Source organism: Streptomyces sp. UG1 (assembly GCF_049974585.1).
In the GTDB taxonomy this organism is placed as follows: domain Bacteria; phylum Actinomycetota; class Actinomycetes; order Streptomycetales; family Streptomycetaceae; genus Streptomyces.
The window spans coordinates 282,990-330,081 of record NZ_JBNGGG010000003.1; the positions used below are offsets into that span (position 1 = coordinate 282,990).

The following is a 47,092-nucleotide window of genomic DNA, read 5'->3' on the forward strand; positions in this document are numbered from 1 at the left end:
AGGCAGCCGAGCCCGGGGATCCGCATCGGGTTGGCGCTGCGCTGACGGGGTTGACGCGGCTCGCGCTGGGGCCGCTGCGGCTCCGGCGTGGGCGGCGGCGCGTACCGCTGCGGCTGCGGCTGAGGCCGCTGCTGGGGCTGCTGCGGTGGGGCGTACTGCTGTGGCTGTTGCTGCGCCGGGTAGCCGTACCCGGGCTGCTGACGCTGCGGCGGCCGCTGTTGGGGCTGCTGCTGCGGGCGGGCGACCTGGCGCTGGGGGCGGCGGCGCAGCGGGTCCTGGCTGGGGTCGAGGTACTGGACCTGCGTCTGCTCGTTGCGGTCCCGGGCGGCGCGGAGCTGGTTCTGCCAAGGGTGCGGGTCCTCGGGGCCCGGCTGACCGGAATGACCGGGTTGACCGGGCTGGCCCTGCGGCATCGGCGGCATGACGGACGTCGGGTCGCCGGCTCCGGGCCCGCCCGGACCGCCCGTGTTCGGCAGTACGGCCGTGGGGTCCGCGGCGCCCGCCGGGCCGGGGGCGCCGGTGTGCGGCAGGACGCTGGTGGCGGCGTTCGGGTCGAACGAGCCCGCGCCGTGCGGCAGCACCTGGGTGGGGTCGGCCGAACCCGGCACAGTGGCCGGCGCGGGGTCGGGGGCGAGCAGCGCGGCGACGCTCTCGGCCGCGGCGATCTGCGCGGAGTTCGCGTGCACGCCGATGCCCTCGGCGACGACGCGCAGCCCGCGCGCGAGGTTCTCGGCGCTGGGCCGTTCGTCGGGGTTCTTGCGCAGGCAGCGTTCTATGACCGTCCACAGCGGGTCGGGAACCGTGGACGGGCGGCGCGGCTCGGCGCTCAGGTGCTGGTGCAGGACCTCCAGGGCGGAGCCGCCGCCGAACGGGGGACGGCCGGTGACCAGCTCGTACAGCAGGATGCCGGCGCCGTAGATGTCGACGGCGGAGGTCTGCGGGCGGCCCTCGGCGGACTCGGGCGCGACGTACGCCGGCGTGCCGACGAACTCGTGGGTGCGGGTCAGGCCCGGGGAGTCAGCGAGGCGGGCGATGCCGAAGTCGGTCAGCAGGGGGTGCATCTGGCCGCCGTTCTGCTGGAGCAGGACGTTGGCGGGCTTCAGGTCGCGGTGGACGACGCCGTCGGCGTGGCTCGCGGCGAGGGCGTCGGCGATCTGCGCGGTCAGCAGGGCCGCGGCGACCGGGGTGAACGGGCCGTTCTCGCGCAGGTAGCGGTGCAGGTCGGGGCCCTCGACGAGGTCCATGACCAGAGCCAGCAGCTCGCCCTCGACGACCAGGTCACGGACCCGGACGATGTTGGGGTGGGTCAGCCGCAGCAGGACGGACCGTTCGCGCAGGAACCGCATGACGATGTCCGCGTCACTGGCCAGCTCCTCCTTGAGGACCTTGATCGCGACCGTCTCGCCGGGCTGCCCCGGCACGGCCGCCTCGGCGCCCGCGGTCTCCCGCTGGCGGGCCCGCCAGACGGTCCCCGTGGCACCACGACCGAGCGGCTCCTCGAGGATGTACTTGCTGCCTACCGGCCGCACGTCGCGCTCCCTGCTGCTTGCCTACGTTCCGACCCACTGTAGTGCCGTGCCCCCTGGCACCGACCTGTCGTCATTCTGTGCGTCTTACGTACGGCTCCCCGTACATGTTCGAAGGAAAGACGCTCGGCTCTGTCTTGTGGTTGCCGCAAGTGGACGTGAGCGATCTCAAGTGATCGTCGGCAGTCCACTTGTCAGGCACTTTTGCGGGCAGAGCCGACCAATCAAGATCACTTGCCTTCGGGCGGGGGGCGCGTTGTCAGTGGCAGGTGCGAGGATGCGTGCAGTGCGTGGAGTACGTGGAGTACTGGCCGATGTGCTCGTGTGGGGTGGGGGTGGTTCGCGCCCTCGCAGAAGGGACCGCTGACGCCGATGCAGATCCGGCTGACCGTCGTAGACCCGCTGGCCCCGCCTGCCCCGGCGCGTGGCCGCGCCGCGAGCTGCGACGTGCTGGTCACGGCGCCCGCGGGCACGGCCCTGGCCGCGGTGGCGTCAGCGCTTGCCTCGGCCGTGTCCGGCGGCGACGGGCCCGTCGTGCTGTACGCGGGCGCGGAGCGCCTCGACGACCGGCGCACCACACTCGGCGAGCCCCCGCTGACGGACGGCGCGGTGCTGTCCCTGGGCGCCCCGGCGGCACCGGAGCCGCATCCCGAGCTGGACGACGCCCCGACCCAGCTCCATGTCGTCGCCGGCCCGGACGCGGGCGGCGTCCACCTCCTGCACGGCGGCGAGATCCGCATCGGCCGCTCCGCCGACGCCGACGTACCGCTCGACGACCCGGACGTCTCCCGGCTGCACTGCGCGGTCACGGTCGCCGCCGACGGCCGCGTCTCGGTCGCCGACCTCGGCTCCACCAACGGCACGACGCTGGACGGCACCCGTCTGACCACCCGCCCGGTGCGGTTCGCGCCGGGCGCGCTGCTGCGGATCGGCGAGTCGGCGCTGCGGCTGACTCCGGCCGGCGGGCCGGGGGCGCGGGTGCGGACGGAGCCGGACGGGGAGGGGCATGTGCGGGTTCCTGCCGGGGGCGACCCGGAGGCCGATGGTCCCGCGGCCCCTACGGCCCCCACGCCCCCCGCAGTGCCTCACGCACGCGTGCCGGACGGCGGCGGCGACACGGGGACGCTCCCCGAACACGGCCCGGTGGAGCCGCCCATCGTGCCGGTCCAGGGCGGGGCACCGCGGATCGAACGGGGTGGATCGCAGCAGCCGGCCCCCGCGGGCCCGCGCGGTGGTGACACCCACGGTGCGGGCTTCGGGGTGGGGGCCCTCAGTGAGGGGCACGGCGGGGGGACGGCCTCGCGCACGTCCGCCGGGGAGACGGCCTCACGTACGTCCGCCGGGGAGACGGCCTCCGGTACGACCCCTTCCACGGCCGCTTCTGCCTCTTCCTCCTCCTCTTCCACGGCTTCCACGGCCGCTGCTCCCCCGGCCCCCGAGGGCGAGGCGGTCGGCGGCAGCCGTAAGGGCACCCCGCTGCGGGGCACCGACGTCCCGCAGGGCGTGCGCAGGCGGGGCGGGCTCACGGCGTGGGCGCGGCGGCTGACCGGAGGGCGCGGGGAGCAGGTCTCGAGCCGGGCCGAGCCGTACGACGACGACTTGCCGGCCGAGCCCGCAGAGCGGCTTCCGACGGCGAACGGCCCCCGGCTGCCGGAGATCTGGCCGAACCCGGCGACCCTGCTGCTGACGGCCCTGGGCCCCGGACCCCGGCTGTGGGAGCGCGCACCGAGCCACCCGGAGGCGCTCACGGTACGGCTGGGCACGGCCGACCGGGTGGCGCCCGACGGCTCGGGGCTGCTGCCCGCCGTGCCGGTGACCGCGGATCTGCGGGAGGTCGGGGCGCTGGGCCTGGCCGGTCCGCGTGAACGGCTCGCCGGGCTGGCCCGCGCGGTGCTGGCCCAACTCGCCGCGCTGCACTCGCCCGACGCCCTGGAAATGGTCCTGCTCAGCGTGGACCGCGCCCGTCCGCTTCAGGAGCGCACCGCCGAATGGGCCTGGCTGGGCTGGCTCCCGCATGTCCGCCCCGGGCACGGCCAGGACTGCCGCCTGCTGCTGGCCTACGACCGCGAACAGGCGACGGCGCGTACGGAGGAGTTGCTGCGGCGTCTGGAGGACGTGGCCGCGGAGACAAGCACGCGCGGCGGGGGCCTCGGCGGCCCGGACGGCAGGGAGACGACACCGGCCGGACACGACATCCGAGAGACGACAACTCCCGCATCCGACGGCCGACTTCCCGCCCAGCGTGCCCTCCGGCGGCCCTCCTGGGCGCGGGACGACGAGTCCGGCGATGGCGCGGCCGGGTTCGCGGGGCCGTACACCGTGGTCGTCGTGGACGGCGATCCCGGGGGTGCCGATCTGCGGGAGGCCGTGGCGCGGCTGGCGTCGGAGGGGCCGCGGGCCGGGATACACGTCGTGTGCCTCGCCGAGACGGCTTCGGCGTCGCCCGCTTCGCCGGTGACGGAGACGTACGAGGCGGCGTGCACGGTGTCGCCGACGTTCCGGGAGTGCGGTGCGGTCGCCCTGCTGAGCGGCGATGTGGCCACGGCGCTGCGGCTGATGCGGGTGGCGCGGGGCGGGACGGCCGAACAGAGCGCCCCCGCAGCCGGCCGTGAGCGGGTGGACGACGGCACCGTCGGGGACCAGCGACGCGACGCCTCCGCCGCGCACGGCCCCGTAGGACACGGCACCGTCGCCGCCGTGGACGCCGTCTCGCTCGCCTGGGCCGAGCGGTTCGGGCGTGCCCTGGCACCGTTGCGCACGGAGCGCGGCGTCGGGGAGCGGGCCCTGCGCCTGTCCATGCCGTTGCCCCAGGCGGCCCGGCTGCTCGACGAGTTGGGGCTGGCGCGGGCCACACCGGCGTCGCTGATGGCGCGCTGGGCTGACGCGGGCGACGACCCGCAGGCCCTCGGCGGCCGGGCGTGCGCGGTGCTCGGGGCCGGGCCGCGCGGGCCGGTCGCCGCGGACCTCGGCGCGGACGGGCCGCATCTGCTGATCGAGGGCCCGCCCGGCAGCGGGCGTACGGAGCTGCTGCGGGCCGTCGTCGCGTCGCTCGCGGCGGCCGAGCGGCCGGACCGGCTGGGCGTCGTGCTGATAGACGGCCGGGACGGCGTCGGCGCGGGCGGCGCGCAGGGCGACGGGCTGCGGGTGTGCACCGACATACCGCATGTCACCACCCACCTGACCGCCAACGACCCGGTCCGCATGCGGGAGTTCGCCCAGTCGCTCAGCGCCGAGCTGAAGCGCCGGGCCGAGCTGCTGGGGCGGTCCGACTTCGCCGAGTGGCACACGGGGCGGGCACTGTCGGGCCGGATGGTCGCACAGCGCGCGGCGGCGGCCGGGGCCGGTGACGGGTCGGGGGATCTGGACACGCCGCCCAGCTCCACGCTGCGGTTGCGGGCGGGGGCGGGACGCCGGCGGACCGAGGCCGTGCCGCCGCTGCCCCGCCTGGTCGTGGTCGTGGACGATCTGGACGCCCTGGTCTCCCCCGCGCTGGGATCGACGGGCCGGCCCGCGGCGGGCTCGGTGATACGGGCGCTGGAGGCGGTGGCCCGGGAGGGCGAGCGGCTCGGGGTGCATCTGGTGGCCGCGGCGGGCGTCGGGGGCCGTACGGCGGAGTCGGAGCCGGCGCGGCGGGCGACGTTGCGGGTGACGCTGGACGCGGTGGCGGCCGGGCCGGACGAACCGGCGCCGGGGCGGGGGAGGCTGGCCCGGGCGGACGGCGGGGTCGTGCCGTTCCAGGGCGGGCGGGTCACCGGACGCATCCCGCGGACGGCGACGCTGCGGCCGACGGTCGTGCCGTTGGAGTGGCACCGGATGGGCGATCCTCCGGCCCGGCGTCAGGTGCGGGAGTTGGGGAACGGGCCGACGGATCTGGCGTTGCTGGCCAGTGCGGTGGAGCGGGCGGCGAGGCAGGTCTCGGCGACCGAGGTGCCCTCGCTGCTGTAGCGCGGGGGACAAGATCAGCCCGTCCGGCGATTGAGGACGAGGCCGTTCAGGCCGATAGCGGGGGTCTGGGGGCGGCAGCCCCCAGCGACGTTCACACCAACGCAGGGCACCTGGTCACGAGGCGGTCACGATGTCCCGCTTGACAGCGGACGCGCTCTTGCCGACCCCCAGGCCGAGGCGTAGACCAGATCGCACGGGACAGCGCTCGAACGTTCGACGAGGCACGAAGAACGGGGCAGTGATGCGCAGCACGAGCAGCAAGAACCGGACAAGCAGGGCCGCCAGGACCGCGGCAGTCGTCTTCGCGGGTGCCCTCGCCCTCTCGCTCACCGCCTGCGGTGGCGACGACGGCGGCGACGGCAACGAACAGGGCGGATCCGGCAAGGAGACCGCCGGCACCGTCACCCTTCCCAAGCTCGACGGCGAGACCCTCGAGGTCGCCGCCGTATGGACCGGTGCCGAGCAGGAGAACTTCAAGAAGGTCCTCGCGGAGTTCGAGAAGCGCACCGGAGCCACGGTCACCTTCGTGCCGGCCCAGGACCCGATCATCAACTTCCTCGGCTCGAAGGTCGCGGGCGGCCAGCCGCCGGACATCGCGATGCTTCCGCAGCCCGGCGCCATCAAGCAGGCCGTCGACAAGAAGTGGGCCAAGCCGATCGGCGCCGACGCGGTGAAGGAGCTTCAGGAGAACTACTCGCAGGGCTGGCAGGACATCGGCAAGGTCGGGGGCAAGCAGTACGGCGTCTACTACAAGGCCGCCAACAAGTCCCTGATCTGGTACAACAACGCGGTCTTCGAGAACGCGGGGGCCAGCGAGCCCAAGACGTGGGACGAGTTGCTCACCACCGCCCAGACGGTCTACGACTCCGGCGTCACGCCGTTCTCGGTGGGCGGCGCCGAGGGCTGGACCCTCACGGACTGGTTCGAGAACATCTATCTCTCCCAGGCCGGCCCTGAGAAGTACGACCAGTTGGCGCGGCACGAGATCAAGTGGACCGACCCGTCCGTGAAGGACGCGCTCACCACGCTCGCCCAGGTGTGGGGCAAGAAGGACTATGTGGCGGGCGGTCCGACAGGCGCGCTGCAGGTGGACTTCCCGACCTCCGTCACCCAGACCTTCACCGGCGGCGACCAGCCGAAGGCCGCCATGGTCTACGAGGGCGACTTCGCGCAGGTCAACATCACACAGGCGAAGGCGGAGGTGGGTACGGACGCGAAGGTGTTCCCGTTCCCGGCCGTGGGTGACACCGCGCCCGTGGTCTCCGGTGGCGACGCGGCCGTGATCCTTCAGGACTCCAAGGCGGCGCAGGCCCTGGCCACCTGGCTGGCCTCCCCGGACGCGGCGACGATCCAGGCGAAGCTCGGCGGCTACCTCTCGCCGAACAAGAACGTGGACAACTCGGCGTATCCGAACGCGGTGCAGCAGAAGATCGCCAAGGCGCTCATCGACTCCGGCGACGACTTCCGCTTCGACATGTCCGACCAGGCCCCGCAGGCCTTCGGCGGCACGCCCGGCAAGGGCGAGTGGAAGGCGCTGCAGGACTTCCTGAAGAACCCGTCGGACGTCGCGGGCACCCAGCGGACGCTGGAGGCCGACGCGGCCGCGGCATACGGAAACTGACGCCATGGCGTCCGCGGAAGCGGCAGGGGGCACCGCGCCCCCTGCCGCACCCAAGTCGCGCAAGAGCGTGACCGGCACCCGCAGGACCGTGGCGGTGCTCTTCCTGCTGCCCGCCCTGGTGCTGCTCGGCGCGCTCGTGGTGTACCCGATCGGGTACTCGGTGATCCGCAGCTTCTACGACCAGTCCGGCGGCTCCTTCGCCGGTTTCGACAACTACGAGGCCCTGTTCACGGACGACGGCATCCGCACCGCCCTGAAGAACAACGTCGTCTGGGTGGTGTTCGCGCCGACGGTCGCCACCGCGCTCGGTCTGATCTTCGCGGTGCTGACCGAACGGGTGCGCTGGGGCACGGCGTTCAAGCTGGTCGTCTTCATGCCGATGGCGATCTCGATGCTGGCGGCGGGCATCATCTTTAGGCTCGTCTACGACCAGGACCCGGACAAGGGCGTCGCGAACGCGGTGTGGGTGGGCGTCCACGACACCTTCGCGCAGGCGTCCGCGTTCCCCAAGGCCCACCCGGGCCGGGAGTCGCCCCTCCAGGCGGCACCGGGCGGCGGTTTCATCACCAGGGCCACGGTCAGCGCCGGCACCCCGGTCACCCTGCCCCTGGTCGGCGTCGCCCCCGACCAGATGCCGGACGGCGCCGAGAAGGCCGCAGAGCCGAAGGCCGAGCCGGGCAAGGTCACCGGCACCACCTGGCAGGACTTCACCCGGGGCAAGGGCGTCGGCACGCTCGGCGGGGTCGACGCCTCCGAGCTGGGCTATGCCGGGATGAAGATCGAGGCCGTCAAGGACGGCGAGGTCGTGGCCTCGACGAAGGCCGCCGACGACGGCACCTTCACCCTGCCGGCCGCCGCCGACGGGGCCCAGCTCCGGCTCCCGGCGGACAACTTCAAGGAGCCGTACAACGGCCTGGACTGGCTCGGCCCGTCCCTGGTCACGCCGGCCATCATCGGGTCGTACATCTGGATGTGGGCCGGGTTCGCGATGGTGCTGATAGCGGCCGGGCTCGCCGGCATCCCGCGCGATCTGCTGGAGGCGGCCCGGGTCGACGGCGCCAATGAGTGGCAGGTGTTCAGAAGGGTCACGGTGCCCCTCCTGGCGCCCGTCCTCGCGGTCGTCACCGTCACCCTGATGATCAATGTGCTGAAGATCTTCGACCTGGTCTTCATCATCGCCCCGGGCTCATCGCAGGACGACGCGAACGTCCTGGCGCTCGAGCTGTACCGCAAGGGCTTCTCCGAGGACCAGCCGGGCATCGCCAGCGCGATCTCGGTGTTCCTGCTGCTGCTCGTGATCCCGGTGATGTGGTTCAACGTTCGTCGGCTCAGGCGGGAGGTGCGGCGATGAGTGCGGACGCCGGCAGGGTCACCGAGGCGGCGCCCGCGCCGGTCACCGTCGTCAAGGGCGAGCAGACCCTCGGCGGCCGGCTCGCCTCCTTCGTCAGCGGCGGTCTTGTGCGGGTGTTCCTCATCGTCGTCGGCCTGTTCTGGCTGGTGCCGACGATCGGTCTGCTGCTGTCCTCGCTGCGGCCGCCGGAGGAGATGACCGCGAGCGGCTGGTGGGAGGTCTTCAGCAAACCGTCCCAACTCACCTTCGAGAGCTACGACAAGCTCCTCGGCAACAGCGACATCACGAACTCGATCCTCAACACCGTACTGATCACGGTCCCGGCGACGGTCCTCGTCGTCGTCATCGGCTCGCTCGCGGGATACGCGTTCGCGTGGATGGAGTTCCCGGGCCGCGACTGGTGGTTCCTGGGCGTGGTCGGCCTGTTGGTGGTTCCGGTGCAGGTGGCGCTGATCCCGATCGCCGAACTGTTCGGCAACATCGGCATCTTCGGCTCCCTGACCGGCGTGATCCTCTTCCACGTCGGCTTCGGGCTGCCGTTCGCGGTGTTCCTGCTGCGGAACTTCTTCGCCGAGATCCCGAGGGAACTGCTGGAGGCGGCCCGGCTGGACGGCGCCGGTGAACTGCGGCTGTTCTTCCGTGTCGTGATGCCGCTGGGCGGTCCGGCGATCGCCGCGCTCGGCATCTTCCAGTTCCTGTGGGTGTGGAACGACATGCTGGTCGCGCTGATCTTCACGGACGCCGACAGCCAGCCGATCACGGTCGCGCTGCAGACCCAGGTACGCCAGTTCGGCAACAACATCGACATCCTGGCGCCCGGCGCGTTCATCTCCATGGTGATCCCGCTGGTCGTGTTCTTCGCGTTCCAGCGGCAGTTCGTGTCCGGCGTGATGGCGGGCGCGGTCAAGTAGGCGGGGGCGCACCACGCTTGAGGGGGTGGGCCGTCATCGGTTCGCCCCCTTGGCGTCCACTTACGGTCCCTCGTATGCCGTAGGTCCCGTAACCAAGTCACTCCATTGGCCGTTCCCGGGCCGAACGCCCGTACCGATCGATGGATGCCCCTTGCCCAGGTTCAGTGTCATTGTCCCCGTGTACCAGGTGCAGGCGTATCTGCACGAGTGCCTGGAATCGGTGCTCAGCCAGTCGTACCCCGATCTCGAACTGATCGCCGTCGACGACGGTTCACCGGACGCGTGCGGGGCGATCGTCGACGAGTTCGCGGCCCGCGACCCGCGCGTGCACGCGGTGCACCTCGCCGAGAACCAGGGCCTGGGAGCCGCCCGCAACACGGGCATCGCGCGGGCCACCGGCGACTATCTGATCTTCCTGGACAGCGACGACAGCCTGACCCCGGGCGCCCTGCACGCCATCGCCGACCGGCTGAAGGAGACCGGCGACCCGGACGTCCTGGTCTACGACTACGCGCGCACCCACTGGACCGGCGAGACGGTCCGCAACCAGGCCGCCGCCCGGCTCACCGAAAAGGGCCCGGCGCCCTTCCGCCTCACGGACCGCCCGGGGCTGCTGCGGATGCTGATGGTCGCCTGGAACAAGGCCTGCCGGCGCGGCTTCGTCGAGGAGAGGGGCTTCGCCTTCCCGTCCGGCTACTACGAGGACACGCCCTGGACGTACCCGGTTCTGATGACGGCGGAGTCGATCGCGACCCTGGACCGGGTGTGCGTGCACTACCGGCAGCGGCGCCGGGGCGGCATCCTCGGCACGGTCAGCCCGCGCCACTTCGACGTCTTCGAGCAGTACGACCGTGTCTTCGCCTACGTCGACCGCCACCCCGAACTCGCCCGCTGGCGCCCGCTGCTGTTCCGCCGGATGGTCGACCATCTGCTCGTGGTGTTCGCCCGCCGCGACCGCCTCCCGCGCCGCAGCCGCACCGCGTTCCTGCGCACGGCCCGCACGTACTACCGCCGCTACCGCACCCCCGGCGTCCCCGTCCCGGTGCGCGCCCGTCTGCACTGCACGCTGATCCGCCTGGGCCTGCACCGCACCTACCGCGCCCTGCGGCGCACGGCGGCCCTGCTGCGCCGTACCGCCAAGGCCGCCGACCGCCTGCTGAAGTCCCTGCGCTCGGCCGCGCTGCGGCTGCACTACCGCGTCCAGCGCAGGCTGCCCGTGCGGGCCGACCGCGCCGTCTTCGGCGCGCACGGCGTCCGCGGCCAGGGCTGCGCCCCGGGCGCCCTGGAGCAGGCGTTCCGCACCCACGCCCCGCACATCCGCACGGCCTGGATCGCCGACGCCGGTCAGCAGGACACCGTCCGGCCCGGCACCCGTCGGCTGCGCCCCGGCACGGCCGCCTACTGGACGGCCCTGGCCCGCTCCAAGTACCTCGTGCACAACGCCGGCCTCGACCGCCGCCTGGTCAAGCGCCGGGGCCAGGTCGTCGTGCAGACCCAACGGGGCACCCCGCTCAAGCACATGGGCCTGGACCTGTGCGAACGCCCGGCGGCCGGCGGCGACATGGACGTCGACGACGTCCTCGACGACATCGACAAGTGGGACTACGTCGTGTCCGCCAACCGCCACTCCACCCTGGCCTGGGAGCGGGTGTACCCGGGCGAGTACACGACCCTCGAGTACGGCAGCCCGCGCAACGACGTCTTCCAGCGGGCCACTTCGGCGGACGTGACCCGGATCCGCGAGCAGCTCGGCGTCCCCGAGGGCTCGGTCGTGATCCTCTACGCCCCCACCCACCGCGACTACCGTCGCACCCAGCGCTGCGCTCTCGACCTGCATCGCGTCCTGCGCCGCCTGGGCCCGTGCTACGTCATCCTGGCCCGCGCCCACCACCGCCACGGCGGCCCGCTCGTCGACGCCCCGTCCGGCCGGGTCATCGACGTCAGCGACCACCCGAGCGTCGAGTCGCTGTGCCTCGCCTCGGACGCCCTGGTCACCGACTACTCGTCGATCATGTTCGACTACGCCAATCTGGACCGGCCGATCGTCATCCACGCCGACGACTGGGAGGCGTACGAGGCGGCCCGTGGCACCTACTTCGACCTGCGGTCCTTTCCGCCGGGCGCGGTCGCGCGCGGGGAGGACGAGCTGATCGACATCTTCGCCACCGGTCACTGGCGAGGCTCGCGCTCCGCCCAGCTCAGGGCGGCGTTCCGCGAGCGGTTCTGCCCGCACGACGACGGGCGGGCCGCCGAGCGGGTGGTACGCCGGGTGGTGCTGGGCGAGACGGGCACCCCGCCGGTCGTACCGCTCGACCGACGCCACCCCGTGCCGTCACCGACCGCGTGACGCTCCTGACACTCCATGGGCCGACTCACTCGATGTGATGACGTGAGGCAATGCCGTTGACCCGTTCGGGAACATACGGCAAATGCCCCAGGCCAACGCGAATCCCTCCGCACGAGCGGCGGTCGCCGGCACCGTCGCCCGGAGGGACGTACGCGGTGCGAGCGCCCTGCACGGTGGTCGCGGCCCGCGTCCGACGCCGTACATGGTCTTCGGCTTCCTGTTCTTCCTGGTGATGCTGCTGGCGTACTGGGCCGTGCCGCCGTGCTGCGACGCGGGCCAGCACGCGGCGGTGGTGGAGCGGCTGAAGGCGGATCTGCTCCACCCGGGCCATCCGACGGCGGACCTGCCGGGCGCGGGCAGCCCGTACTACTCGCCGTACGCGGTCGCGCAGGGCGTGTTCGCGCGGCTGACCGGGCTGGGCGGCTGGGAGGTGGTGCGGCCGGCCGGGGCGTTGCATCTGCTGGTGCTGCTGACCGGCGTCGGCCGCTTCGTGCGGGTGCTGACGCCGAGGCCGTGGGCGCCGGTGCTGGCGCTGGGGGCGATGACGCTGCTGTGGGGCACCGAGCGGGCCGGGTGGAGCGGGTATCCGAGCCTGATGTCGATGACGGGGAACCTCGGCTACCCGTCGGCGTTCGCGGTCGGGCTCACCTTCTGGGCCTGGGCGTGGACGGGGGCACGGGCCCGGGGGCAGGGGCAGGTCCGGTACGTCGGGCCGAGCGGGCTGCCGGGGTGCGCCGGGTACGCGGGTCTCGGCGCGCTGTACGGGCTGATCCTGCTGATCCATCCGATCACGGCGGCGGCCGCGGCGCTGGGGGCGGTGGCGTTCATCGCCGGGTGGCAGCGGGGGTGGGGCGCCGCCGTGGTGGTGCGCTGGGGGGTGACGGCGGGGGCCGCGGTGCTGGTCGCCTGGGCCTGGCCGTACTTCGACGTGTTCACGCTGGCCGGGGACCGCGGCGCGGACCGGCTGCACCAGCGGCTGTACGAGGGTCTGCCCGGGCAGTTCTGGCTGGCGCTGCTCGGGCTGCCAGCGCTGTGGCTGCGTTGGCGGCGCGACTCCCGGCGGGATCCACTGGTGCTGCTGTTCACGCTCGACTGCCTGCTCGTGGCGTACGGCTGGGTCAGCGGCCACTACACCTACGGCAGGATCCTCGGGCTCACCCTGGTGGCGCCGCAGTTCGCGCTGGCCGTGGAGCTGGCGGCGCCCCGGCCGTGGGGCAGGGCGCGGCGGGCGCTGGGCGGGGCCGCGGCGGCCGGGGCCTGTGTCGGGTTCCTCACCGTGCAGGGCGGGGCGGTGCTGCCGCGCGCGCTGGATCCGGTCGGGCTGCAACAGCCGTCGCGCTGGCCGTCGTACGCCTGGGTGGCGCGGCAGGTCGGGAAGGGCGAGGTGGTGATCTCCGACGGGCACCACGGCCCGCGCTCCCTCCCCGGGTACGGGCTCAACCTCGCCGCGCCGGTCTGGCCCGACCCCGCCCTCGAGGAGCGGGAGCGGGAGCGCCGGCTCGCCGCTGTCCGCGCCTACCTCGCCCCGTCGTCGACCCGCGCCGAGCGCACGGCCGTCGCCCGGCGCTACCACGCGCGCTGGCTGCTGCTGACGCGGTGGAAGCGGGTGCCGGAGGAGGCGGTGGTGGTGGCGTGGAGCCGGGAGACGGGGGAGGTGCTGGCGCGGATCGGGTGACAGTCCCTACGCGGTTACTCGATGACGAGCTCGACCGGGATGTTGCCGCGGGTGGCGTTGGAGTAGGGGCAGACCTGGTGGGCCTGCTCGACCAGCTTGCGGCCGGTCGCCTCGTCCAGCGTGTCGGGCAGCTCGACGCGCAGGGTGACGGCCAGGGCGAAGCCCTCGCCCTGCTTGCCTATGCCGACCTCGGCGGTGACGGCGGCGTCGGAGACGTCGACCTTGGCCTGGCGGCCGACGAGGCCGAGGGCGCTGCCGAAGCAGGCGGCGTATCCGGCGGCGAAGAGCTGCTCGGGGTTGGTGCCCTGCCCGTTGCCGCCCATCTCCACCGGGATGCTCAGCGGGAGGTCGATCTTGCCGTCGTTGGAGACGGCACGGCCCTCACGGCCGTGGGTGGCGGTGGCGACGGCGGTGTAGAGCGCGTCCATGGATAACCATCCCTCTCGTCACGTTCCGGCGGCTCTGTTGGCGGCCGCCGCACGACCACAAGTAGAGCACACAATTCAATTGCACACAACTAAGTGGCGAACAGGGGTTACCCTGGAACCATGACGACCACGCCCACGGCGGACTGGCTCCGCCTCGACCAGCAGATCTGCTTCTCCCTGAACGCCGCCTCCCGCGCCTTCGGCGGCGTCTACCGCGTGGTCCTGAAGGACCTGGGGCTCACCTACCCGCAGTACCTGGTGATGCTGGTGCTGTGGGAGCACGGCGACCTGCCCGTGAAGAAGCTCGGCGAGCATCTGCGCCTGGACTCCGGCACCCTGTCGCCCCTGCTCAAGCGGCTGGAGGCAGCCGGTCTGGTACGCCGCGAGCGCAGCGCCCGCGACGAGCGCTCCGTGGAGGTGCGGCTGACGGACGAGGGCACCGCGCTGCGCGAGCGGGCCCTGCAGGTGCCGCGCCGGATCGCCGCGGCGACGGGCTTCGACGTGGACGAGATCCGCGAGCTGCGGGCACGGCTGGACCAGCTCACCGCGGCACTGGACGCGGCGGCGCTGGAGGAGTCGTAGGGGCGGCAGTCAGGCTCCATCGCCTGCTTCACTGTCACTGGCACCGGCGCTTGCACTGGTGCAGACCACGGAAACCACGGGCTCATCGAAGAGGGGGCGGCCCACATGACCTGGCTGATCACCGGCGGCGCCGGTTACATCGGAGCGCACGTCGTACGGGCGATGACGGAGGCGGGCGAGGACGCGGTGGTCTACGACGACCTGTCCACCGGCATCGCCGAGCGCGTGCCGGACGGCGTCCCGCTGGTCGTGGGCTCGACGCTGGACGGCGACCGGGTGGCCCGCGCCCTCGCGGACCACGGCATCACCGGCGTGGTCCACCTGGCGGCGAAGAAGCAGGTCGGCGAGTCGGTCGACCTCCCCCTGCACTACTACCGGGAGAACGTCGAGGGCCTGCGCGTCCTCCTGGCGGCCGTGACGGCGGCGGAGGTGGGGTCCTTCGTCTTCTCCTCCTCGGCGGCGGTGTACGGCATGCCCCACGTCGACCTGGTGACCGAGGAGACGCCGTGCGCGCCGATGTCGCCGTACGGCGAGACCAAGCTGGCCGGCGAATGGATGGTCCGGGCGACGGGCCGCGCGACGGGCCTGTCCACGGCATGCCTGCGCTACTTCAACGTGGCCGGCGCGGCCACCCCCGAACTCGCCGACGTAGAGGTCTTCAACCTCATCCCGATGGTCTTCGAGAAGCTGACGCAGAACGCGCCCCCGCGCATCTTCGGCGACGACTACCCGACCCCCGACGGCACCTGCGTCCGCGACTACATCCACGTCGTCGACCTGGCGGAGGCCCATGTGACGGCGGCCCGCGCCCTCCAGAGCTCGCCCGGCCTCGACCTCACGCTCAACATCGGCCGCGGGGAAGGCGTCTCGGTGCGCGAGATGATCGACCAGATCAACGCCGTCACCGGCTACGACCGCCCCCCGACCGTCACCCCCCGCCGCCCCGGCGACCCGGCCCGCGTCGTCGCCTCGGCCGACCGCATCGCCACCGAACTGGGCTGGAAGGCGCGGTACGGGGTGGACGACATGATCACGTCGGCCTGGGCGGGCTGGGTGCGAATGCATCCGGAGGCGGCGCGGAGCTGAGCTGAGCTGAGCCGACGTTGCCGGGCTTTGGCGAAGGGGTGCTGCGGGCACGGGCCGTGGCCGGGCCGGCCCGGCCTCTGACCGCCCAGCCCGGCCACCCGCCACCCACGACCGGCGTCCACTCCCGGATCCCCCGCACCTCGACACCGGGCGTACGGCGGTAGTACGGGGCGTCGTCGAGGTGCGCCTTCACGATCGAGACCCCGGCCCCCGAACTCCTCGCCCTGCGCGCCCCACCGTGAGCCTGCTCAGAGCGCCTTGAGGGCGTGCGCGGTCGCGCGGGCCAGGGCGTCCAGATAGCCCTTGGGCACCTTGGGGCTGCGGATCACCACGGAACGCCAGTACAGCGGGCCCGAGATCAAGTCGAGCGCCAGTTCCTCGTCGATGCCCGCACGCACCTCGCCGCGCTTCTCCGCGGCCATCACGATGCCGCTGGCGACGCTCGCCTGCCCGTCCCGCAGCGCCTTCTGCACGGCCTCGGCGATCTCGGGGCTGCGGGCCGCTTCGGCCTGGAGGTCCGGGAGGATCTGCGAGGCCAGGGGGTGGCGCAGGGCGCGCGCGGTCACCTCGTACAGCAGCCGCAGGTCGCCCTCCAGGGAGCCGGCGTCCGGGACGGGCAGCCCCATCACCGCCACCGCCGACACCACGTCCAGCACCAGGTGCAGCTTGGAACGCCAGCGCCGGTACACCGCGGTCTTGCCGACGCCCGCCCGGCGTGCGATGCCCTCGATGGACATGCGCGCGTAGCCGACGGAGGCGAGTTCCTCGAAGACGGCCGCGCGAATGGCCTCCGTCACGTCCTCCCGGAGCACGGCGGCCCCTGCGGGAGTCCGGCGCCGCGGCGGCGTCTGGGGCTGATCGGCGTTGGTCGTCATACGGACCAGCATAGGGCGTTACGACGAAACGGTTGCGTTCCGACGTCCACTCGACTTACGCTCACGTTGCGACGATACGGTCCCGTCCCGACGTAAGAAAACGTGAAGAGAAGCGTAAGGACCCCGGCTCGTCCGGCCCTGCCCAACCCCTTCGGCTCCTCCGGTGCCCACCCCCCAACCCCCCTCCCGAGCGAAAGCAGCGGATGTGACCCAGGCCCTCCACACACCGCCCCAGACGGCCCCCGCCCCACCCGAGGCCCACGACCTCGCGGCCCTCGCCGCCCGGCACGGCCTCGCGGTCAGCGGTGCCCGGCCCTCCCTGCCCGAGTACATCCGCCAGTTGTGGGCGCGCCGCCACTTCATCGGCGCCTTCGCCACCGCCAAGCTCACCGCCCAGTACAGCCAGGCGAAGCTCGGCCAGGTCTGGCAGGTGCTGACGCCGTTGCTGAACGCGGCGGTGTACTACTTCATCTTCGGCAAGCTGATGGGCACCAGCCGCGGCGTGCCGGACTACATCCCGTTCCTGGTGACGGGGGTGTTCGTGTGGACGTTCACCCAGAGCTCGATCATGGCGGGCACCCGCGCGATCTCCGGCAACCTCGGCCTCGTACGGGCCCTGCACTTCCCGCGTGCCGCGCTGCCGATCTCCTTCGCGCTGCAGCAGCTCCAGCAACTGCTGTTCTCGATGGCGGCCCTGGTCGTGATCCTGCTCTGCTTCGGCATCCCGGTCTCCGCCTCCTGGCTGCTGGCGGTCCCGGCGCTGGTGCTGCAGTTCGCCTTCAACGCGGGCATCGCGATGATCATGGCCCGGATGGGCGCCAAGACCCCGGACATCGCCCAGCTCATGCCGTTCGTGCTGCGCACCTGGATGTACGCGTCGGGCGTGATGTTCAGCATCAGCCACATGCTGAGCGACAAGGACCTGCCGTCCTGGGTGATCACGGCCCTGCAGGCCAACCCGGCCGCCGTCTACATCGACCTGATGCGCTTCGCGCTGATCGACAGCTTCCACGCGAGCCAGCTCCCGCCGCACGTGTGGGCCATCGCCACGGGCTGGGCCCTGCTGGCCGGCGCCGGCGGCTTCATCTACTTCTGGAAGGCTGAGGAGACGTACGGCCGTGGCTGACAACACCCGCGAGAAGACCCCCACCGTCATCGCCGACGCCGTCGACATCGTCTACCGCGTCAACGGCACGGGCGCCGGCCGCGGCTCCGCCACCGCCGCCCTCAACCGCATCCTGCGCCGCAGGCGGGCCGAGCAGGCGGCGGGCGTGCGCAAGGTGCACGCCGTCAAGAAGGTCTCCTTCGTGGCGTACAAGGGCGAGGCGATCGGTCTCATCGGCACCAACGGCTCCGGCAAGTCGACGCTGCTCAAAGCCGTCGCGGGCCTGCTCCCGGTGGAGAACGGCCACATCTACACCGACGGCCAGCCCTCCCTGCTCGGCGTCAACGCGGCCCTGATGAACGACCTCACCGGCGAGCGCAACGTCCACCTCGGCGGCCTCGCCATGGGTATGTCCCGTGAGCAGATCAAGGACCGCTACCAGGAGATCGTCGACTTCTCCGGCATCAACGAGAAGGGCGACTTCATCACCCTCCCCATGCGCACCTACTCCTCCGGCATGGCGGCCCGCCTGCGCTTCTCCATCGCCGCCGCCAAGGACCACGACGTCCTGCTCATCGACGAGGCCCTGGCGACGGGCGACCGTGCCTTCCAGAAGCGCTCCGAGGACCGCATCCGCGAGCTGCGCAAGGAAGCCGGCACCGTGTTCCTGGTCAGCCACAACAACAAGTCCATCCGCGACACCTGCGAACGCGTCCTGTGGCTGGAGCGCGGCGAGCTGCGCATGGACGGCCCGACGGACGAGGTCCTCAAGGAATACGAGGCGTTCACCGGCGACAAGACGCCCAAGCCGAAGCCGAAGGCCGCGCCGGTTCCTTCGTAAGGCGGCGGTCCCCCATACGCGTACGTATGGGGGACCGCCGCCTTACGGCGTCACACCGCTCACGTGTGTGTCCGCAGCAGCGTTCGCATCGTGCGCATCGCCACCGACAGGTTGGCCAGGTCGAAGGAGTCCGAGGAGCGGATCTCCTCCAGGGTGGTGCGCGCCCGGCCGAGGATCGCGCCGTTCTTCTGCTCCCACACCTTGAAGCGCTGCTCGGGCGTCGCGGTGCCGTTGCCGGCCGCCAGGATGTCCGAGGTCAGGGCCGCGTGGGCGGCGTAGAGGTCCTCGCGGATGGAGGCGCGGGCCATGGACTGCCAGCGGTCGGCGCGCGGCAGCTCGATGATGCGGTCCATGAGCTGGGTGATGTGCAGCCGGTCGGCGAGGTCGTAGTAGACCTCGGCGACGTCCATCGGGTCCTTGCCCATGCGATCGGCCACCGAGACGATGTCGAGCGTCGGGAAGGCGGCGGAGAACCCGGCGACCCGCGTGGCGAGTTCGACGGGGACGCCGGCGGCGGTCAGCTCGTCGTGGATCTGCTGGTACCAGTCCAGGTCCGCGCCGCGCAGCAGCTTCGGCAGCTCGGACCACACCTGCTCGACCCGGTCGCTGAAGAAGTCGACCGTGTCGGCGAGTTCGAGCGGCTGCTGCCGGTTGTTGAGCAGCCAGCGCGTGCCGCGCTCCACGAGACGGCGCGAATGCAGCCGGATCCGCGTCTGCACGGCGGCCTCGACCTTGTTGTCGAGCCCCTCGACCGCGTCCCACACCTCCGCCGAGCGGAAGATCGCGCGGGCCACGGTCTGCGCCCGGACGATCTCCTCGAGGGAGGCCCCGGTCTCCTCGCGCAGCCGGTGCAGATACGTCGTACCGCCCGTGTTGACCGTGTCGTTGACCAGCACGGTCGTGGTGATCTCCCGGCGCAGAGGGTGGCTGACGAGGTACTCCGGGAACCGCTCGCGCAGCGCGGTCGGGAAGTACGCGTGCAGCAGCGTGCTCAGATAGGGGTCGTCCGGCAGCGTGGTGTGCAGCAGCTCGTCGGCGACCGTGATCTTCGTGTACGCCAGCAGCACGGCCGTCTCCGGGCCGGTCAGGCCGTGGTCGGCGCCGAGGCGTTCGCGGATCTGGCGGTCGGTGGGCAGGAACTCCAGCGCCCGGTCCAGGTGCCCCTCCCCGACCAGGTGCTTCATGAAGCGCTGCTGGGCGTGGAGCATGGCGCCGGACTGGGCCAGGGCGTTGGCGATCGCCGTGTTCTGCGCGTAGTTGTTGCGCAGCACCAGGCGGCCGACCTCGTCGGTCATCTCGGCGAGCAGCTTGTTGCGCTGCTTGACGGTCATGTCGCCGTCGGCGACCAGCCCGTTGAGCAGGATCTTGATGTTCACCTCGTGGTCGGAGGTGTCCACGCCCGCGCTGTTGTCGATGGCATCGGTGTTGATCTTGCCGCCGTGCCGCGCGAACTCGATCCGCCCGAGCTGGGTCAGACCCAGGTTGCCGCCCTCGCCCACGGCCTTGACCCGCAGATCGGCGCCGTCGACGCGGATGGCGTCGTTGGCCTTGTCGCCGACGTCGGCGTGCGACTCGGTGCTGGCCTTGACGTACGTACCGATGCCGCCGTTCCACAGCAGGTCCACCGGCGCCTTCAGGATCGCCTTCATCAGCTCGGCCGGGGTCATCTTGGAGACCTTGCCCTCGATGCCCAGGGCCTCGCGGATGTGCGCGTTGACCGGGATGGCCTTCGCGCTGCGCGGGAAGACGCCGCCGCCGGCCGAGAGCAGGGTGGTGTCGTAGTCCTCCCAGCTCGAGCGGGGCAGCTCGAAGACGCGGCGGCGCTCGGCGTAGGAGGTCGCCGCGTCGGGGTTGGGGTCGATGAAGATGTGCCGGTGGTCGAAGGCGGCGACCAGGCGGATGTGCTCGCTGAGCAGCATGCCGTTGCCGAACACGTCACCGGACATGTCGCCGATGCCGACGACCGTGAAGTCCTCGCTCTGCGTGTCCACGCCCAGCTCGCGGAAGTGCCGCTTGACGGACTCCCAGGCGCCGCGCGCGGTGATGCCCATGCCCTTGTGGTCGTAGCCGGCCGAGCCGCCGGAGGCGAAGGCGTCGCCAAGCCAGAAGTTGTACGACTGCGCCACCTCGTTGGCGATGTCCGAGAACGTCGCCGTGCCCTTGTCGGCGGCGACCACCAGATAGGTGTCGTCCTCGTCGTGCCGTACGACGTCCGGCGGCGGCACGACGTCACCGGCGACCATGTTGTCGGTGATGTCGAGCAGCGCCGAGATGAAGGTCCGGTAACTGCGGATGCCCTCCGCCAGCCACGCGTCCCGGTCCACGGACGGATCCGGCAGTTGCTTGGCGACGAAGCCGCCCTTGGCGCCGACCGGCACGATGACGGTGTTCTTCACCATCTGCGCCTTGACCAGGCCGAGGATCTCGGTGCGGAAGTCCTCACGCCGGTCGGACCAGCGCAAGCCCCCGCGCGCGACCTTGCCGAAGCGCAGGTGCACGCCCTCGACGCGCGGCGAGTAGACCCAGATCTCGTACGCCGGACGCGGCGCCGGCAGGTCCGGGATGGCCTGCGGGTCGAACTTCATGGAGACGTAGTCGTGCGGCTGGCCGCCGTTCGCCTCCTGGAAGAAGTTCGTGCGCAGCGTCGCCTTGATCACGGTGAGGAAGGACCTGAGGATCCGGTCCTCGTCCAGGCTCGCCACCTGGTCGAGCGCCGCGTCGACCTCTTCGAGCAGCGCGTCCACGATCTCGCGGCCCGCGCGCTGGCGGTCCGGCGACATCCGCGCCTCGAACAGGGAGACGAGCAGACGCGTGGTGTGGACGTTGTTTCGGAGGGTGTCCTCCATGTAGTCCTGGCTGAAGGTGGAACCGGCCTGGCGCAGGTACTTCGCGTACGCCCGCAGCACCGTCGCCTGCCGCCAGGTGAGCCCGGCGCCCAGCACGAGGGCGTTGAAGCCGTCGTTCTCGGCCTTGCCGGTCCAGGTGGCGGCGAAGGCCTCCGAGAACCGCTCGCGCGCGTCGTCGCCGAGGTACTCACCGGCGCCGGCCGACGGGGCCATGCGCAGGCCGAAGTCGTAGATCCAGGCGACGCTGCGGTCGGCGCAGCGCAGTTCGTACGGCCGCTCGTCGACGACCTCGACGCCGAGCCGGCTGAGGACCGGCAGTACGGCGGACAGGGAGACGGCCGCGCCCTTGCGGTAGATCTTGAAGCGGCGCTCCTCGGGGGCGGCGCCGACCGGCTCGTACAGGCTCAGCGAGAAGTCGTTCTCCTCAGTGAGCTGTTCGATGTGGACCAGGTCGGAGACTGCGGAGCGCGGGGTGTGGTCGGCCTTGTAGCCCTCGGGGAAGGCGCCCGAGTAGCGGCGCAGCAGCTCGGCGGCGCGCTCCTCGCCGAGTTCGGCGTTCAGCGCGTCGGCGAAGCCGTCGGCCCAGGAGCGGGCGGCCTCGACGAGCCGGGCCTCGATGCGCTCCTTGTCGCTGTCGCTGAGCTGCGGCAGCTCGGTGCCCTGCGGGACGCGGACGACGAAATGCAGCCGGGACAGGATCGACTCGGTGTTCCAGGCGGTGAAGTCGACGCTGATGCCGTCGAGCTCCTCCTTCAGGATGTCGATGATCCGCAGCCGCACGCCGGTGGTGTAGCGGTCGCGCGGGAGGTAGACGAGGGCGGAGTAGTAGCGGCCGTACTCGTCCTGGCGGAGGTAGAGGCGCAGCCTGCGCCGTTCCTGGAGGTAGAGGACGGAGGTGGAGATCCGCTGGAGCTCGGGGACCGGGGTCTGGAAGAGCTCGTCGCGCGGGTAGGTCTCCAGGATCTGCAGCAGGTCGCGCCCGTCGTGGCTGTTGGGCGAGAACCCGGCGGCCTGGAGCACCTCGTCCACCTTGCGTCGGATGACGGGCACCCGCCGGACGGACTCGGTGTAGGCGGCGGAGGAGAACAGCCCCAGGAAGCGCCGCTCGCCGACGACCTCGCCGTTCTCGTCGAACTTCTTCACCCCGACGTAGTCGAGGTACGACGGCCGGTGCACGGTCGCCCGGCTGTTGGCCTTGGTGAGGACGAGGAGCTTGTGCTCGCGGGCCTTGGCCCGGGCGTCGCGCGGCAGCCGCTCGAAGGACGGGCTGACGGGGTGGTTCTCGTCCTCGGCGTGGTGCGGGTCGGAGCGCAGGATGCCCAGGCCGGTGCCCGGCACGGCGGCCAGCGAGTCGTCATCGCGCAGCTCGTACTCGCGGAAGCCGAGGAAGGTGAAGTGGTCGTCGGCCAGCCAGCGCAGCAGCTCCCGGGCCTCCTCGATCTCCTGCTCACGCAGGTCGGAGGTGGGCTCGGCGGGCAGCTCGTCGGCCATGCGCAGGGCCGCGTCCCGCATCTTGCTCCAGTCCTCGACGGCCTCGCGGACGTCGGACAGGACGCGCAGCAGCTCGGCGGTGATCTGCTTCAGGTCGCCGCGGTCGGTCTCGCGGTCGAACTCGACGTGGATCCAGGACTCGGTGTGGGTGTCGTGCGACTGCTCGCCGGTCGGCGGCGCGGGGAGCATCTCGATGAGCTTGCCGGTGACGTCGCGGCGGACGAAGACCTGGGGGTGGATGACCACATGGATCCCCCGCCCCTGCCGGGTCAGCTCGTTGGTGACGGAATCGACCAGGAAGGGCATGTCGTCGGTGACGACCTCGACGACGGAATGGCTGCACGTCCAGCCGTTCTCTTCCACGGTGGGCGTGTGAACCCGCACGTTGGCCGTGCCCTGGGGGCGGTTCTCGGCCAGACGGTAGTGCGAGAAGGCGGCTCCGAAGATGTCGACCGGGTCGCGGTCGCTGAGGTCCTCCGGGGCGGTGTGCAGGTAGTAGCGCTGGAGGAACGAGAGCACGGTGTCGTGGTCCGGGGTGCCGGGGCTGCTCTCGTCCGTGGTCCCAGTCGGTAGATACCCCCCGACCGGGCTGTTCTCAGCTACCCGGGCGGCCCTCTCGAGCAACTCGGCCTTGGCTTCGTCCAGCTTGGTCTGCATTGTCCTCTGGCTCCTGTCGCGCGCCGTTGCGTGACGTTGAAGGAAGTACGGTGTCGTCCCCTCCGGCGTAACGCCGCGACGCGGGGTGTCCGGTCTGCTTCGACGCTATGCCGCGAGGTGGGATGAGCGGGGTTATATGAGCCAATCTTGAGCTGCCCGCAGGGTGTGACGCTGCTCTCTGCGATGCCCGGGCCCAGGGTGCGCATGGCTTCCCGGGAGCCCTTCCGGCCCCCTCCCGCCCGCGAGGACCAGCGACCGCCGCCCGGTCACGGATGTGTTCCGTGCTGCCCGGGCGCAGGGCAGGGGCACCGATGCCCCCGCGAACTATCGCGCTGATCACGCCACTAAGGCTATCGCTCCTTACAGGCCCCCCGTCATGAGCCGTATGTGTACAAAACCGGGGGGAGAACTTTGACGTTCTGCACAGGGGCAAAGGGCTCGGGGAGGGCGTAACTCGCGTAACTGGCGGAGTGGGGTGTGGAGAGGGAGGGTGAGGTGTGGAGCCGAGGTGCACACCCACACCGGAAACAGAGGCCGAAGGCGGGCCATGGAAGGCAACCCGTGTCCGAAAACAGGCCATCGCCGGCCGGCCTGCGCAGCACCCCGCACGGCCTCTTGGCAATCCCCCCGCCCCGAGGCACGTTGCCAGTAGGCCAGCCCGACGGAGCCGCTCACCACGGCCCACAAGAGGAGCGCACCCGACATGACAACGAAGATCCTCATCGTCACCGGCGACGCCGCGGAGTCCCTGGAGGTCCTCTACCCCTACCAGCGCCTCCGCGAAGAGGGCTACGACGTCCACATCGCGGCCCCCACCCGCAAGAAGCTCCAGTTCGTCGTCCACGACTTCGAACCCGGCTTCGACACCTACACCGAGAAGCCCGGCTACACCTGGCCCGCCGACCTCGCCTTCTCCGAGGTCGACCCCGGCGCCTACGTCGCCATCGTCATCCCCGGCGGCCGCGCTCCCGAGTACCTCCGCAACGACCCCGAGCTGCGCAAGATCCTCAAGTCGTTCTTCGACTCCGACAAGCCCGTCGCCCAGATCTGCCACGGCCCCCTGATCACCGCCGCCACCGACGGCCTGCGCGGCCGCCGCGTCACGGCGTACCCCGCCCTGGAGCTGGACATGCAGGCAGCCGGCGCCACCTTCCAGGACGCCGAGGCGGTGGTCGACGGCACCCTGGTCTCGTCCCGCGCCTGGCCGGACCACTCGGCGTGGATGAGGGAGTTCCTGACCGTCCTGCGCGCCAAGGCCCCGGTGACCTGACAACGGCGAACCAGACGGCGCGGCGTACACGGCGCCGCGCCGAGCCGCCTCCGCTCGGGCCGCCGACCCCTGCGCTTCGCGTCGAGGCCACCGACCGCTCCGCCTGCGCTCAGGCCGCCGCTCAGGCCGCAGAGCGCTCCGCCCCGCTAAGGCCGCCGACCACTATGCCCTCGCTCAGGCCGCCAGCCGCTCCGCCTCCGCGACCGCATCCCCCAGCGTGTCCACCACCGGCACGCCCACCTCCTCCAGGCTCGCCCGGCTGTGCGACCCCCCGGTGTAGAGCACGGCCCGCGCCCCCACGTGCAACGCCGCCACCGCGTCATCGGCGGCGTCCCCGATCACCACCGTGCGGGCCGGATCCACGCTCGCCAGTGCCTCGATGTGCCGCACCATGTGCTCGGTCTTGCTGCCCCCGGACGGCCCGGTCCGCCCCTCGACGCGTATGAAGTGGTCCTCGATCCCGAACCCCCGCACCAGCGGCACGAGTTCGTCATGCCCGTACATGCTGAGGATCGACTGACTGCGCCCCGCCGACCGCCACCGCACGAGCAGCTCCGCCACACCGTCGGTCAGCCCGCACCCCACCCGGTGCTCGGTGTAGTACCGATGGAAGGTCTCGTCCATGACGACCCACTCGGCATCCGTCGGCAGCCGCCCCAGCAACCGCTCGTAGAACTTCGGCACCGGCACGCAGTACAGCGCCCGGTACTGCTCCATCGTGATCGGCTCGAGCCCGAGCTCGGCGAACGCCGCGTTCGTCGCCCCGATGATCGCGTCATTGTCGTGGAACAGCGTCCCGTTCCAGTCCCAGACAATGTGCGCCCCTAGCTGCTTCCCCATGCCAAAAACCGTACCCGCCACCACTGACAATCAAGAGAACAGCAGGTCACAGCCGGTCACAGCGAGTAGGGAAGGCGCGGCGCCGCGACTCAGTCCCCCAGCCCCACCAGGTTCGGGATCTCCTGCGTGGCGTACCACAGCAGCTCATGGTCCTCGGCCCCGTCCACGACGAACTGCGCGTCGTCGTCCCCGCCGTCCGCCGCCTCCAGCGCCGCCGCGGCCGCCGCCACATCCGCCTCCGCGTCCCCCGCGTCGACATGCACGGCCGCCGCCTTGCCCAGCGCCACGCCCCCGGCGATCCGCACCTCGCCCAGCGCCGAGGGATCCAGCCCCCGGTCGGGGTCGGCGACGGCCGCCCCGTCCGGCACATCGGCGGCGACCACGACCCGCCGCCGCACGGCGCCCGCGTCCGCCGCGAGCAGCCGCAGCGAGGCCAGCGCGGCCCGGTTCAGCGCCGCGTACTCCAACTCCTCGATGTCGTCGGAGAGGTACCACTCGCGCAACGCGGGCGTGACGGCGTACGCGACGAGCGGCCCGGCCCCCAGCTCGCCCGTCTTGTACGCCTCGGCGAGACCGGGGAGGGTCAGGGGGACGTAGACGCGCATGGCTGACCGCTTTCGTGTTCGTAAGGCTCCGCAAGAACTCTCAGAGGGCGCTCCCGCGCCTCCCGGAGGGCCTTCAGGATACGTGCGGGTGTCCCCTTTCGAGTCCCCACCACCATCTCCCGCGGCGTCCACTCCGATCCACGAACTCACCCGGTGCACCCTTGCCATCACGGCCTCCCGCGCCCGCCGATCACCCGGATAAGTGAAGATTCCGGCCGCCCCGTCCGGGCCTTCGCTTCCTTGCCGCCGGCCCTCACGACCCCGTACAAGATCACCAACCACGAAGTTACTGCCCGGTATCCCCGGGCCCGCCGAACGGGGACCCCATGCACAAGGTCATGACCAGGACACAGCACCGCCCCAGCACCCGCCCACCGTCCCGCCGCGACTCCCGCCGCCCCGCCGGGGCCCCGCCCCGCACACCGAGCGGCGGCCCATCCCGTACGACGTCCCCGGGAGGCCGCCCACCAGGCTCCCCGCACACGACGGGCACCCGCGCCCGCACAGGCCCCGCCGACACCCGTCCACCGGCCGCTCCGGCCTCGCCCCGGACGCCGCGCAGCCTGCCCGCCCCGGCAGCCGAACCCACCCCGCGCAAGCCCAGGCCCGCCGTCCCACGCCCCACCGACGTCTTCGCCGACCGCCTCCTGCTGGTCCTCAGCGGCCAGCGCCCCGTGCACTCGATGCTCCGCCACACCGCGGGCCGCGCCTACGACGAACTCGCCTGGCTCGCCGAACGCGGCCCGCTGCGCACCCGCGGCACCCGCCCCGTCGTCCGCGACATCGGCTACTTCGAGCCCCGCCCGGGCGCCCTCGAGGTCTTCGCCCGCATCGGCGCCGGCGATCAGTTGCGCGCCATGGCATTCCGCCTGGAACAGGGCGGCGACCTCCGCTGGCGCTGCACGGCAGTGGAACTGGGCGGCCCTCGCAGGCCACACACATACGACGACTGACAGCTTCCCCGAGCCACTCAAGAGCGAAGGGCCGGGTCCCCGCGAAGGAGACCCGGCCCTTTCATCAGCCGCCCTTACTTCTTACGACGCCGCCCACCACGCGCCTGCTTGCGCCGCTCCGCGCGCGTGAGGCCGTCCGCCTCGGAGCGCACCGGCTCGTCGCCGTTGGCGAAGTCGCCCTCGACGATGTCGCCCTCGCCGTCCACCTTGGGCGCGGTGAAGTGCAGCCGGTCCGGACGGCGCGGAGCCTCGAGCCCCTTGGCGCGGATCTCGGGGCGCGCGCCCGCCTGCGCCGGCACCGCGTCCTGCTTCTCCAGGTCGGCCACCGGCTTGGCGTCCTCGACCGGGACCTCCTCGACCTGCTGCTCGACCTGGACCTCCAGGTTGAACAGGTAGCCGACGGACTCCTCCTTGATGCCCTCCATCATCGCGGTGAACATGTCGAAGCCCTCGCGCTGGTACTCGACCAGCGGGTCCTTCTGCGCCATCGCGCGCAGGCCGATGCCCTCCTGGAGGTAGTCCATCTCGTACAGGTGCTCGCGCCACTTGCGGTCCAGGACCGACAGCACGACCCGGCGCTCCAGCTCACGCATGATCTCGGAGCCGAGCTGCTCCTCACGCGCCGCGTACTGCTCGTGGATGTCGTCCTTGATGGACTCGGAGATGAACTCGGCCGTCAGACCGGCCCGGTCGCCGGCCGTCTCCTCAAGCTCCTCGACGGTCACCTTCACCGGGTAGAGCTGCTTGAACGCGCCCCACAGCCGGTCGAGGTCCCAGTCCTCCGGGAAGCCCTCGGCGGTCTCCGCGCCGACATAGGCGTCGATGGTGTCGTCCATGAAGTGCTGCACCTGCTCGTGCAGGTCCTCGCCCTCCAGGACGCGGCGCCGCTCGCCGTAGATGACCTCGCGCTGGCGGTTGAGGACCTCGTCGTACTTCAGGACGTTCTTACGGGTCTCGAAGTTCTGCTGCTCGACCTGCGACTGGGCGGACGCGATCGCGCGGGTGACCATCTTGTTCTCGATCGGCACGTCGTCCGGGACGTTCGCCATCGCCATCACGCGCTCGACCATCTGGGCCTTGAACAGGCGCATCAGGTCGTCGCCGAGGGACAGGTAGAAGCGGGACTCGCCCGGGTCGCCCTGACGGCCGGAACGACCGCGGAGCTGGTTGTCGATACGACGCGACTCGTGCCGCTCGGTACCGAGGACGTAGAGCCCGCCGAGGTCCGTGACCTCTTCGAACTCCGCCCTGACCGCCTGCTCGGCCTTCTCCAGGGCGGCGGGCAGAGCCGCGGCCCACTCCTCGATGTGCTCCTCGGGGTCGAGGCCGCGCTGGCGCAGCTCCGCCTCGGCGAGGTCCTCGGGGTTGCCGCCGAGCTTGATGTCGGTACCACGGCCGGCCATGTTGGTGGCCACGGTGACGGCGCCCTTGCGGCCGGCCTGGGCGACGATGATCGCCTCACGGTCGTGCTGCTTGGCGTTCAGCACCTCGTGCTGAACGCCGCGCTTGCTGAGCTGCTGCGACAGGTACTCGGACTTCTCGACCGACGTCGTACCGACGAGGATCGGCTGGCCCTTCGCGTGCTTCTCGACGATGTCGTCGACGACCGCCTCGAACTTGGCGACCTCGGTGCGGTAGATCAGGTCCGACTGGTCCTTGCGGATCATCGGCTTGTTCGTCGGGATCGGGACCACGCCGAGCTTGTAGATCTGGTGGAACTCGGCGGCCTCGGTCATCGCCGTACCGGTCATGCCGGAGAGGCCGGGGACTTCCTTGCCGTTGTGGTCGTGGCGCTTGTACAGGCGGAAGAAGTTCTGAAGGGTGATCGTGGCGAGGGTCTGGTTCTCGTCCTTGATGTCCACCCCTTCCTTCGCCTCGATCGCCTGGTGCATGCCCTCGTTGTAGCGGCGGCCGGCGAGGATACGGCCGGTGTGCTCGTCGACGATCATGACCTCGCCGTCGATGACGACGTAGTCCTTGTCCTTCTTGAACAGTTCCTTGGCCTTGATGGCGTTGTTCAAGTAGCCGACGAGCGGGGTGTTGACCGACTCGTAGAGGTTGTCGATGCCCAGCCAGTCCTCGACCTTGGAGACACCGGACTCATGGATGCCGACGGTGCGCTTCTTCTCGTCGACGTCGTAGTCGCCCGTCTCCTCGATGCCCTTGAGCGGCTGCCCCGCCTCACCCTTCTTCAGGCGGGTGACCAGCTTGGCGAAGTCGCCGTACCACTTGGTGGCCTGGTCGGCGGGGCCGGAGATGATCAGCGGCGTACGGGCCTCGTCGACGAGAATGGAGTCGACCTCGTCGACGATGGCGAAGTTGTGGCCGCGCTGGACGAGTTCGTCCTTGGACCACGCCATGTTGTCGCGCAGGTAGTCGAAGCCGAACTCGTTGTTCGTGCCGTACGTGATGTCGCAGTTGTACTGCTCGCGGCGCTGGGTCGGCGTCATGTTGGCGAGGATGCAGCCGACGCTCAGGCCGAGGAACTTGTGGACGCGGCCCATCATCTCGGAGTCGCGCTCGGCCAGGTAGTCGTTGACCGTGATCAGGTGAACGCCCTCGCCGGACAGGGCGTTCAGATACGCGGGCAGCGTGCCGACGAGCGTCTTGCCCTCACCGGTCTTCATCTCGGCCACATAGCCGAGATGGAGCGCCGCGCCGCCCATGATCTGGACGTCGTAGTGCCGCTGGCCGAGGACGCGCTTGGCGGCCTCGCGCACCGTGGCGAAGGCCTCGGGCAGCAGATCGTCCAGGGTCTCGCCATCGGCGTACCGCTGCTTGTACTCATCGGTGAGGGCCCGCAGCTCGGCGTCGGAGAGGTCGACGAAGTCCTCTTCGATGGAGTTGACCTGGTCCGCGATGCGGTGCAGCTTGCGCAGGATCTTGCCTTCGCCTGCACGCATGATCTTCGAGAGGACGGACACGGGGGTTGGTCTCCTTGCCGGTCGGGCCTGGGACGGTCGGTTTCCATTTGACTTGACTGAGCAACGGCCATCGTAAGCGAGGACCCCGCCGCGCCGGGAGCCTGCCGGGGGCGACGAGCGTCCACTGCTTCAAATCTCCGTCAAAGGGGACAACGGACGGAGGTCGCGGATGGTGCCGCGTTGCGCCCATGAATTGTGCGAAATGCGATCACACGCTCACCCACCGCATAAGCGTTGGCGCCTGCGCCGAGGCCACGGGGAGAATCGGCCGATGGAACCCGTCACGCTGACCACCGACCGCCTGCTGATGCGCACGGTCGGCCCCAACGACACCAATGCCGTGTACGAGGCCGCCCAGGATCCCGCCATCCAGCGCTGGACGACGATCCCCTCGCCCTATCTGCGCGAGCACGCGCACAGCTTCACGGAACAACTGGTCCCCGACGGCTGGAAGAACGGTTCGATGTTCACCTGGGGGCTCTTCCTCCCCGAAGGGGAGGATCTGGTGGGCATGCTCGGTCTCACGATGCGTTCCATGAGCGAGGCCGAGATCGGCTTCTGGGGCACGAAGGAGCACCGCGGCAACGGCTACGTCACCGAGGCCGTCCTCGCCGCCTCCCGCTGGGCCTTCGTCGATCTGTCGATCGACCGCGTGGAATGGCGCGCGGAGGTCGGCAACGGGCCCTCCCGCGCGGTGGCCGAACGGGCCGGCTTCGCCTTCGAGGGCACCCTCCGCTCCGCCATCGTCCACCAGGGCGTACGCCGGGACTGCTGGGTGGGCTCCCTGCTCCCGTCGGACCTGGCGCTGCCGTCGACGGCACCGTACCTGCCGCCGAGGAATCGGCAGGCGTAGCGCCCTCTCGGGCAAATCCCCAGCTCAGCCCGCATTGTCAGTGCCGGCCTCTAGGGTGCCGCCCATGACGACCCTGCGCCCCACCACCGCCCTCTCGGCCGACGAGGCCCGCCGCATCGCCCTGCGCGCGCAGGGCTTTCTCGGCGCCCTCGACCGCAGGTCCGGCGTCCGCGGCATCCTCCGCCACCTCGGCGCGGTGCAACTCGACACCATCTCGGTCCTGGCCCGCTCCCACGAGCTCATCCCGTACGCCCGCCTGGGCGCGGTGGGCCGCAAGACGGTGGAGAGGGCGTACTGGACGGACACGCATGCCTTCGAGTACTGGTCCCACGCGGCGTGCATCCTCCCCGTCGAGGAGTGGCCCCACTTCGCCTTCCGGCGCCGCGCCTACCGCAACCGCCCGCACTGGAACCACGCACTCCCCGACGGCGCCTACGAGCAGGTGATCAAGCAGCTGCGCGCCGAGGGCCCGCTCACCGCGACCGAGCTGGGCGGCGCGAAGCGGACGAGCGAGTGGTGGGACTGGTCGGGCTCGAAGGTGGCCGTCGAGCGTGCCCTGATGTACGGCGAGGTGGTCTGTGTCGAGCGCCGCGGCTGGAAGCGCGTCTACGACCTCGCCGAGCGCGCCATTCCGTCGGCACTGCTGCACGACGAGCTGGACGACTCCGAGTGCCTGCGCCGCCTGGTCCGCCTGGCCGGCCAGTCCCTGGGGATCGGTACGCGCGCGGACATCGCCGACTACCACCGCCTCAAGGGCGAGCAGGTCGAGGCGGTGATCGCCGACTCGGGTCTGGTCCCGGTCACGGTCGAGGGCTGGGGCAAGCCCGCGTGGGCCGACCCGGCGGCCCTGGAGACTCCTGCACGCGGCCGCCACCGTACGACGCTGCTCTCCCCGTTCGACTCCCTGATCTGGGAACGGGCGCGCACGGAGCGGATCTTCGGCTTCACACACCGCCTGGAGGCGTACGTACCGAAGCAGAAGCGGGTCCACGGCTATTTCGCGATGCCGGTCCTGGCCGGCGGCCGGCTCGTGGGCCGCGTGGACCCGGCGCGCGAGGGGCGCACCCTGGTCGCCAAGCAGGTCACGCTGGACGGCCCGAGAGCGGTCCCGGCGGTGGCCCAGGCGCTGGTCGAGGCGGCGAGCTGGGTGGAGTGCACGGACGTACGGGTGGAACGGGTCGACGCACCCGACCTGCGCGAGCCGCTCGCCAAGGAGCTCGCCCGCCTGGTCGCCTGAGCTCAGCGGATCTCGAGGATCTTCTCCCGCATCGCGTACACCACGGCCTCCATCCTGGAGTGGAGCTGAAGCTTCTCCAGGATGTTGCGCACATGGTTCTTCACGGTGTTCTCGGAGATGAACAACTCCTTGGCGATGTCGCGGTTGTTCATGCCGGTGGCGACCAGCTTGAGGACCTCCAGCTCACGGTCCGTCAGCCGTGGCGCCGGCACGAGCCGGCGCTCGTCCGTGCGCTGGATCATCGACTTGAACTCGGTGAGCAGCTTCGACGCCATGGACGGGCTGATCTGCGACTGCCCGTCCGCCACCGCGCGAATGGCCGTGGCCACCTCGTCCGTGGAGATCTCCTTGAGGAGATAGCCGGTCGCGCCCGCCTTGATCGCGTCGTAGAGGTCGGCCTCCTCGTCGCTGATCGTCAGCATGATGATCTTCGCGCTGGGGGCCACCTCCTTGATGGAGGTGCAGGCCTCGATCCCGCCCCGCTTGGGCATCCGGACATCCATCAGAACGATGTCCGGCAGCAGGTCGGCGGCCTTGTCGACGGCTTCCGCGCCGTCGCCGGCCTCCCCCACGACCTGGATGTCCTCCTCGGCCGCGAGCACGATCTCCAGTCCGCGGCGGAACAGGGCGTGGTCGTCCACGACCAGGACTCTGATCGGCTCCTTGCGTGGAGAGCCCGTGTCAGGGCCCATGCCGACGACATCGCCGTCGGCATCCTCGTCCCGCATCGGTCCGAAGCTGTCCGCCATCGTTCCTCCCCCTGAAGGCTGTGGCTGGTCATCTGCCATCGCCAACCCAAGGCAGCGGCCCACCGGTTGGGCCGCTGCTGCCATGATTTCATGCCCGGCCGACACTCCGGTGACGAGCGGGGCGCGAAGTGGTCGCACACCGGTGCCCCTGGGGGCGCACACGCGCTCCAGGGGCACCGCTCGGCTGTCGGCCGGGTGGGTCAGCCGCCCAGCGTGCCACCAGCCGCGGGAGACTGCGCCTGGGTGACCATCGGGTCCGTGTTGAGGTGGATGACTCCGTAGTCGTAGGCGTGCCGCCGGTAGACGACACTGGGCTCCTTCGTCTCGGAGTCGATGAAGAGGTAGAAGTCGTGCCCGACCAGCTCCATCTCGTAGAGGGCCTGGTCGAGGGTCATCGGGGAGGCCACGTGTGTCTTCTCGCGTACGACGAGGGGCCCTTCGCCCTTCACTTCCAGCGAGCCGATCTTCTTCGTGGGAATTCCGTCCGGCTCTTCTTCCTGGACGGTGTGGCCATTGCCGTTGAGCGTCGCCGCGCCCGGAACGTGGTCGGGGACCTCGGCCGCCGTGAGTCGGCGTGCGCCTCGGCGCGAGAAACGCTTGTCGTGCTGCTTGCGCAGCCGGGCGTCCAGCTTTTCCGCCGCCAGGTCGAGTGCCGCGTACGGATCGCTGGCCGCTGCCTCCGCCCGGATCACCGGACCGCGGGAGCGGAGCGTGATCTCCACTCGATCACTGCGGTCGGCCTGTCGCGGGTTGGGCTCCTTGGACACCTCGACGTCGAGGCTGATCACCTTGGCATCGAGCCTCTGGATCTTCTCCAGCTTCAGCTTCTCGGCCACGTGCTTGCGGAACCGCTCGGGCACCTCGGTCTTGCGGCCTTTGACGACGATGTCCACGCAGAACTCCGTTCCCGGATCGCTCCGCTCCATCGGCGGAGCATCTCCCTCTTGCACCAGGTTCCGGTGAGCGCCGGAACCTACGGACTCGGTGACTCCACCTCCTCCTCCCCCATGGGCAAGATCTCCACCCCATGGCCGCCGGGTGATTGTGCAAAACCCGCGGCACGGCATTCGGATATGACGGGGATGGCCTGCGCCTTTCCCTCACAACCGAACATATCTCGCCCGGACGGATGTCGTCACCCTCTACTGCGGCGTACCTCCGTTCAGGTGAATGGATCCTCTCGTTACCTGCAACGATGCAAGTTCGCAGTCAGTTCCGGTTTATTTCGAAAGAATCCGGAGACGCAGCGACGACAGCCGCACAGATCAGGTCGCGGGGCCCTCCGGCACCCATGATTCCCGGCCTCTCACACGTTCGCCGCACAGCGCCCTCCAACGATGCAGCCGTCCGTTCCCCTGTCCTTTCCCGACTCCCCGTCGCGTACACGACGGTTGCCCCGCCACCACCCGCGCCGCGCTCCACGGTCCCCCATCCATACGCGTCTGCCTCCCCTGCCGTTCTGCCGTATACGCCCGCGCTCTCCACCCAGTCCCGGACCGCCCCCGACCGCTCCGTGCGATCAAGCCCGGCCTGCTCGGTCAGCGCCGCCCGCACAGCGCGCGCCGCCTCCGCCAGAGACGCACCGGTCGTCATCAGGTCGTCGACGAGCACGACCGGACCGCCGCCCGTGAGCAGCCGGCCTCCTCCGGGTGCCACCGTCAGCGCACCCGCGAGATTGTCCAGCCGCTGCCGGGAGTTGAGCCCCGACTGATCGGCCACCGCACGCCCCTGCCGCAGCACGGCGAGCACACGCGCCGCCATCCCGGCCCGCCGCAGCTCTCCCGCGGCCGCGAGCGCGATCCGCCGCGCCGGGTCGTGCCCTCGCGCCCGCACCGCCCCACGCGCAGACGGCACGGGTACGAGCAGCACAGGCGCACCGGTGTTCCCGAACCGCTCCGCCCCGCGGGCCGGCGCCCGAGAGCCCCGGGACAGCGCCACTGTCACAGCCCCGGCCAGGGCCGCCCCCAGCGGTGCCGCGAGCGCCAGTGCGCCGCGTTCCTTGTGGGCCAGCAGCACGGCCCGCACCTCGTCCGCGTACCGGGCCGCCGCGTGCACCACCGGCAGCCCAGGCGGCTCCGGCACCGGTCGCACCCGGCTCGGTGCGGTCCCGCTCAGGACGGCACGGCACTCAGGACAGAGCACCGTGCGAGGCCTCCCACAGCCTCCGCACTCGGCCGGCAGCACCAGGTCGGTGAGGTCCTGCCACCACCCCCGCATGCCCACCACTGTGCCAATGCCCGAGCAGACCGGCCACCCCTGTGGATAACCCCCTGTGGAAAACCCCGGCCCCCGCGCAGGCGTCTGGAACGGCGGTCGTCAGAACGGCGGTCGCTTCCAGCCGGAGTCCCACCGCGAACGAAACCTCACCCCGGATAGACCGGGGCCGTCCCGTCGGTCACCACCTTCTGCCACTGGGCCCCGGACGGCAGCCGGACGACCCCGTCCTCCGAATACCCGACGAGCGGCAGCCGCGCGTCCTCGGACGCGGTGATCTCCTTCACCCCGCTGAGGGCCGCGGGCGCGGGCCCCTCCGGCGCGGAGCCGTCCACCTGTGCGTACCGCAACGTCCGCACGCCGTCCTTCTCGCGCCCGACCACGACGAGCCGGCTGTCGCCGGCCCACGACATGGCCGTGATCTCCTCCATCTCAGGCGTGGCGGACCGCAGTTCGTGCACCGAGACAGTTGAACGCTCGCTCGACTTCCCGTCCTCGTTCCGCTCGATCCGCCCGATCAGCAGCGAGGACTTCTCGCCCTTCTTGACCACGAGCGCGATCCGCACGCCGTCGGCGGCCACCCGCACGGACTCGATGCGTCCCTCCAGCCCCGGCGGCATCTTCACGACCAGCGGATCGCCCACGCCCTCCTTCAGCAGAAGCAGCCGGGGGTTGTCGGGATCGCGGTCGGCCACCCACAGATCACCCTGGGCATCCCAACTGGGCGCCGAGAACCGCTCGCCCTCCGTCTTGCCGGCACTCGACAGCTCGGGCCCGCCGAGCGGGCCGCCCGAGACCAGCGCCCCGACGTACAGGTGCTTGCCGTCCAGGCCGACGCCGGCCGCCATGTCCTCGCCGCGCGACACCGCCACGGACCTCAACTGTGTGTCGCCCTCACCGAGGGCGCCCGGCACGGGTTCGGGCGCGGTGCCGTTGCCGGCTGCGGCCAGCCGTACCAGCCGGTGCTCGGCGTCGAGGAAGTACAGATAGTTGGCGCTTTCCACAGATCCACGCGTGGCGATGTCCTCCGCCCCGTTCTCGTCCAGCGCGCACAACTGCCTGCCGCCCGCCTTCAGCGCGACCTCGTCCACGGTGGGGGTGAGGTTCTGAAGGGTGAACAGCACCTGGGCGGCCATCTCGTTGCACTTGGCCGGCCCGACCCGCGCGGCCTTGTCGTTCAGCGGCACGGTCAGCCGGTTCTGGTCGTCCGGCGTCAGCGTGGTGGAGTCGTCCTTCAGCGCCGTACCGGTGGGAAAGCTCGACCTGACCACCGGGTCGAGCCAGCTGGTGGGCCCCTTGAGCAGGGAGCGCACCGTCTGTGTCATGGGATCGACGTTCCGGCGCACATAGACGGGATCGGCGACGGCCGCCGTGTGCGGGGATGCCCCGAGCGTGGTGTTCGCGGCGAAGTAGTACCTGTCGACGGACATGTAGTTGCGCTGGAAGTCCGATTTGCCCACGACGACACCGCGCGGCGGCACGTCGATGCGCCACTGCTTGGTCTTCTTGTCCCGGGTGAGGTGCATCGACTCGCTGTAGTCACCGCTGGCGGGCGAGTACGACTGCTGTGCGTCGACCGTGGCGACCTTGGTGCCGGTCAGCGTGTACGTGAGGTCGTCGCTCTCCTCGCGGCCTCCCACGCGCTCGACGTCGGCGCTCGGTCCGTCGGCGAGCACCATCGTGGACAGCAGGGGCCGCCAGTTGTCCGACGCCTCCTTGGTCAGGTACATGCTCGCTGTGTCGTAGCCCGGATCGTCGCTGGTCAGCGCCTCCAGGAAACCGGACACGATCTCCGAGGGCGAGGCGTCCTCATGCGGCGGCATCGCGAACACCCGCACCTGGGTGTCCTGGCGCGGCGTGGAATCGACGCCCTGCAGATTGCCGCTGTCGGGCATCGAGGCACACCCCGCCAGCAGTACGGCGCCACAGGCGGCGTACACCACCGCCCGCCCCGGCCTGCGCCGGGCTCCCCCCTCGCGCTCAGCGCCCACGCGATGCCTCCCCATGCCTGCTCGACTCCTCGCTGTGCCCGGCTTCCTCGCCCGGCGGCTCCTCCGCGCCAGGCGTCTCCTCCTGGCGCCGCGCTCCCGAAGCGGGCCGGGGGACCACGCGCGCGCCGTTTCCGGGCAGTGCCGTCGGATCGGCCTTGGGGACCGCCGCCGCTGCCAGGCGGGACGCGATCGGGTCCCTCGACGGCATCGCGGCCACCTGGTCGCCATGGGGCTGAGCCGGCACCATCGCGGTCTTCTCGGCGCCGCCGCGCGGCAGACCGGCGTCATTAAGTCCACGATTGCGTCGCGAGTCCTTGGGCTCCAGGGGTATCGGCGAGCCCCGCAGCGGCTCGTCCGCGGTCCGCGGCAGCGTCAGCCGGAACTGTGAACCGCCACCCGGTTCGCCCCACGCCTGCAGCCAGCCGCCGTGCAGCCGCGCGTCCTCCAGCGCGATGGACAGCCCCAGCCCCGTACCGCCCGTGGTGCGCGCGCGTGCCGGGTCGGCCCGCCAGAAGCGGCTGAAGACCCGGGTCGCCTCACCGGGCTTGAGTCCGACGCCGTAGTCGCGCACCGCGACCGCGACCGCTCCGCCCGCGGCCGCGAGCTTGACGACGACGTCCTTGCCCTCGCCGTGCTCGACGGCGTTGACGACGAGGTTGCGCAGCACACGCTCGACGCGGCGGGCGTCGGCCTCGGCGACGATGGGCTGCTGGTCACCGACGATGCGTATCTGAGTGCCCTTGCGCTCGGCGAGCGGCTCGGCCCCGCTGACGACGCGTCGTACGACTTCCCTGAGGTCGATCGGCTCGGCCTCCAGCGCCGCCGCACCGGCGTCGAAGCGGCTGATCTCCAGCAGGTCCGCGAGCAGCGACTCGAACCGGTCCAGCTGGTCGGCGAGCAGCTCCGCCGACCGCGCGGTCACCGGATCGAAGTCCTCGCGCGCCTCATGGATGACATCCGCGGCCATCCGTACGGTCGTCAATGGGGTCCGCAGCTCGTGCGACACGTCGGAGACGAACCGCCGCTGCATCCGCGACAGGTCCTCCAGCTGCTGGATCTTCAGCTGCAGGTTCTGCGCCATCTTGTTGAAGGCCTCACCGAGCCGCGCGATGTCGTCCTCACCTGTGACCTTCATCCGCTCCTGCAGACGCCCGGCGGACAGCCGCTCGGCGATCCCGGCCGCCATCCGCACCGGCGTGACGACCTGGCGCACCACGAGCCACGCGATGGCCCCGAGGAGCACGACGACGAAAAGCCCGGCGGTGGCCAACGTCCCCTTGACCAGGCTCAGCGACTTCTCCTCCTGGGTGAGCGGGAAGAGGTAGTAGAGCTGGTACGGGTCGCCGTTGGGGTCGTTGACCTGCTTGCCGATGACCAGGGCCGGCTGGGACTCCTTGCGCTCGGTGGGGTGGTAGATCATGCGGGTATAGCTCTGGAACGCCCCCGTATTGCTGTCGATCCGCTCACGCAGGTCCTCGGGCACACTCGCCGTCGGATCCAGCCCGCCGGAGGCACGCGGACCGCGCCCACCGGTGTCGCCGCCCGCCGAGGCCGGGAGCGTCACCACTTCGAAGGCACCCTGGCCACCGCTGGAGAGCGAGGTGACGAGAGCGCTCATCCACGGGATGACGTTCTGCTCGGCACGCTCGTCCGCCGTCGCCCCGTCGTGGGCGATTCCCGCCGCCGCCTCGTCGGACTGCTGCTTGGCCGCCGCGAACCCGCCGGTGGCCTGGCTCTGCGACGCCTTCACCTTGGCGTCCAGCAGGCCGTTGCGCACCTGCCCGATGACGACGAAGCCCAGCAGCAGGACGACGCCGAGCGACATCAGCAGCGTCGTGACGACGACCTTGAGCTGGATATTGCGTCGCCACAACCGCATGACGGGCAGCACCGGCCGACGCACCCAGCGCAGCACCAGACGAAGCACCGGGCTGCCCTGGACTCCGCCCTGAAGCAGCCCGCCATCGAGGAACCGTCCCCAGCGGGAATCCGCCGACTTCCGGCCGACAGGCCGCTTCGGACGGGACCCGGTGCGACCGGGGGCCCCAGCGGCACTGTCCCCGGACATGTCAGCTCGGCCCTGCCTTGTACCCGACGCCACGGACGGTCACCACGATCTCCGGCCGCTCCGGGTCCTTCTCGACCTTGGAACGCAGCCGCTGCACATGCACATTGACCAGACGCGTGTCGGCCGCATGGCGGTAGCCCCACACCTGCTCCAGGAGCACCTCGCGCGTGAACACCTGCCACGGCTTGCGGGCCAGCGCGACCAGCAGGTCGAACTCCAGCGGCGTCAGCGCGATCGACTGCCCGTCCCGCTTGACGGAGTGCCCGGCCACGTCGATCACGAGGTCGCCGATGGCGAGCTGCTCGGGCGCCGGCTCCTCCGACCTCCTCAGGCGCGCCCGGATCCGGGCGACAAGCTCCTTCGGCTTGAACGGCTTGACGATGTAGTCATCGGCGCCGGACTCCAGGCCCACGACGACGTCGACGGTGTCGCTCTTGGCCGTCAGCATCACGATCGGCACGCCGGACTCCGCCCTGATCAGGCGGCACACCTCGATGCCGTCCCGGCCGGGCAGCATCAGGTCGAGCAGCACCAGATCGGGCTTGGTCTCCCGGAACGCAGCCAACGCCTTGTCGCCGTCGGCTACGAAAGACGGCTCAAAACCTTCACCACGCAGCACAATGCCGAGCATCTCGGCCAGTGCGGTGTCGTCGTCGACGACAAGGACTCGTCCCTTCATAAACGACATCATCCCATTCTCATAACAGTGGCGAAGGCAGTGGTGAGATAGGTCACCGGCCAGTGACCTTAGTCGTAGGCGATCGCCACTGTCTGCCCCTGCCCCCATCACAGGGCGTGACCTATGACCGGGTTCATCCCGCTCTATCCGCCCACCGGCTCTGCCCCCGACCTCACAACGTCGTCTGTGTCACCTGCCGCGACCCGGCACACAGCTCGGCCAGCGCCTCGGCCGTCACCGGCGACACAACCCCTTCCTCTGTGACGATCGCCGTCACCAACTCCGGCGGCGTCACATCGAACGCCGGGTTGTACGCCTGCGTCCCCAGCGGCGCCACCGGCATCCCGCCCCCAGGCTCCCCGCCCACCACCGGCGCCTGAGGCGCGGCGACCTCGGTCACCTCGAACCCGGGGCGCTGCTCGACCTCGATGGACCCCCCGTCCGAGGTGTCCGGATCCACCGTCGTCAGCGGCGCCACCACGATGAACGGCACATGGTGATAGCGCGCGAGCACCGCCAGCGGATAGCTCCCGACCTTGTTCGCCACCGAGCCGTCGGCCGCGATCCGATCCGCCCCTATCAGCACCGCGTCCACCTCACCCGCGGCGAACAGCGAACCCGCCGCGTTGTCCGTGAGCAGGGTGTACGCCATCCCGTTGCGCGCCGCCTCGTACGCCGTCAGACGCGCCCCCTGCAGCAACGGCCGCGTCTCGTCCACCCACAACCGCCTCAGCCGCCCGGCCCGGTACGCCGCGAGCGCCACCGCGAACGCCGTGCCCTCCCCGCCCGACACCAGCGCCCCGGTGTTGCAGTGTGTGAGGACGCGGTGCCCGCCACCGGGCAACAACTCGTCCAGCAGCGCCAGCCCTCGCTCGGCCATCCGCGCACTGGCCTCGGCGTCCTCCTTGTGCAGCGCCCGCGCCGCACCCAGCGCCGCAGCGGCGGCCTGCTCGGCGTCCCCGCTCCGGGCGAGCTCGGCCCGGTACGCCGACTGGGCCCGGCGCACACCGACGGCGAGGTTCACCGCGGTGGGCCTGGCGCCCGCCAGCGACTCCGCAGCGGCCTCCACGTCGAAGCCACGCGCGGCGGCGAGCGCGACACCGTACGCCCCGGCGATCCCGAGCACCGGCGCCCCGCGCACGGCGAGCGAACGGATCGCCTCCACCAGCGCGGGCGCATCCGTGCACACCAGCTCGACCTCCTCGGCCGGCAGCCTCGTCTGGTCGAGAAGGACCAGTACGGGACCTTCGGGTGGTTCGTCCCACCGGATCGTCGGAATCCCGGTGGGCCTGCTGTCCTCGCCGGATTGCGCGTACTGATCAGCCATGCGGCAAGTCTGCCCCTTGTACGGCAGACAATTGAAGGTGCACAGCCCATACCGCGGTCGGTACCCATCCGACCACCCCATGGCACGATGGCTGCCAACCTGCCGCCGCGACCGCGGACGGGCACCGTGAAGGAGCGACGATGAAAGACACTCCGGGCTGGGCCTCGCCCGGATCCGCCCCGTCCGATGGACAGGAGCCCGGCGCGACCGGCCCTGCCGAGCCCGCAGACCGCCCCGACCACGCGCAGCAGCCGGGAGCGGACCCACAAGGCTCCGGCCCGAAGTGGTCCAAGGAGCAGCCGCCACCCGGCCAGTGGTCCGCGCCGACGGGGCCACGGTCCCCCGGCCAGACCCCACCGCCCCCGCCACCCGGCCCCGGCTGGGGCACTCCTCCGCCACCCGGCCCCGGCGGCTACGGCGGTTACGGCGGCGGCCACTCCGGCTACGGCCCTCCGGGCGGACACGGCGGCTGGGGAGCAGGCTGGGGCGGACCCCCGCCGGCCGCCAAGCCCGGCGTGATCCCGCTGCGCCCGCTCGGCGTCGGCGAGATCCTCGACGGCGCGGTCTCCACCATGCGCACCTACTGGCGCACGGTCCTCGGCATCTCCCTGACCATCGCCGTCGTGACGGAGATCCTCGTCATCCTCGTCCAGGGCTTCGTCCTGAACGACCGCGTCAGCACCGGGGCCCTCAACGACCCGAACGCCACCCTCGACGAGCTGACCCGCGCCATGGGCGACGCCATGCTCAGCTCCAGCGTGATCTTCCTGATCTCGATGGTCGGCGCGATCGTGGCGACCGCCCTGCTGACAGCAGTCACCAGCCGGGCGGTGCTCGGCAAGTCGGTGACCACCGGCGAGGCCTGGCGTGACGCACGCCCTCAGGTACCGCGGCTCTTCGGCCTGCTCATCCTGCTGCTGCTCATGGCCTTCGGCGTGGTGTTCGCGGGTGCCCTGCCCGGCATCCTCCTGGCCGCCGCGGGCTCCGGCGACGCAGGCGTGGCACTCTCCATCCTGGGCATCATCGGCGGCTTCGTCGTCGCGATCTGGCTCTGGATCCGCTTCTCCCTCGCCTCCCCCGCGCTGATGCTGGAGAAGCAGGGCATCGTCAAGTCGCTGAGCCGTTCCGCAAAGCTGGTCCGCGGCTCCTGGTGGCGCGTCTTCGGCATCCAGTTGCTGGCCACGATCATCGCGAACATCATCGCGGCCATCGTCGTCATCCCCTTCACCTTCCTCGCCGCCGCCCTCAGCGGCGAGGCCACCACCGACATCCTCAACGGCGCCACCGACCTCGGCTGGACGTTCCTCATCGTCAGCGGCGTCGGCTCGGTGATCGGCTCCATGATCACCTTCCCGATCACGGCCGGCGTCACCGTCCTGCTCTACATCGACCAGCGCATCCGCCGCGAGGCTCTCGACCTCGAGCTGGCCCGAGCAGCCGGCGTCCAGGGCTACGGCGCCACCGACACTCCGGGGAGCTGAAGAACCGGTGAGCCTTGCGGGGGGAGTTCTCACGGCAGCGTCAGCGCTGCCCGAACACACATGGCCGGGCGGCGACACATCCGTGCTGTCGCTGCTCGCACGCTCCGACGACGAGCCGCCCCTGACGATCCCCCGCGACCCCGCGCGGGAAGCCGCCCGGCGCGAGCTGTCCAAGGGCATGTACCACGAGAACGAACCGAGCTGGTTCCAGCGCGCCCTGGACGCCTTCTGGGACTGGGTCGAGGACCTGTTCAGCAGCGCCTCGACCGTGGCGCCCGGAGGACCGCTCGGCCTGGTCGTCATCATCCTCGTCGTCCTCGCGGTCCTCGGCGCCCTGTGGTGGCGACTCGGCACCCCCCGCCGCCAACCCACCTCCTCCGCCGCCCTGTTCGACGACCGCCCCCGCAGCGCCGCCGAACACCGAGCCGCCGCCGACGCACACGCCGCCCAGGCCCACTGGAACCAGGCCGTCCAGGAACGCATGCGCGCCATCGTCCGCTCCCTCGAGGAACGCGCGCTGCTCGACGTCCGCCCCGGCCGCACCGCGGACGAAGCCGCCGCCGAAGCGGGGCGCTCACTGCCCGCCCACACGGACCGACTGCGCACCGCCGCCCGTGACTTCGACGACGTGACATACGGCGGACGGGCCTCGACCCAGCAGGCGTACCAGCGCCTCGCGGAACTCGACCGCGACCTGGAGAGCAGCAAGCCCCAACTCGCGAGCAGCGCTCCCAGCACGGCCCACAACGCCCGCCAGGGAGCCGCCGAATGACCACCGAGGCCACGCTCCCGTCCACCTCGGCCTCGCCCACCGCACGCCAGGTGTGGACCCGCACGCGAGGCGTCGCCCTCGCCGTCGGGCTCCTGCTGGCGGCGGCCGTCGTGATCGCCACCATCCGCTCCGGCGCCCAGCACGGCGCCCTCGACCCTCGCTCCGCCGACCCCAAGGGCAGCCGGGCCGTCGCCGAACTCCTCGCCGACCGCGGGGTGGACACACGCGTGGTCACTTCCCTGGACGAGGCACGCGCCGCGACCGCCGCGAACACCACTCTCCTGGTCGCCGCCCCCGACCTGCTGACCCACCGTCAACAGTCCTGGCTGCGCTCGGCGACAGCCGGCTCCGAAGGCCGCACCGTCCTCGTCGCCCCCGGCAGCTCGTCCGTCGAACGGCTCGCCCCCGGGGTCACCGCGGACCCCGCCACCAGCCTCGACTCGGAGCTCGCCCCCGACTGCGCCCTGCCCGCCGCCCAGCGCGCCGGCACCGCCGACCTGGGAGGCATCCGCTACACCACGACCCACCTCGACGCCGACGAGTGCTACCCCAGCGACCGGCTCGCCACCCTCCTGCGCGTCCCGGAGACCGACGGGGACGGCGACACCGTCGTCCTCGGCGCGCCCGACATCCTCCACAACGAACACCTCGACGAGCAGGGCAACGCCTCCCTCGCCCTCCAACTCCTCGGCTCCCGCCCTCATCTGGTCTGGTACCTCCCCTCGCTGTCCGACACGTCAGCCGCCGACGAGGACGACGAACGCAGCTTCTTCGACCTGCTCCCCTCGGGCTGGCTCTGGGGCACACTTCAGCTCTTCCTCGCCGCAGCCCTGGCCGCCCTGTGGCGGGCACGCCGACTGGGCCCCCTCGTGCCCGAAAAACTCCCCGTGGCGATCCGCGCCTCCGAAACCGTCGAAGGCCGCGCCCGCCTCTACCGCAAGGCCAACGCCCGCGACCGCGCGGCCGCCGCTCTTCGCTCCACCACCCGCACGCGCCTCGCCCCCCTCGTAGGTGTCCCCGTCTCCCAGGCGCACGCGCCCGAAGCCCTGCTCCCCGCTTTGTCCGCCCACCTCCACAACCACGGAGACGGACAGACCCTGCACACCCTCCTCTTCGGCCCGCCGCCCAGCGACGACGCCGCACTCATCTCCCTCGCCGACCAACTCGACGCCCTCGAAAGAGAGGTACGCCGTCCATGATGGACCCGACCACTGACAACGCCGGGAACACCGGGGACCCGGGCACCGCCCGGGCCTCCCTGGAAGCCCTGCGCGCCGAGATCGCCAAAGCCGTGGTCGGCCAGGACCCCGCCGTGACCGGCCTCGTCGTCGCCCTCCTCTGCCGCGGACACGTTCTACTAGAAGGAGTCCCCGGGGTCGCCAAAACGTTGCTCGTCCGCGCTCTCGCATCCGCACTCGAACTCGACACCAAGCGCGTCCAGTTCACCCCCGACCTCATGCCGAGCGACGTGACGGGCTCCCTCGTCTACGACACCCGCACCGCCGAGTTCTCCTTCCAGCCCGGCCCGGTCTTCACCAACCTCCTCCTCGCCGACGAGATCAACCGCACCCCACCGAAGACCCAGTCCTCCCTGCTGGAGGCCATGGAGGAACGCCAGGTCACGGTCGACGGCACCCCTCGCCCGCTCCCCGACCCCTTCCTGGTCGCCGCAACCCAGAACCCGGTCGAGTACGAGGGCACATACCCCCTCCCCGAAGCCCAGTTGGACCGCTTCCTCCTCAAGCTCACGATCCCGCTCCCCACCCGTCAGGACGAGATCGACGTCCTCACCCGCCACGCCGAGGGCTTCAACCCACGCGACCTGCGCGCCGCCGGCGTACGCCCCGTGGCAGGCCCCGCAGACCTCGAGGCGGCACGCGCGGCCGTGGCCAAGACGACGGTCTCCCCGGAGATCACGGCCTACGTGGTCGACATCTGCCGAGCCACCCGGGAATCGCCGTCCCTGACCCTGGGCGTCTCGCCCCGAGGCGCCACGGCCCTCCTCGCCACCGCCCGCGCCTGGGCCTGGCTGACCGGCCGCGACTACGTCATCCCCGACGACGTGAAGGCCCTCGCCCTCCCCACCCTCCGCCACCGCGTCCAGCTCCGCCCGGAGGCCGAGATGGAAGGCGTCACCGCCGACTCCGTGATCAACGCAATCCTCGCCCACGTCCCCGTCCCCCGCTGATGGCACTCACCGGACGCGCCGCACTCCTGGCGGCCCTGGGCTCCCTCCCCGTAGGCCTCTGGGACCCGAGCTGGACGGGCATCCTCGCGGTCAACGCCCCCCTGGTCGCGGCATGCGCCTGCGACTTCGCCCTGGCCGCACCAGTACGGCGCCTCGGCCTCACCCGCTCCGGCGACACCTCGACACGCCTGGGCGAGACGGCCGACGTCACCCTCACCATCACCAACCCCTCCGGCCGCCCACTCCGCGCGAGCCTCCGCGACGCATGGCCACCCAGCAGTTGGCAGCCCGGCACAGAAATGGCGGCCTCCCGCCACCGCCTGACAATCCCCGCCGGCGAACGCCGCCGCATCACCACCCGCCTACGCCCCACCCGCCGAGGCGACCGCCAGGCCGACCGCGTCACGATCCGCTCGTACGGCCCCCTGGGCCTCTTGTCCCGCCAGGGCACCCACAAAGTCCCCTGGACGGTACGGGTCCTCCCGCCGTTCACCAGCCGCAAGCACCTGCCGTCCAAACTGGCCCGCCTGCGCGAACTCGACGGCCGCACCAGCGTTCTCACCCGCGGCGAGGGCACAGAATTCGACAGCCTGCGCGAATACGTCCCCGGCGACGACACCCGCTCCATCGACTGGCGCGCTACGGCCCGACAGTCCACGGTCGCCGTACGCACCTGGCGCCCGGAACGCGACCGCCACATCCTCCTGGTCCTGGACACCGGCCGCACCTCGGCAGGCCGAGTCGGCGACGCCCCACGCCTCGACGCCTCCATGGACGCCGCCCTGCTCCTGGCCGCCCTAGCATCCAGAGCCGGCGACCGCGTGGACCTCCTCGCCTACGACCGCCGAGTGCGCGCCCTCGTCCAGGGCCGGACGGCAGGCGATGTCCTCCCCTCCCTGGTCAATGCCATGGCCACACTCGAACCCGAGCTGATCGAAACGGACGCCCGAGGCCTTACGGCCACCGCTCTCCGTACGGCTCCCCGCCACTCCCTGATCGTGCTGCTCACGACCCTCGACGCGGGGCCGATCGAAGAGGGGCTGCTCCCCGTCCTCTCCCAGCTCACCCAGCGCCACACAGTTCTGCTCGCATCAGTGGCGGACCCCCACATCGCCTACATGGCAACAGCACGCGGAAACACAGAGTCAGTGTACGAGGCCGCAGCCGCCGCCCAATCCCAGAGCGAACGCCACCGCACGGCAGACCAACTCCGCCGACACGGGGTTACGGTCGTCGACGCGACACCGGAGGAACTCGCGCCGGCACTGGCAGACGCATACCTGGCCCTCAAGACAGCAGGCCGTCTGTAATCAACCCGAAGGGGCTCTCCTGTCCTCAGGAGAGCCCCGACCGGCGAACAGACCACAAATGCAGAAAGCCCCCGAACCGGTATCCCCGGCCGGGGGCTTTCTTAAAATTTGTTCGGCGGCGTCCTACTCTCCCACAGGGTCCCCCCTGCAGTACCATCGGCGCTGTAAGGCTTAGCTTCCGGGTTCGGAATGTAACCGGGCGTTTCCCTCACGCTATAACCACCGAAACACTATGAAACAATCAACCGGACACAACACGGTCGTTGCCTCAGAACCAACACAGTGGACGCGAGCCTCTATGGACAAGCCCTCGGCCTATTAGTACCGGTCACCTCCACACATTA

The 47,092-nt window shown here is 71.1% G+C and carries 33 protein-coding genes and 1 rRNA gene (1 of these 34 running past the window's edge); 19 read left to right on the forward strand and 15 right to left on the reverse strand.

Annotated elements, in window-relative coordinates; translation table 11 throughout:
* Positions 1 to 1,529 carry the 5' portion of a serine/threonine-protein kinase gene (locus ACP4J3_RS05210; protein WP_426530845.1) on the reverse strand. It extends 172 nt beyond the left edge of the window, so the window shows 1,529 of its 1,701 coding nt (coding positions 1-1,529); it begins with the start codon at positions 1,527 to 1,529; the stop codon falls past the left edge of the window.
* Between the two features lie 369 nt (positions 1,530 to 1,898).
* Here ACP4J3_RS05210 and ACP4J3_RS05215 point away from each other — a divergent pair, with 369 nt between their 5' ends.
* The 6 genes from ACP4J3_RS05215 to ACP4J3_RS05240 all read left to right on the forward strand — a co-directional run bounded on the left by ACP4J3_RS05215 (position 1,899) and on the right by ACP4J3_RS05240 (position 13,376).
* Entirely contained in the window at positions 1,899 to 5,471 is a 3,573-nt protein-coding gene (locus tag ACP4J3_RS05215; RefSeq protein WP_426530847.1) for an FHA domain-containing protein, read from the forward strand.
* 241 nt (positions 5,472 to 5,712) lie between these two features.
* A complete protein-coding gene (locus ACP4J3_RS05220; protein WP_426530849.1) occupies positions 5,713 to 7,092 on the forward strand; it encodes an ABC transporter substrate-binding protein in 1,380 nt (459 codons plus the stop codon).
* 4 nt (positions 7,093 to 7,096) lie between these two features.
* Positions 7,097 to 8,443 carry a carbohydrate ABC transporter permease gene (locus ACP4J3_RS05225; RefSeq protein WP_426530851.1) on the forward strand — a complete coding sequence of 449 codons (1,347 nt, stop codon included), beginning with the start codon at positions 7,097 to 7,099 and terminating at the stop codon, positions 8,441 to 8,443.
* Complete coding sequence (locus ACP4J3_RS05230; RefSeq protein ID WP_426530853.1) at positions 8,440 to 9,354, forward strand: carbohydrate ABC transporter permease; 915 nt, start codon at positions 8,440 to 8,442, stop codon at positions 9,352 to 9,354. The genes ACP4J3_RS05225 and ACP4J3_RS05230 overlap by 4 nt, the downstream gene beginning before the upstream one ends.
* A 151-nt stretch (positions 9,355 to 9,505) precedes the next feature.
* On the forward strand, positions 9,506 to 11,701 hold the full coding sequence (locus ACP4J3_RS05235) for a bifunctional glycosyltransferase/CDP-glycerol:glycerophosphate glycerophosphotransferase (RefSeq protein ID WP_426530855.1): 2,196 nt from the start codon (positions 9,506 to 9,508) through the stop codon (positions 11,699 to 11,701).
* A gap of 82 nt (positions 11,702 to 11,783) precedes the next feature.
* Complete coding sequence (locus ACP4J3_RS05240) at positions 11,784 to 13,376, forward strand: hypothetical protein (RefSeq protein ID WP_426530857.1); 1,593 nt, start codon at positions 11,784 to 11,786, stop codon at positions 13,374 to 13,376.
* A 14-nt stretch (positions 13,377 to 13,390) separates the two neighbouring features.
* Here the strand turns inward: ACP4J3_RS05240 and ACP4J3_RS05245 are convergent, their stop codons facing one another.
* Complete coding sequence (locus tag ACP4J3_RS05245) at positions 13,391 to 13,804, reverse strand: organic hydroperoxide resistance protein (RefSeq protein WP_194045431.1); 414 nt, start codon at positions 13,802 to 13,804, stop codon at positions 13,391 to 13,393.
* Positions 13,805 to 13,924: 120 nt separating this feature from the next.
* Here ACP4J3_RS05245 and ACP4J3_RS05250 point away from each other — a divergent pair, with 120 nt between their 5' ends.
* The gene (locus tag ACP4J3_RS05250) at positions 13,925 to 14,386 is read left to right on the forward strand and encodes a MarR family winged helix-turn-helix transcriptional regulator (protein WP_426530859.1); all 462 of its coding nucleotides are present in this window, start codon (positions 13,925 to 13,927) and stop codon (positions 14,384 to 14,386) included.
* A gap of 105 nt (positions 14,387 to 14,491) precedes the next feature.
* On the forward strand, positions 14,492 to 15,472 hold the full coding sequence (galE, locus tag ACP4J3_RS05255) for a UDP-glucose 4-epimerase GalE (protein ID WP_426530861.1): 981 nt from the start codon (positions 14,492 to 14,494) through the stop codon (positions 15,470 to 15,472).
* A 248-nt stretch (positions 15,473 to 15,720) separates the two neighbouring features.
* Here galE and ACP4J3_RS05260 read toward each other — a convergent pair whose 3' ends face one another.
* Positions 15,721 to 16,359, reverse strand: coding sequence for a TetR/AcrR family transcriptional regulator (locus ACP4J3_RS05260; RefSeq protein WP_426530863.1), 639 nt, complete (start codon positions 16,357 to 16,359; stop codon positions 15,721 to 15,723).
* 193 nt (positions 16,360 to 16,552) lie between these two features.
* On the opposite strand from ACP4J3_RS05260, the gene ACP4J3_RS05265 reads away from it, so the two are divergent.
* Positions 16,553 to 17,473: an ABC transporter permease gene (locus ACP4J3_RS05265; protein WP_426530865.1), complete on the forward strand. Its 921-nt coding sequence runs from the start codon at positions 16,553 to 16,555 to the stop codon at positions 17,471 to 17,473.
* Entirely contained in the window at positions 17,466 to 18,293 is an 828-nt protein-coding gene (locus tag ACP4J3_RS05270) for an ABC transporter ATP-binding protein (RefSeq protein WP_426530867.1), read from the forward strand. Before ACP4J3_RS05265 ends, ACP4J3_RS05270 begins: the two co-directional genes overlap by 8 nt.
* A 59-nt stretch (positions 18,294 to 18,352) precedes the next feature.
* Here the strand turns inward: ACP4J3_RS05270 and ACP4J3_RS05275 are convergent, their stop codons facing one another.
* Positions 18,353 to 23,287: an NAD-glutamate dehydrogenase gene (locus ACP4J3_RS05275; protein WP_426530869.1), complete on the reverse strand. Its 4,935-nt coding sequence runs from the start codon at positions 23,285 to 23,287 to the stop codon at positions 18,353 to 18,355.
* Between the two features lie 703 nt (positions 23,288 to 23,990).
* Here ACP4J3_RS05275 and ACP4J3_RS05280 point away from each other — a divergent pair.
* Complete coding sequence (locus tag ACP4J3_RS05280) at positions 23,991 to 24,557, forward strand: DJ-1/PfpI family protein (RefSeq protein ID WP_426530871.1); 567 nt, start codon at positions 23,991 to 23,993, stop codon at positions 24,555 to 24,557.
* Between the two features lie 174 nt (positions 24,558 to 24,731).
* Here ACP4J3_RS05280 and ACP4J3_RS05285 read toward each other — a convergent pair whose 3' ends face one another.
* Positions 24,732 to 25,397: an HAD family hydrolase gene (locus tag ACP4J3_RS05285; RefSeq protein WP_426530873.1), complete on the reverse strand. Its 666-nt coding sequence runs from the start codon at positions 25,395 to 25,397 to the stop codon at positions 24,732 to 24,734.
* Between the two features lie 89 nt (positions 25,398 to 25,486).
* Positions 25,487 to 26,002, reverse strand: coding sequence for a DUF6912 family protein (locus ACP4J3_RS05290; RefSeq protein WP_426530875.1), 516 nt, complete (start codon positions 26,000 to 26,002; stop codon positions 25,487 to 25,489).
* Between the two features lie 326 nt (positions 26,003 to 26,328).
* Here ACP4J3_RS05290 and ACP4J3_RS05295 point away from each other — a divergent pair, with 326 nt between their 5' ends.
* Entirely contained in the window at positions 26,329 to 26,955 is a 627-nt protein-coding gene (locus ACP4J3_RS05295) for an Rv3235 family protein (protein WP_426530877.1), read from the forward strand.
* Positions 26,956 to 27,029: 74 nt separating this feature from the next.
* Here the strand turns inward: ACP4J3_RS05295 and secA are convergent, their stop codons facing one another.
* A complete protein-coding gene (secA, locus tag ACP4J3_RS05300; RefSeq protein ID WP_426530879.1) occupies positions 27,030 to 29,879 on the reverse strand; it encodes a preprotein translocase subunit SecA in 2,850 nt (949 codons plus the stop codon).
* A 271-nt stretch (positions 29,880 to 30,150) separates the two neighbouring features.
* On the opposite strand from secA, the gene ACP4J3_RS05305 reads away from it, so the two are divergent.
* Together ACP4J3_RS05305 and ACP4J3_RS05310 are read left to right on the forward strand one after the other, a co-directional pair.
* Positions 30,151 to 30,732 (forward strand): GNAT family N-acetyltransferase, encoded by a 582-nt coding sequence (locus ACP4J3_RS05305; protein WP_426530881.1) that lies wholly within the window; start codon positions 30,151 to 30,153, stop codon positions 30,730 to 30,732.
* Between the two features lie 64 nt (positions 30,733 to 30,796).
* Entirely contained in the window at positions 30,797 to 31,969 is a 1,173-nt protein-coding gene (locus tag ACP4J3_RS05310) for a winged helix-turn-helix domain-containing protein (protein WP_426530883.1), read from the forward strand.
* A gap of 2 nt (positions 31,970 to 31,971) precedes the next feature.
* Here ACP4J3_RS05310 and ACP4J3_RS05315 read toward each other — a convergent pair whose 3' ends face one another.
* The 7 genes from ACP4J3_RS05315 to mtnA form a co-directional block, all read right to left on the reverse strand.
* Positions 31,972 to 32,718: a response regulator gene (locus tag ACP4J3_RS05315; RefSeq protein ID WP_030951627.1), complete on the reverse strand. Its 747-nt coding sequence runs from the start codon at positions 32,716 to 32,718 to the stop codon at positions 31,972 to 31,974.
* 200 nt (positions 32,719 to 32,918) lie between these two features.
* Positions 32,919 to 33,611, reverse strand: a complete 693-nt coding sequence (gene hpf / locus ACP4J3_RS05320; RefSeq protein ID WP_426530931.1) for a ribosome hibernation-promoting factor, HPF/YfiA family — start codon at positions 33,609 to 33,611, stop codon at positions 32,919 to 32,921.
* Between the two features lie 316 nt (positions 33,612 to 33,927).
* A complete protein-coding gene (locus ACP4J3_RS05325; RefSeq protein ID WP_426530886.1) occupies positions 33,928 to 34,935 on the reverse strand; it encodes a ComF family protein in 1,008 nt (335 codons plus the stop codon).
* A 146-nt stretch (positions 34,936 to 35,081) separates the two neighbouring features.
* Complete coding sequence (locus ACP4J3_RS05330; RefSeq protein ID WP_426530888.1) at positions 35,082 to 36,923, reverse strand: LpqB family beta-propeller domain-containing protein; 1,842 nt, start codon at positions 36,921 to 36,923, stop codon at positions 35,082 to 35,084.
* The gene (mtrB, locus tag ACP4J3_RS05335; protein WP_426530890.1) at positions 36,913 to 38,991 is read right to left on the reverse strand and encodes an MtrAB system histidine kinase MtrB; all 2,079 of its coding nucleotides are present in this window, start codon (positions 38,989 to 38,991) and stop codon (positions 36,913 to 36,915) included. The genes ACP4J3_RS05330 and mtrB overlap by 11 nt, the downstream gene beginning before the upstream one ends.
* Position 38,992: 1 nt before the next feature.
* Positions 38,993 to 39,682, reverse strand: coding sequence for a two-component system response regulator MtrA (mtrA, locus tag ACP4J3_RS05340; protein ID WP_015659998.1), 690 nt, complete (start codon positions 39,680 to 39,682; stop codon positions 38,993 to 38,995).
* A gap of 160 nt (positions 39,683 to 39,842) precedes the next feature.
* A complete protein-coding gene (gene mtnA, locus ACP4J3_RS05345; protein WP_426530893.1) occupies positions 39,843 to 40,997 on the reverse strand; it encodes an S-methyl-5-thioribose-1-phosphate isomerase in 1,155 nt (384 codons plus the stop codon).
* A 140-nt stretch (positions 40,998 to 41,137) separates the two neighbouring features.
* On the opposite strand from mtnA, the gene ACP4J3_RS05350 reads away from it, so the two are divergent.
* Genes ACP4J3_RS05350 through ACP4J3_RS05370 form a run of 5 tightly spaced genes read left to right on the forward strand, consistent with a single transcriptional unit; the run spans position 41,138 to position 46,748 of the window.
* On the forward strand, positions 41,138 to 42,478 hold the full coding sequence (locus ACP4J3_RS05350; protein WP_426530895.1) for a hypothetical protein: 1,341 nt from the start codon (positions 41,138 to 41,140) through the stop codon (positions 42,476 to 42,478).
* A gap of 7 nt (positions 42,479 to 42,485) precedes the next feature.
* Positions 42,486 to 43,250: a DUF4129 domain-containing protein gene (locus ACP4J3_RS05355; protein ID WP_426530897.1), complete on the forward strand. Its 765-nt coding sequence runs from the start codon at positions 42,486 to 42,488 to the stop codon at positions 43,248 to 43,250.
* Positions 43,247 to 44,449: a DUF4350 domain-containing protein gene (locus ACP4J3_RS05360; RefSeq protein WP_426530899.1), complete on the forward strand. Its 1,203-nt coding sequence runs from the start codon at positions 43,247 to 43,249 to the stop codon at positions 44,447 to 44,449. The genes ACP4J3_RS05355 and ACP4J3_RS05360 overlap by 4 nt, the downstream gene beginning before the upstream one ends.
* A complete protein-coding gene (locus ACP4J3_RS05365; protein WP_426530901.1) occupies positions 44,449 to 45,438 on the forward strand; it encodes an AAA family ATPase in 990 nt (329 codons plus the stop codon). The genes ACP4J3_RS05360 and ACP4J3_RS05365 overlap by 1 nt, the downstream gene beginning before the upstream one ends.
* Positions 45,438 to 46,748 carry a DUF58 domain-containing protein gene (locus ACP4J3_RS05370; RefSeq protein WP_426530903.1) on the forward strand — a complete coding sequence of 437 codons (1,311 nt, stop codon included), beginning with the start codon at positions 45,438 to 45,440 and terminating at the stop codon, positions 46,746 to 46,748. The genes ACP4J3_RS05365 and ACP4J3_RS05370 overlap by 1 nt, the downstream gene beginning before the upstream one ends.
* Before the next feature lie 110 nt (positions 46,749 to 46,858).
* Here ACP4J3_RS05370 and rrf read toward each other — a convergent pair.
* Positions 46,859 to 46,975 (reverse strand): 5S ribosomal RNA (gene rrf, locus ACP4J3_RS05375).
* Positions 46,976 to 47,092 lie beyond the last annotated feature (117 nt).

Bases quoted from the DNA above. Each gene is read 5' to 3' on its own strand.
- ACP4J3_RS05215 (WP_426530847.1), top strand. From the start codon at position 1,899: ATGCAGATCCGGCTGACCGTCGTAGACCCGCTGGCCCCGCCTGCCCCG.
- ACP4J3_RS05220 (WP_426530849.1), top strand. From the start codon at position 5,713: ATGCGCAGCACGAGCAGCAAGAACCGGACAAGCAGGGCCGCCAGGACC.
- ACP4J3_RS05225 (WP_426530851.1), top strand. From the start codon at position 7,097: ATGGCGTCCGCGGAAGCGGCAGGGGGCACCGCGCCCCCTGCCGCACCC.
- ACP4J3_RS05230 (WP_426530853.1), top strand. From the start codon at position 8,440: ATGAGTGCGGACGCCGGCAGGGTCACCGAGGCGGCGCCCGCGCCGGTC.
- ACP4J3_RS05240 (WP_426530857.1), top strand. From the start codon at position 11,784: ATGCCCCAGGCCAACGCGAATCCCTCCGCACGAGCGGCGGTCGCCGGC.
- ACP4J3_RS05245 (WP_194045431.1), bottom strand. From the start codon at position 13,804: ATGGACGCGCTCTACACCGCCGTCGCCACCGCCACCCACGGCCGTGAG.
- ACP4J3_RS05250 (WP_426530859.1), top strand. From the start codon at position 13,925: ATGACGACCACGCCCACGGCGGACTGGCTCCGCCTCGACCAGCAGATC.
- galE (WP_426530861.1), top strand. From the start codon at position 14,492: ATGACCTGGCTGATCACCGGCGGCGCCGGTTACATCGGAGCGCACGTC.
- ACP4J3_RS05260 (WP_426530863.1), bottom strand. From the start codon at position 16,359: ATGCTGGTCCGTATGACGACCAACGCCGATCAGCCCCAGACGCCGCCG.
- ACP4J3_RS05275 (WP_426530869.1), bottom strand. From the start codon at position 23,287: ATGCAGACCAAGCTGGACGAAGCCAAGGCCGAGTTGCTCGAGAGGGCC.
- ACP4J3_RS05280 (WP_426530871.1), top strand. From the start codon at position 23,991: ATGACAACGAAGATCCTCATCGTCACCGGCGACGCCGCGGAGTCCCTG.
- ACP4J3_RS05285 (WP_426530873.1), bottom strand. From the start codon at position 25,397: ATGGGGAAGCAGCTAGGGGCGCACATTGTCTGGGACTGGAACGGGACG.
- ACP4J3_RS05290 (WP_426530875.1), bottom strand. From the start codon at position 26,002: ATGCGCGTCTACGTCCCCCTGACCCTCCCCGGTCTCGCCGAGGCGTAC.
- ACP4J3_RS05295 (WP_426530877.1), top strand. From the start codon at position 26,329: ATGCACAAGGTCATGACCAGGACACAGCACCGCCCCAGCACCCGCCCA.
- ACP4J3_RS05305 (WP_426530881.1), top strand. From the start codon at position 30,151: ATGGAACCCGTCACGCTGACCACCGACCGCCTGCTGATGCGCACGGTC.
- ACP4J3_RS05310 (WP_426530883.1), top strand. From the start codon at position 30,797: ATGACGACCCTGCGCCCCACCACCGCCCTCTCGGCCGACGAGGCCCGC.
- ACP4J3_RS05315 (WP_030951627.1), bottom strand. From the start codon at position 32,718: ATGGCGGACAGCTTCGGACCGATGCGGGACGAGGATGCCGACGGCGAT.
- ACP4J3_RS05325 (WP_426530886.1), bottom strand. From the start codon at position 34,935: ATGCGGGGGTGGTGGCAGGACCTCACCGACCTGGTGCTGCCGGCCGAG.
- mtrB (WP_426530890.1), bottom strand. From the start codon at position 38,991: ATGTCCGGGGACAGTGCCGCTGGGGCCCCCGGTCGCACCGGGTCCCGT.
- mtrA (WP_015659998.1), bottom strand. From the start codon at position 39,682: ATGATGTCGTTTATGAAGGGACGAGTCCTTGTCGTCGACGACGACACC.
- mtnA (WP_426530893.1), bottom strand. From the start codon at position 40,997: ATGGCTGATCAGTACGCGCAATCCGGCGAGGACAGCAGGCCCACCGGG.
- ACP4J3_RS05350 (WP_426530895.1), top strand. From the start codon at position 41,138: ATGAAAGACACTCCGGGCTGGGCCTCGCCCGGATCCGCCCCGTCCGAT.
- ACP4J3_RS05360 (WP_426530899.1), top strand. From the start codon at position 43,247: ATGACCACCGAGGCCACGCTCCCGTCCACCTCGGCCTCGCCCACCGCA.
- ACP4J3_RS05365 (WP_426530901.1), top strand. From the start codon at position 44,449: ATGGACCCGACCACTGACAACGCCGGGAACACCGGGGACCCGGGCACC.
- ACP4J3_RS05370 (WP_426530903.1), top strand. From the start codon at position 45,438: ATGGCACTCACCGGACGCGCCGCACTCCTGGCGGCCCTGGGCTCCCTC.